The 57,671-nt window shown below is 68.0% G+C and carries 41 protein-coding genes, 1 tRNA gene and 1 riboswitch (2 of these 43 cut by a window edge); of the genes, 19 read left to right on the forward strand and 23 right to left on the reverse strand.

Translation table 11 applies throughout. From position 1 onward, the window contains the following. A protein-coding gene (locus AMS67_RS10955; protein WP_306455248.1) for an amidohydrolase crosses the window boundary here: on the forward strand, positions 1–916 show its 3' portion. Its footprint begins 554 nt before the window's first position; the window shows 916 of its 1,470 coding nt (coding positions 555–1,470); its start codon lies beyond the left edge, outside the window; its stop codon occupies positions 914–916. A gap of 56 nt (positions 917–972) precedes the next feature. Here the strand turns inward: AMS67_RS10955 and AMS67_RS10960 are convergent, their stop codons facing one another. The 5 genes from AMS67_RS10960 to AMS67_RS10980 all read right to left on the reverse strand — a co-directional run bounded on the left by AMS67_RS10960 (position 973) and on the right by AMS67_RS10980 (position 6,293). Further along, positions 973–1,314 carry a P-II family nitrogen regulator gene (locus AMS67_RS10960; protein ID WP_053387376.1) on the reverse strand — a complete coding sequence of 114 codons (342 nt, stop codon included), beginning with the start codon at positions 1,312–1,314 and terminating at the stop codon, positions 973–975. A gap of 59 nt (positions 1,315–1,373) precedes the next feature. Next, complete coding sequence (locus tag AMS67_RS10965) at positions 1,374–2,645, reverse strand: ammonium transporter (RefSeq protein ID WP_053387377.1); 1,272 nt, start codon at positions 2,643–2,645, stop codon at positions 1,374–1,376. Between the two features lie 75 nt (positions 2,646–2,720). Next, complete coding sequence (locus tag AMS67_RS10970) at positions 2,721–3,953, reverse strand: allantoate amidohydrolase (RefSeq protein WP_053387378.1); 1,233 nt, start codon at positions 3,951–3,953, stop codon at positions 2,721–2,723. A gap of 1 nt (position 3,954) precedes the next feature. Further along, positions 3,955–5,133: an FAD-dependent oxidoreductase gene (locus tag AMS67_RS10975; RefSeq protein ID WP_053387379.1), complete on the reverse strand. Its 1,179-nt coding sequence runs from the start codon at positions 5,131–5,133 to the stop codon at positions 3,955–3,957. Continuing rightward, complete coding sequence (locus tag AMS67_RS10980) at positions 5,130–6,293, reverse strand: tyramine oxidase subunit B (protein ID WP_241488055.1); 1,164 nt, start codon at positions 6,291–6,293, stop codon at positions 5,130–5,132. Before AMS67_RS10980 ends, AMS67_RS10975 begins: the two co-directional genes overlap by 4 nt. A gap of 148 nt (positions 6,294–6,441) precedes the next feature. On the opposite strand from AMS67_RS10980, the gene AMS67_RS10985 reads away from it, so the two are divergent. Continuing rightward, positions 6,442–7,371 carry a LysR family transcriptional regulator gene (locus AMS67_RS10985; RefSeq protein WP_053387380.1) on the forward strand — a complete coding sequence of 310 codons (930 nt, stop codon included), beginning with the start codon at positions 6,442–6,444 and terminating at the stop codon, positions 7,369–7,371. Positions 7,372–7,410: 39 nt separating this feature from the next. Here AMS67_RS10985 and AMS67_RS10990 read toward each other — a convergent pair whose 3' ends face one another. Continuing rightward, on the reverse strand, positions 7,411–8,451 hold the full coding sequence (locus tag AMS67_RS10990) for an alcohol dehydrogenase catalytic domain-containing protein (protein WP_053387381.1): 1,041 nt from the start codon (positions 8,449–8,451) through the stop codon (positions 7,411–7,413). A 111-nt stretch (positions 8,452–8,562) separates the two neighbouring features. Between AMS67_RS10990 and AMS67_RS10995 the strand changes: the two genes are divergently transcribed. The 7 genes from AMS67_RS10995 (at position 8,563) to AMS67_RS11025 (ending at position 17,627) form a co-directional block, all read left to right on the forward strand. Continuing rightward, a complete protein-coding gene (locus AMS67_RS10995; RefSeq protein ID WP_053387382.1) occupies positions 8,563–10,698 on the forward strand; it encodes a DUF2156 domain-containing protein in 2,136 nt (711 codons plus the stop codon). Beyond that, on the forward strand, positions 10,691–11,428 hold the full coding sequence (locus AMS67_RS11000) for a DUF1345 domain-containing protein (RefSeq protein WP_053387383.1): 738 nt from the start codon (positions 10,691–10,693) through the stop codon (positions 11,426–11,428). Before AMS67_RS10995 ends, AMS67_RS11000 begins: the two co-directional genes overlap by 8 nt. 108 nt (positions 11,429–11,536) lie before the next feature. Continuing rightward, positions 11,537–11,678, forward strand: a riboswitch (FMN riboswitch). Between the two features lie 59 nt (positions 11,679–11,737). Next, a complete protein-coding gene (gene ribD, locus AMS67_RS11005; protein ID WP_053387384.1) occupies positions 11,738–12,913 on the forward strand; it encodes a bifunctional diaminohydroxyphosphoribosylaminopyrimidine deaminase/5-amino-6-(5-phosphoribosylamino)uracil reductase RibD in 1,176 nt (391 codons plus the stop codon). Continuing rightward, complete coding sequence (locus AMS67_RS11010; protein ID WP_053387385.1) at positions 12,913–13,602, forward strand: riboflavin synthase; 690 nt, start codon at positions 12,913–12,915, stop codon at positions 13,600–13,602. The genes ribD and AMS67_RS11010 overlap by 1 nt, the downstream gene beginning before the upstream one ends. Continuing rightward, on the forward strand, positions 13,599–14,894 hold the full coding sequence (locus tag AMS67_RS11015; RefSeq protein ID WP_053387386.1) for a bifunctional 3,4-dihydroxy-2-butanone-4-phosphate synthase/GTP cyclohydrolase II: 1,296 nt from the start codon (positions 13,599–13,601) through the stop codon (positions 14,892–14,894). Before AMS67_RS11010 ends, AMS67_RS11015 begins: the two co-directional genes overlap by 4 nt. 46 nt (positions 14,895–14,940) lie before the next feature. Continuing rightward, positions 14,941–15,429, forward strand: a complete 489-nt coding sequence (gene ribH, locus AMS67_RS11020) for a 6,7-dimethyl-8-ribityllumazine synthase (protein ID WP_053387387.1) — start codon at positions 14,941–14,943, stop codon at positions 15,427–15,429. Positions 15,430–15,584: 155 nt separating this feature from the next. Then, complete coding sequence (locus tag AMS67_RS11025) at positions 15,585–17,627, forward strand: ABC transporter ATP-binding protein (protein WP_053387388.1); 2,043 nt, start codon at positions 15,585–15,587, stop codon at positions 17,625–17,627. Between the two features lie 34 nt (positions 17,628–17,661). On the opposite strand, the gene AMS67_RS11030 is transcribed toward AMS67_RS11025, so the two are convergent. From AMS67_RS11030 to AMS67_RS11040, 3 genes are all read right to left on the reverse strand, one after another. Beyond that, on the reverse strand, positions 17,662–18,306 hold the full coding sequence (locus tag AMS67_RS11030) for a hypothetical protein (protein ID WP_053387389.1): 645 nt from the start codon (positions 18,304–18,306) through the stop codon (positions 17,662–17,664). Then, a complete protein-coding gene (locus AMS67_RS17155; RefSeq protein WP_053387390.1) occupies positions 18,303–19,952 on the reverse strand; it encodes a polysaccharide deacetylase family protein in 1,650 nt (549 codons plus the stop codon). The genes AMS67_RS11030 and AMS67_RS17155 overlap by 4 nt, the downstream gene beginning before the upstream one ends. A 61-nt stretch (positions 19,953–20,013) precedes the next feature. Next, positions 20,014–21,153, reverse strand: a complete 1,140-nt coding sequence (locus AMS67_RS11040; protein WP_053387391.1) for an acyltransferase family protein — start codon at positions 21,151–21,153, stop codon at positions 20,014–20,016. Positions 21,154–21,195: 42 nt separating this feature from the next. On the opposite strand from AMS67_RS11040, the gene AMS67_RS11045 reads away from it, so the two are divergent. Next, positions 21,196–21,804, forward strand: a complete 609-nt coding sequence (locus AMS67_RS11045) for an SOS response-associated peptidase family protein (RefSeq protein ID WP_053387392.1) — start codon at positions 21,196–21,198, stop codon at positions 21,802–21,804. 32 nt (positions 21,805–21,836) lie between these two features. Here the strand turns inward: AMS67_RS11045 and AMS67_RS11050 are convergent, their stop codons facing one another. The 6 genes from AMS67_RS11050 to AMS67_RS11080 all read right to left on the reverse strand — a co-directional run bounded on the left by AMS67_RS11050 (position 21,837) and on the right by AMS67_RS11080 (position 26,987). Next, positions 21,837–22,163, reverse strand: a complete 327-nt coding sequence (locus AMS67_RS11050) for a DUF7882 family protein (protein ID WP_053387393.1) — start codon at positions 22,161–22,163, stop codon at positions 21,837–21,839. 310 nt (positions 22,164–22,473) lie between these two features. Further along, positions 22,474–22,806: a DUF7882 family protein gene (locus AMS67_RS11060; protein ID WP_053387395.1), complete on the reverse strand. Its 333-nt coding sequence runs from the start codon at positions 22,804–22,806 to the stop codon at positions 22,474–22,476. A gap of 358 nt (positions 22,807–23,164) precedes the next feature. Continuing rightward, positions 23,165–23,236 (reverse strand) — tRNA-Thr (locus tag AMS67_RS11065). A gap of 96 nt (positions 23,237–23,332) precedes the next feature. Further along, complete coding sequence (locus AMS67_RS11070) at positions 23,333–24,898, reverse strand: alpha/beta hydrolase (RefSeq protein WP_053387396.1); 1,566 nt, start codon at positions 24,896–24,898, stop codon at positions 23,333–23,335. Further along, positions 24,895–26,049, reverse strand: coding sequence for a DNA polymerase III subunit delta' (locus tag AMS67_RS11075; RefSeq protein ID WP_075201328.1), 1,155 nt, complete (start codon positions 26,047–26,049; stop codon positions 24,895–24,897). Before AMS67_RS11075 ends, AMS67_RS11070 begins: the two co-directional genes overlap by 4 nt. A 293-nt stretch (positions 26,050–26,342) precedes the next feature. Further along, complete coding sequence (locus tag AMS67_RS11080; protein WP_053387397.1) at positions 26,343–26,987, reverse strand: YigZ family protein; 645 nt, start codon at positions 26,985–26,987, stop codon at positions 26,343–26,345. 51 nt (positions 26,988–27,038) lie between these two features. Between AMS67_RS11080 and AMS67_RS11085 the strand changes: the two genes are divergently transcribed. Further along, positions 27,039–27,419, forward strand: a complete 381-nt coding sequence (locus AMS67_RS11085; RefSeq protein WP_053351258.1) for an RNA-binding S4 domain-containing protein — start codon at positions 27,039–27,041, stop codon at positions 27,417–27,419. Here AMS67_RS11085 and AMS67_RS11090 read toward each other — a convergent pair. Continuing rightward, entirely contained in the window at positions 27,416–39,268 is an 11,853-nt protein-coding gene (locus AMS67_RS11090; protein WP_162230850.1) for an isopeptide-forming domain-containing fimbrial protein, read from the reverse strand. The genes AMS67_RS11085 and AMS67_RS11090 overlap by 4 nt on opposite strands. A 301-nt stretch (positions 39,269–39,569) precedes the next feature. Continuing rightward, positions 39,570–45,440 carry an Ig-like domain-containing protein gene (locus AMS67_RS11095; protein WP_053387399.1) on the reverse strand — a complete coding sequence of 1,957 codons (5,871 nt, stop codon included), beginning with the start codon at positions 45,438–45,440 and terminating at the stop codon, positions 39,570–39,572. A 322-nt stretch (positions 45,441–45,762) separates the two neighbouring features. Between AMS67_RS11095 and AMS67_RS11100 the strand changes: the two genes are divergently transcribed. Next, positions 45,763–46,677: a hypothetical protein gene (locus AMS67_RS11100; protein ID WP_053387400.1), complete on the forward strand. Its 915-nt coding sequence runs from the start codon at positions 45,763–45,765 to the stop codon at positions 46,675–46,677. 39 nt (positions 46,678–46,716) lie between these two features. On the opposite strand, the gene AMS67_RS11105 is transcribed toward AMS67_RS11100, so the two are convergent. From AMS67_RS11105 to AMS67_RS11135, 6 genes are all read right to left on the reverse strand, one after another. Beyond that, entirely contained in the window at positions 46,717–47,769 is a 1,053-nt protein-coding gene (locus AMS67_RS11105) for an Rv2578c family radical SAM protein (protein ID WP_082305467.1), read from the reverse strand. Between the two features lie 51 nt (positions 47,770–47,820). Then, positions 47,821–48,126, reverse strand: coding sequence for a chorismate mutase (locus tag AMS67_RS11110; RefSeq protein WP_053351254.1), 306 nt, complete (start codon positions 48,124–48,126; stop codon positions 47,821–47,823). An 11-nt stretch (positions 48,127–48,137) separates the two neighbouring features. After that, a complete protein-coding gene (locus AMS67_RS11115) occupies positions 48,138–49,424 on the reverse strand; it encodes an adenylosuccinate synthase (RefSeq protein WP_053387401.1) in 1,287 nt (428 codons plus the stop codon). Positions 49,425–49,557: 133 nt separating this feature from the next. Next, positions 49,558–49,974, reverse strand: a complete 417-nt coding sequence (locus tag AMS67_RS11120) for a DUF3151 domain-containing protein (RefSeq protein ID WP_053387402.1) — start codon at positions 49,972–49,974, stop codon at positions 49,558–49,560. 40 nt (positions 49,975–50,014) lie between these two features. Further along, a complete protein-coding gene (locus AMS67_RS11125; RefSeq protein WP_156316620.1) occupies positions 50,015–50,773 on the reverse strand; it encodes a hypothetical protein in 759 nt (252 codons plus the stop codon). Positions 50,774–50,813: 40 nt separating this feature from the next. Continuing rightward, entirely contained in the window at positions 50,814–51,302 is a 489-nt protein-coding gene (locus AMS67_RS11135; RefSeq protein ID WP_053351249.1) for a YajQ family cyclic di-GMP-binding protein, read from the reverse strand. A gap of 283 nt (positions 51,303–51,585) precedes the next feature. Between AMS67_RS11135 and AMS67_RS11140 the strand changes: the two genes are divergently transcribed. From AMS67_RS11140 to AMS67_RS11170, 7 genes are all read left to right on the forward strand, one after another. Further along, positions 51,586–52,965 carry a dicarboxylate/amino acid:cation symporter gene (locus AMS67_RS11140; protein WP_053387492.1) on the forward strand — a complete coding sequence of 460 codons (1,380 nt, stop codon included), beginning with the start codon at positions 51,586–51,588 and terminating at the stop codon, positions 52,963–52,965. Between the two features lie 163 nt (positions 52,966–53,128). After that, positions 53,129–53,488 (forward strand): PTS sugar transporter subunit IIB, encoded by a 360-nt coding sequence (locus AMS67_RS11145; RefSeq protein WP_053387405.1) that lies wholly within the window; start codon positions 53,129–53,131, stop codon positions 53,486–53,488. Next, complete coding sequence (locus AMS67_RS11150) at positions 53,481–53,750, forward strand: HPr family phosphocarrier protein (protein ID WP_053351247.1); 270 nt, start codon at positions 53,481–53,483, stop codon at positions 53,748–53,750. The genes AMS67_RS11145 and AMS67_RS11150 overlap by 8 nt, the downstream gene beginning before the upstream one ends. A gap of 61 nt (positions 53,751–53,811) precedes the next feature. Beyond that, a complete protein-coding gene (gene ptsP / locus AMS67_RS11155) occupies positions 53,812–55,488 on the forward strand; it encodes a phosphoenolpyruvate--protein phosphotransferase (RefSeq protein ID WP_053387406.1) in 1,677 nt (558 codons plus the stop codon). Further along, entirely contained in the window at positions 55,485–57,044 is a 1,560-nt protein-coding gene (locus AMS67_RS11160) for a PTS mannitol transporter subunit IIBC (protein ID WP_053387407.1), read from the forward strand. Before ptsP ends, AMS67_RS11160 begins: the two co-directional genes overlap by 4 nt. Before the next feature lie 32 nt (positions 57,045–57,076). Further along, positions 57,077–57,514 carry a PTS mannitol transporter subunit IIA gene (locus AMS67_RS11165; RefSeq protein ID WP_053351245.1) on the forward strand — a complete coding sequence of 146 codons (438 nt, stop codon included), beginning with the start codon at positions 57,077–57,079 and terminating at the stop codon, positions 57,512–57,514. Next, positions 57,511–57,671, forward strand: partial view of a mannitol-1-phosphate 5-dehydrogenase gene (locus tag AMS67_RS11170; protein WP_053387408.1) — the 5' portion only. Its footprint extends 988 nt past the window's final position; 161 of the gene's 1,149 nt are visible here — the first part of the coding sequence; it begins with the start codon at positions 57,511–57,513; its stop codon lies beyond the right edge, outside the window. The genes AMS67_RS11165 and AMS67_RS11170 overlap by 4 nt, the downstream gene beginning before the upstream one ends.

A 57,671-nucleotide genomic window follows, 5' to 3' on the forward strand; every position in this document is an offset into this window, starting at 1 on the left:
TGCGGCGGCCCGGGCGGCTGCGGCCCGCGGAGTCGTCGGCGTCGTCGACTTGGAGATGCGGTGGGAGCTCGGGGCATGGCAGCGGCGCGAGCTCGCGGGGTTCGACGTGCTGCGCGTCGAGAGCGGCATCTATCCCGATGATCTGGAGCGAGCGATCACCGAGGGCCTCCGCAGCGGCGATGCGGTCGGCCCCCGGGGGCTCGTGCGCGTCGGGCCGCTCAAGATCGTGATGGACGGCTCGCTCGGCACCGGCACGGCCTGGTGCTGCGCTCCCTACGCCGATACCGGTGGCACGGGTCGCGCGCTGCGCAGCGGTTCCGAGTTGCGCGCGCTGATGCGCCGAGCGCACGGTGCCGGGCTGAAGCTCGCGATCCACGCGATCGGCGATCGAGCCAATGCCGAGGTGCTCGACGCGTACGCTGAGCTGGGCATCGGCGGCCGGATCGAGCATGCGCAACTCGTGCGACGTGATGACGTGCCGCGCTTCGGTGTGCTCGGCGTCGTCGCGAGCGTGCAGCCGGAGCATTTGCTCGATGATCGCGCCACCGCCGACCGCCGCTGGCCCGACCGCGCGAACGACGCGTTTCCGCTCGCCGCACTGCTCGCGAGCGGCGCCCGACTCGCGTTCGGGTCAGATGCTCCCGTGGCGCCGCTCGACCCCTGGCTCGCGATCCGCGCCGCCGTCACACGGCAGCGAGACGATGACGCGCCCTGGGCCCCGGGGCAGCGAATCTCGGTGACGCAGGCACTCGCGGCGTCGATGCGCGGGCGCCTCGCCCCGCAACCGGGCGACGCGGCCGACCTGGTGCTGCTCGACGCCGACCCGCTGCGCGTGGCCCCGCACGAGCTCGATCGCCTGCCGGTCGCGACGACGCTGCTCGGCGGGCGCGTCACGTTCGGCCCCGGCCTCGCGTAAGTAAAGCCGGGCCCGGAGCGGCGCAGCCGCCGCACTGCTTCGGGCCCGGCTGCCGACTACTTCGTCGCGTCTTCCCCGGTCTCGCCGGTGCGCACGCGAATCACCTGGAGCACGTCGGTCACCCAGATCTTGCCGTCGCCGATCGATCCGGTGCGTGCGGCGTCTTGAATCGCGGTCAGCGCGGGTTCGAGCACCTCATCGGCGACCACGATCTCGATGTACAGCTTCGGAAGAAAGTCGACTTTGACCTTCTGCGAGCGATAGACCTCGACCTTGCCGGTCTGGGTGCCGTGCCCCTTCGCATCCGAGATCGTCATGCCTTTCACGCCGACTTCGGCGAGGGCGAGCTTCACGGGTTCGAGGGCGCTGGTCTGCAGCACTGCGGTGATGAGCTTCATGATGCGTATCCTTTCAAGGTTTCAGGCAGGAGCGGAGCGGGTGCGAGCGCACGCGCGACTCACGGCCGCGTGTCGTCGAACTCATACGCGGTCTCGACGTGCAGTGAGGTGTCGAGGCCCGCGCGCTCCTCGCCCTCGGGCACGCGGAGCCCAACGGTGACCTTGAGCACGAACGCGATGATCGCCGTGACGATGAACGTGTAGGCGAAGACCGCGCCCACCGCGGTGAGCTGCGCACCGAGCAGTTCCCACCCGCCGCCGAAGAAGATGCCGGTCGCCCCCGCGGGCGAGCTGGGGTCGGCGATGAACGCGATCGCGATCGTGCCGAAGATGCCGGGGAACATGTGGATCGCCACCGCGTCGAGCGCGTCGTCGTAGCCGAGCTTCTCTTTCAGGCCGAGCGTCGCGAACGCGACGACGCCTGCGAGGAAGCCGATGCCGAGGGCGCCGAGCGGCGACACCGAGTTCGCGGCCGGGGTGATGCCGACGAGACCGCCGAGCACGCCCGAGATCGCGCCGAGCGAGGTGGCCGCCTTGCGCACGATCCGCTCGATCACGAGCCAGCCGAGCAAACCGGCGCACGCGGCGACGAGGGTGTTGGTGAGGGCGACGCCCGTGCTGTCGTTGATGCCGCCCGACGACCCGCCGTTGAAGCCGTACCAGCCGACGAGCAGCAGGCCGCCGCCGAGCACCGCGATGGGCAGGTTGCCGGGCCGGCCGACGTGCGGGAAGTCGCGGCGCTTACCGAGGAAGAGCGCGAGCACGAGCGCGGCGACGCCGGCGTTCATGTGCACGGCGGTGCCGCCGGCGAAGTCGATGGCGTGCACCTTGTTGGCGATCCACCCGCCGATCGTCGATCCATCGGCCGCGTCGAATGCGAACACCCAGTGCGCCACGGGGAAGTAGACGAGCGTCGCCCACAGGCCGCTGAAGATCAGCCACGTCGAGAACTTCATGCGCCCCTCGACGGCGCCGCCGATGATGCCGACGGTGAGGCCGGCGAAGATCAGTTGGAAGACGGCGATGAGAATCGCGGGCACAGCACCCTCCGGCGTTTCGGCGCCGAGCAGCTCGCCGATGCCGATCAGGCCAGCCGGGTTGCCGATGATGCCCGCCCCGCCGACCGAGTCGCCGAGCGTCAGGCCGTAGCCGACGAGCACCCACAGCACGGCGGTCACGGCGAAGCCGCCGAAGACGATCATGATGGTGTTCAGGATGTTCTTGGTGCGCGAGAGGCCGCCGTAGTAGAGCGCGAGCCCGGGCAGCATGAGGGTGACGGCGACGGTGGCGGTGAGCATCCACGCCGTGTTCACCTGCGAGGTGATATCCATATCGGTCCTTTCGGGGGCGGTTTCGGGAGGGGAAAGCACTGCGGGCGAGCCCGGCTGGGGCCCGCCCGCAGGGGGTTAGTACGTCAGGAGCGAGTGCAACACGTCGGTGAGGGCTTCGACTCCCGCGTCGACGTCGGCGGGCGCGGAGGTCTCGGCCGGGGTGTGGGAGGCGCCGGTCGGGTTGCGCACGAAGAGCATCGCGGTCGGAATCGCCGCGGCGAGCACCCCGGCGTCGTGGCCGGCGCCGGTGTCGAGCACCGGAGCGGCCGGCAGCACCGTCCGCAGATGCGCGCGCAGCTTCGGGTCGAAATCGACGGTGGGCGAGAACGACTGCTCCTCGACCCGCACGGAGCACCCCTCGGCCTCGGCGGCGCGCTGCACATCGGCGCGAATCTCGGCGACGATGCGACGCACCGATGCCTCGTCGCGGTGCCGCACGTCGAGCCAGGTTTCGGCACGCGAGGCGATGACGTTGGTGCCGCCGGGCACGACGGCGATACGACCGACCGTGCCGCGGGCGTCGGGCACGGCGAGCGTGCGCTCGCGGGTGCTCCGGATCATCTCAGCCGCGACCACCACCGGGTCTTGGCGATCGCTCATGCGCGTCGCCCCGGCGTGATCGCCGCGACCCTCGATGATCACGTGCCAGCGGCCGTGTCCGAGAATCGCCCCGGCGAGCGCGACCGGCTGCCCGAGATCTTCGAGCCCGCGGCCCTGTTCCACGTGCAACTCCACGAACGCCGCGATGCGGGCGAGACGCTCGGGGTCGGGGCCGATGCGATCCGGATCGAACCCGGCCGCAGTCGCGGCCTGGGCATAGCTCACACCCGCCTCATCGGTCAGCTCGCGCACGCGGCTCGGCGGGGTCACCCCGGCGAGCAGGCGCGACCCGAGGCACGCGACGCCGAAGCGGCTGCCTTCCTCCTCGGGAAACACCGCGACGGCGAGGGGACGCTGCGGAGCGACCCCGCGCTCGCGCAGGCGGTCGACTGCGGCGAGGCCGCTCACAACCCCCAGCGGGCCGTCGAAGTTGCCGCCGCCCGGCACGGAGTCGAGGTGCGAGCCGGTGACGATGGCACCGCTGCGGTCACCGCCCGGCACGTCCCACCACGCCCAGATGATGCCGTTGCCGTCGGTCTCGAGCGCGAGCCCGCGATCGGCTGCGTGACGCGCGAACCAGGTGCGCAGTTCGAGTTCGGGTGCGGAGAAGACCGGGCGCGTGTAGCCGCCGCGCACCGGGTCGGTGCCGATGTCGGCGATCTCTGCCAAGAGCGCGTTCGCGTCGCCGGCCGTCGTGATGGCGCCCATCTCACACCCTCGCAAATCGCTGGCCGGTGGCACGGAAGCGCTCGTGCGGCACCTGTGAGCCCGCGACCAGATCGGCCACGAGTTCACCGAGCAGCGGGGCGAATTTCGCGCCCTGACCCGAGCACGGCGAGAGAATCGTGATGCCCTCGGCCCGGTCGATGATCATGTCTTCGCCCGGCACGTTCGTGAACAGGCACGTGGTCTCTTCGTACGATTCGGGGATCAGTCCAGGAGTGAAATCACGCACGAACTGCACGATGCGGTCGCGGTTCGCCGGATCGATCTGACCATCCTGATCGCGCGCCGATCTGATCGCCCGCCCGCCGTTGTACTCCGCGATCTTCTGCCCGCGGAAGCCGGCGTCACGACCGCCCGGCAGACTGTACGTCTGCATCTCTTCGCCCTTGTAGATAAATGTCGGCCACGAGGTCGAGCCGTACGCGGCGGTCTCGCCGCGGTGCAGAATGTCGCGGTACGGGAAGTGGTAGGCGTTCTCCTGGCGCACTTCGAACTGCGGCATCGCGTCGGCGAATCCGGTTGGCAGATCGAGATCGCCGAGCAGCGCGGGCAGCCATCCGCCGGCGGCCACGATGACCTGCTCGGCGTGCACCGTGTCACCGCGCGTCGAGCTCACGACGTACCCGGCTCCGCCCGGCTTCACCCGCACCTGCGCCGCCTCCCAGCCGATGTAGACCTGCGCGCCCGCACCCTGGGCGAGGTCGAGCATCGCCTTCACCGAGGCTTCCGCGTCGAGCACTCCGGCGCCCGGATGCCACAGCACCTCGGTGTCGAAGCGCAACTGCGGCCAGCGCGCCTCGGCCGAGACCGCACTGATGAGTTCGTGCTCGATATCGGCTGCCTCGAGCACTGCGGCGAGACCGCGCGGGTCGCGCACCGCGCCGAAGTCGAGCGCGCCGCTCGGGGTGATGAGCCGCTTGCCGCTTGCGGCCTCGAGCTCATCCCACCCCGGCTTCGATCGCACCACCAAGTCGGTGTAAAACGCATCGGGGTAGGCGTAGCGGAAGATGCGCGCGGAGCCGTGCGAACTGCCCTGTGCCGAAGCGGGGATGTCGCGCTCGAGCACGATGACCTCGGCACCGGTCTGGGCGAGACGCCACGCGGTCGCGGCGCCGCTCAGCCCCGCGCCGATGATGACGTAGGTTGCAGATTCGGAGGTCATGCGAGATCCGGTGCTTCCCAGAGGTTGAGCTTCGTGCCGATGCCGAGCTCCACCGCATTCTCGTACACGGTCTTGGCCCAGGCCACGTCTTCGACGCCCATGCCGCCGACGCTGAAGAGCACCGGCTGCTCGTCGAACTCGCGCCCCTGCGCGGTGCCGTCGAAGACATCGCCGATGTTGACGACGCGCGACTCGTCGAGCTTGCCGGCGTCGATGAGGTCTTGCCAGTAGAGGCCGATCATGCCGAAGGCCGTCTCGTGCGAGGGCGCGGGGTACTCCTCGGCCCACGCCTCGTAGATCTTCTTCGCGTCGGCGATGAGCCGCGCCTTGCCCGAGACCGTGTAGGCCTCGTCCATCTTGAGGTTCGCCGGCAGACTCAGGAACGCGCCCGGCTTGATCCAGTCGCCGTCGATGTAGGGGTAGTTCTCGGAGCCGACGAGCCCGGTCACGGCCTCGGAGACGATGTCGGAGTCGCGCACCGCGGCCTCGGCCGTCTCAGCGATCTCGATGGTCGTGAACTGCGGGTAGTGCAGCTTCACGTAGTCGGCGAACGCCTCCGACGATTCCTTGCGGCGCCCGTTGATGCGAATGGTGTCGAGTGTGGGCCGCGCGGTGGTCATCGCGTGCAGCGCGCTCTTGTTCATCGCGCCCGGGCCGATGATGCCGAGCGACTTCGCGTTGATCGGCGCGAGCTTCTTCGCTGCCGCACCGGGCACGGCCGCCGTGCGGTACGCGCTCTCGAGGTTGCCCGACATGATGGCGAAGGGGGCGCCCGTCTCTTTGTCGTTCAGCACGATGAGGTGGATCGAGCGGGGCAGCCCCTGCTCGCGGTTGTCGATGTTGGATCCGTACCACTTCACCCCGGCCGCGTCGAAGCGCCCGCCGAGGTACGCGGCCATCGCCATGAACCGGCGGTCGGCAGCGTCGAGCGGCATCCCGGGGAACGGTGACGACTGCGGAAAGCTGATCTGCGCACCGTGCGAGTTGGCCGAGTTGCCGGCCATGCGGTAGTCGCCCTTGGCGACCAGCACGAGTACCTCTTCCATGACTTCCATGCAGCGATCCATGTCTTTCACGCCCGCCGCGATGACCTCTGGCTCGCTGAGATAGAGCATGTCGATGCGGGTGCTGGGGGCGGTCTGCGGGGTCAGTGCGGTCACGGTGAACTCCTTCGAATCCGGGTCGGTGCAACCCAGAAAAGCCAGGTTTCACCCCTCAGTCAAATACCCTTTTGACCGGGAATTCATACCGTTTCGCTCGTAATCAACCGGTAACGGAATGGGAACATTCGCGGCGTATCGTGACCCCATGGAACTCCGTCAGCTGCGCTACTTCTTGGCCGTATCAGACGAGCTCCATTTCGGCCGCGCGGCCGAACAGCTGCACATGTCGCAGCCCCCGCTGAGCCTGCAGATCTCGCGCCTCGAACACGAGCTCGGCGTCACACTGTTCGAACGCTCGACGCGCAGCGTGCGCCTCACCGCCGCCGGTCGACACCTGCAAACGCGGGCCCGTGCAGTACTCGCCGAACTCGACGAGGTGCGCGGCGAGCTGCGCGACTTCACCGACGGGCTCACCGGCACGCTGCGCGTCGGCTTCGTCAGCTCGGCGAACTCGACCGTACTGCCGGGAGTGGCTCGTCGATTCCGCGCGGAACGCCCCGGCGTCACGCTCGAGCTCGTCCCCCTCACCTCGTCCGAGCAACTCGAGCGGTTGCGCGACGGCTCGCTCGATGTGGCGATCGTGCGCGACGAGGCCCCCGGGGTGAGCGGCCGTACAGCGTCGGCGATTCGCACCGAGGTCGTCTACGAAGAGCGCCTCGTAGCCTGCCTCCCCCGCACGCACCCGCTCGCCTCCGCGCAGGAGGTCACCGCGCACGACATCAGTGCCGTGCCGATGATCACCTACCCCCGAGCGATGATGTCGGGGTTCGTGGATCGCGTCACCCAGGTTCTCGGCGAGGCGGGCAGCGTCGCCCGTGTCGCCGAGGAGGTCGTGCATCAAGAGACCGCGATCGGCTTCGTCGCCGCAGGGGTCGGCACGAGCATTCTCCCCGAGTCGATCGGGCAGCTCGTGCCCCCGACGATCGTGACGGTGCCGCTTGCGGGCTCACCGACCACGCAGTTGCTGGCCGCACGGCGCGTGCGCAGCGATCACGGCGCAGCGATCCGCGCCTTCCTCGCATGCCTGCGCGCATCGGCCGCGGAGTTGCGGGCGCCGACGGCTGCGGCGGCGTGAGCGCACGCAGGATCGCCGGGCGCCCGCAATACGTGCCTGCTACGGCACGAGCACCGCGCGCCCCTGCACACGCCCGTGATGCAGGTCATCGAATGCCTGCACCGCATCGTCGAGCGAATAGCGCACCACCTCGACACCGATCTTGCCGGCGCGGGCGAGCGCGACCGCCTGGCGCATATCCGACCGGGTGCCGCCGTACGCGCGCTCGATGTTGACGCCCCAGGGAAGCGGGGTGCCGCTGCCGGCGACGTAGCTGAACGCACCCTCGCCGAGCCCGACGAAACGGATCGCCCCGCCGCCGCGCACCACGGCGAGTGCCAGGTCGACGGTGGGCTGCACGCCGACGAAATCGAAGACGACATCGGCGCCGACGCCTCGGGTCTCCGAGAGAATGCGCGCAGCAGCGTCGCCGTTGCTCGGCAGTGCGAGGTCGGCGCCGCGCGACTCGGCGAAGGCGAGCTTCTCAGGGTCGGTATCGAGCGCGATGATGCGCGCACCGGTCGTCGCGGCGAGAATCTGCAGCGCCATGTGGCCGAGGCCGCCGAGCCCGATCGTCACGACGGTGGAATCGCCGGTCATGCGATCCCGCACCGTATTGATGGCGTGCATGGGGGTGAGCGCCGCATCGGCGAGCGGCGCCGCGGCGACGAGGTCGAGGTCGCCGATCGGATCGAGGTGGTGCGACTTCACGGCGATGTAGTCGGCCATGCCTCCGGGGCTGCCGATGCCGGGCGACAGCGGCGCGAGGGCCTCGCGCGGGTACACCGTCTCGCACTGGTTGTCACGGCCCGCGAGGCATTCGCGGCACTGCCCGCAGGCAAGAATGAGGGCGACGAGCGCGCGATCCCCCACCTGCCAGCCCCGCACGTCGGCGCCGAGCTGCTCGACCGTTCCCGAGACCTCGTGCCCGAGCGTGCTGCCGATGAGCGGGTTGTCGTCGCCGAAGCCGATGATCGCGATGTCGGAGTGACAGAGCCCCGCGCCACCGACCTTCAGCAGCACCTCATCGGGCGCGATCTCGGGCACCGGCTTGTCATGGATCTCGACGGTGTTGTTTCTGACGTACGTTACGGCGCGCATCACCACTCCAGTTCCGGCCGCGGCAGCCCGCGACCTCGCGTTGCAGACGGGCGGAGTTCCCGCCCGGAATCAACGCTAGCCGCCTCACACCGCGATCTCTAGACTGAGTCCATGACTGCCGCCGAGGCCCCCGCGAGACCCGACGCACGTACTCCGAACCGGGTCATCGCGGTTGCGCGCCGCACACCGTTCACCATCGCGTTCATCCTCGCGCTCCTGATCGTCGGCATCGCGACGGGCACCCTGTGGCAGCCGACGGTCGATCAGCCCTGGTACCCCGATGTCGCCACCGGGCTCCCCGCCTTCCAGGAGGGCCGCTGGTGGACGATCTTCACCTCGCCGTTCTTCGTGGATCACCCGCTCGTCTACCTGACGCTGCTCCCGCTCATCGTCGGCGGTCTGGGTTGGGCCGAGTGGTGCTTCGGCGCGCTGCGCACTGCGGCGCTCGCGTTCGGCGGGCACGTGCTGGGCGTGCTCGGCGCCGCCGGCATTCTGCTGCTCGTCTCACAGACGGGCTGGGTGTGGGCGGTGCGCCTCACGAACGATCTCGACGTCGGCCCGTCATGCGCGGCGTTCACCGCCCTGGTGTTCGCGATCGCGACGCTCCCGGCCCCGTGGCGCCTGCGCGCCCGCATCGCGATCGGCCTGTGGGTCGGCATTTCGGTGCTCTACCTCGGCGAGCTCTACGATCTGGAGCACGCGGTGGCGATGACGGTCGGCCTCGTTGCGAGCGGCTGGCTGCCCGCCTTCCGCCACCCGGCAGGGCGGCCCACGCAGCGCGAGTGGCGCCTCATCGGGCTCTCGGGCCTCATCGCGGTCGGCGTGATCCAGATCATCGACCTCGTCGTTCCGTTCGACGGCCCCCTCGGCTCGAACCAGCCCGCGGCGTCGTTCGTCGACGTCGCGATCGACATCGTGGTCATCGCGCTGATCGCCAACGGGATCCGCAAGGGCTATCGCGTTGCCTGGATCGCGGCGCTCGTGCTCGGCCTCTTCAACCTGGCGACCGCCATCCTCGGCTTCATCCTGATTCCGACCGCCGTCGCGGCCGGCGCGATCGACTCCCCGCGCGAACTCTTCGCGCTGCTGCTCGCCCCGGCTCTGCTGTGGCTCGCCATCGTCGTGTTCCTCATCGTGAGCCGCAGCGCGTTCCGTGTTCGCCTACGGCAGTCGCGTCGCAAGCTCGCCGCCGAGCCGCTGACCCGCGACCAGCTCATCGACCGGCTCGAGCGGTTCGGTGGCGGCACGATCTCGTGGATGACCACGTGGGAGGCGAACCAGCGCATCGCCGCGGGCGACGGCGCGATCGCCTATCAGGCGCACGCGGGCGTCGCCATCGTGCTCGGCGACCCGATCGTGCCCGACGCCGAGCGCGCAGACGCGCTCGAACAGTTCGCACACACGACGCAGCAGGCCGGGCTGATTCCGTGCGCCTTCTCGGCCAGCGCGGCCTCGGCCGCCGCGAAGCCGGCCGGGTGGCGCTCCGTCGTCGTGGCCGAAGACACCATCGTCGATCTGCCCGGGCTCGCGTTCACCGGCAAGGCCTGGGGCGCCGTGCGCACCGCGATCAACCGGGCGGGCCGCGAAGACATCTCGTTCCGCATGGTCACCCTCGCCGACGAGCCGTGGAACGTGCTCGCGCAGGTGCGGGCGATTTCGGAGCAGTGGGCGGGCGACAAAGGGCTCCCCGAGATGAAGTTCACGCTCGGCACAGTTGAGGAGGCGCTCGATCGCGATGTGCGCGTGGGCCTCGCCGTCGATCCCGAGGGCAACCTCCACGGGGTCACCTCGTGGTTGCCCGTGTACGGGCCGGCCGCCGCCGACACCGGCGAGCCCCGCATCGTCGGGTGGACCCTCGATCTCATGCGCCGCCGCGACGGCGGCTTCGGGCCAGTCATGGAGTTCTTGATCGCCTCCTCGGCAAAGCACTTCTCTGACGAGGGGTTCGACTTCGTCTCGCTGTCGGGGGCGCCGCTCGTGCGCCCGTCGGCGGCCGAAGCGGGCCCGGTCGATCAGGTGCTGGATCAGCTCGGCGGTCTGCTCGAACCCCTCTACGGCTTCTCCTCGCTCCATCGCTTCAAGCAGAAGTTCAATCCGCGATCCGAGTCGCTGCATCTGCTCTTCAGGGATGAGGGCGACCTGCCCCGCATCGGCATCGCGCTGACGCGGGCGTACTTGCCCGACGCGTCGATGCGCGACCTCGTGTCGTCGGCGACAGCCGGTGCGTCGGGTTCAGGCCATGAATGAGCCGGCTGCGGCGAGCGCCGCGGTCTCGGCGCGGGCGTCGCGCGGTGCCCGCGCATCGACCGCGTACTCCGTCATCAACGAGATCGGCGGGCTGCTCGTGCAGCTGCTGCTCGTGTGGGTGGGTGCCTCGGTCGTGTGGGGCACCGATGACGAGGCGACGTCGACGGTGCAGCTGCTCGTCTGGTGCATTCTCGCGACGCTTTACCTGGGTGCGACGATCGTGGCGCTCAACGTGCTCGTGCGGGTCGACCGGCCCGACCCGGCTGCAGTGCGCATCATTGTCGGCCACCCGATCACCCGAGCGCTGTCGACGATCGTGACGTTCGGCGCGAGCGCGATCGGTCTCGTCGTCGCGCTCGACCTCATCTCGGAGCTCGGCCTCGGCACGCACGAGCCCATCGCGGAGTTCTCTGCGGTCTGGGCCATGCTGCTGTCGTGGGCGATCTTCAACTGGGGGTTTGCCCGCATCTACTACTCCAGGTACCACCGAGCCGCGGAGCCTCCGCTGCTCTTCCCCGGCACCCCCGAGCCCCGCCTCGTCGACTTCGTGTATCTCGCGTTCACCAACGCGACGACGTTCGCGGTATCCGATGTGCAGATCACGAGCACCCGCATGCGCTGGACCATCGTGTGGCACACCTCGATGGCGTTCTTCTTCAACGCGCTCATCATCGTGCTCACCATGAACGTGATCGCGAGCGGCAAGCTGCTCACCGACCTGTTCGACTGATCCCGCGCTCGACCCCATCGACCCCACGCAATGTTGCGCCGTGTTGCGCCCCGGGCGAAATCAATGCGACCGCATTCACGCTTCGGGGCGATGCGGACTACGATGATGATCGTGTTCCGGGGTCGGTGTGATTCCGAACCGGCGGTGACAGTCCGCGAGCGTCGTACCCACGATGCTGAATCGGTGAAATTCCGATACCGACGGTGATGGGCGCCTCACGGCGTTCGAGTCCGGATGAGAGGAACGCGCGGGTGACGGGCGTCCGTCGACCCTGCGCACCCGGCACGCAGTGGAGAACGGCGGACCGGGATGCTCGATCAGAGCCTCATCGAGGACGGCATGCGGCGTGGGCTCACGATCGCCCGCCGCGGCCCCTCTGACACCCCGAATCCGCAGGTCGGGTGCGTGCTGCTCGACCCCGAGGGGCGCATCGTCGCCGAGGGCTGGCACCGCGGCGCCGGCACCCCCCACGCTGAGGTCGACGCGATTGCGCACCTCCCTACAGAGTGGCGATCCCGCACCCGCGAACTGACCGCCGTCGTCACCCTTGAGCCGTGCAATCACACCGGCCGCACCGGCCCCTGCGCCGTCGCGCTCGTCGAGCTCGGCGTGGGCGCGGTCGCGTACGCGCTCTCCGATCCGGGCCAGGCCTCGTCGGGCGGCGCCGACACGCTTCGCGCCGCCGGCATCGAGGTGCGTGGCGACGTGCTGCCCGGTGAGGCGCGCGCGCTGCTCGGGCCGTGGTTGGCGGCGCAGGGCGGATCCGGCACCCCCGGCACCGCCCCCGAACCGACCGACGACCTCGCCGCCGCGCGACCACGCGTCGTCGTCAAGTGGGCGCAGACCCTCGACGGGCGCGCTGCGGCGACCGACGGATCGAGCCAGTGGATCACCGGGCCCGAAGCCCGCGCCGACGTGCACGTGCGCCGCGCCGCGGCCGACGCGATCCTGATCGGCACCGGCACGCTGCTCGCCGACGACCCGACGCTTACGGCACGCGACGCGCACGGCGACCTGCTGGTGCCCGCTGCGAGTCAACCGATCCCGGTGGTGCTCGGCCATCGCGTGATCCCCGAGGCCGCGCGGCTGCGCCAGCACCCGGCGCTTGCGGCGCACGGTCTCGCGGCGCCGATCCAGCTCACCGGTGATGACCTCGCCGCCGATCTTGCGGCGCTCGCGGCGCACGGCATCCACAGCGTGTTCGTGGAGGGCGGGCCCGCGGTCGCGAGCGCACTGCTCGCCGCCGGGCTCGCCGACGAGGTGCTCGTCTACGTCGCCCCCGCGCTGCTCGGCGGGCCGAAGCTCGCGATCGGCGACCTCGGCATCCCGAACATCGACGCGATCGCTCGCCTCTCAGACGCGACCACGACGGCGCTCGGCGACGATCTGCTCGTCACCGCCCGACTCGCGGCCCGCCCCGATACTCCACTGCACCCCGACACCGCACTCCACGCCGCTCGCGGCACCTCCACGGAAGGATCCTGATGTTCACTGGACTCATCGAAGAAATCGGCGAGATCGTCTCCGTGGAGCCGGTCGACGACTCACTGCGACTCGTCATCGCGGGCCCGACCGTCACCAGCGACGCGGCGCACGGCGCCTCGATCGCCGTCTCCGGTGTCTGCCTCACCGTGATCGATCGTGGTGAAACCCCCGACGGCCGTACGACCTTCACCGCCGACGTGATGGCGCAGTCGATCAAGATGTCGACGATCGGCGACGTCGCCCCCGGCACCCGAGTCAACCTCGAGCGCGCCGTGCGCGTCGACACGCGCCTCGGCGGCCACATCGTGCAGGGCCACGTCGACGGCACGGCCACGCTGATCTCGGCAACCGAGCACGAGGCCTGGCGCGTGCTGCGGTTCTCGCTCGACGCCGCGCTCGCCCCCCTGCTCGTCGACAAGGGCTCGGTCACGCTCTCGGGCGTCTCGCTCACCGTCTCGTCGATCTCGGCGGAGTCGGAGCCCGAGCAGTGGTTCGAGGTGTCGCTGATTCCCGAGACGCTCGTCGCCACGATCCTCGGCGGCCTGCAGCCCGGCGACCGGGTGAACGTCGAGACCGACATCCTCGCCCGCCACGTCGCCCGCATGCTGCGCCTCGGCGTCGGCCCTACGGCCGTCGACCTCGACTCCGCATCCGAGCTGTCCGCCACCACCGAAGGAACCCGCGCATGAGCACCACCGAGTCCGCAGCCCCGCGCACGCCCGGCATCTCCACGATCGAAGAGGCCGTCGCCGCGATCCGCGAGGGCCGCCCGGTCATCGTCGCCGACAATGAGGATCGCGAGAACGAGGGCGACATCATCATCTCGGCGGAGCTCGCTTCGGCCGAGTGGATCGCCTGGACCGTGCGCTGGTCGTCGGGCCTGCTCTGCGCCCCGATGACCAACGCCATCGCCGACGAGCTCGAGCTGCCGATGATGGTCTCGCGCAATGAGGACGTGCGCGGCACCGCGTACACCGTCACCGTCGATGCGGCGCACGGCGTCACCACCGGCATCAGCGCGAGCGACCGCTCCACGACGCTGCGCGCGCTCGCGAACCCGAACGCCGTGCCGACCGACGTGCGCCGCCCCGGCCACGTGCTGCCGCTGCGCGCGGTCGACGGGGGCGTGCGCGCCCGCGACGGGCACACCGAGGCCAGCGTCGAGCTCATGCAGCTCGCCGGCCTGCGCCCGGTCGCCGCAATCGCCGAGATCGTCGCCGAAGACGGCGAGATGATGCGTCTGCCCGAGCTCATCCAGCTCGGCGCGCGCGAAGGTGTGCCCGTCATCACCATCGAGCAGCTCATCGCCTACCTGAACACGCACGACCCCGAAGGCGCCCCCGCGGCCGAAAAGCAGATCCGACGCGGGGTGAGCCTGCGCGCCGACACCCTGCTGCCGACCGAGCACGGCGAGTTCCGCGCGATGGCGTACCGTGACCGCCGCGCAGGCATCGACCACGTCGCACTGGTCGCCCCGTTGCCCGACGGCTCGCTGCCCAGCGGCCAGGCGCTCGTGCGCGTGCACTCCGAGTGCATCACGGGCGAAGCGTTCGGGTCGCTGAAGTGCGAGTGCGGGCCTCAGCTCGACGCCGCACTCGACCGCGTGCACGAGGTCGGCGGCGTCGTGATCTACCTGCGCGGTCACGAAGGGCGCGGCATCGGACTCGCGAACAAGCTTCGCGCGTACCAGTTGCAGGAGCAGGGCGTCGATACGCTCGACGCCAACCTGCAGCTCGGATTCCCCGCCGACGCCCGCGACTACACCGCCGCGGCCGAGATCCTCGCCGACCTCGGCATCGACCACGTGCGCCTGCTCACGAACAACCCCGAGAAGGTCGCGCAGCTCGAAGCGCACGGCATCACCGTCACCGAGCGCGTGCCGCTGCTCGTCGGCGTGACCGAGCAAAACCTCAACTACCTCGCCGCCAAGCGCGACCGCATGGGCCACCAGCTGCCCGAGAACGTGCGCGACAGCCAGTAGGCTCGGCGATCCTGCACCCCACCCACCCCTTTCGAAGGAGCACCACATGAGCGGAGCCGGAGCCCCGGACCTCACCGTCGACGCCACCGGCCTGCGGGTCGCCATCATCGGCGGCAGCTGGCACGCCGAGATCATGGATCACCTCGTCGCGGGCGCGCAGCAGTCGGTCTCGGCCGCCGGCGCCCAGCACGAGACGTTCACCGTGGCCGGCGGGTTCGAGCTGCCCCTCGCGGCGCAGATCGCGCTCACCCCGCGCGAATCGGGCGGCGGCGGGTTCGACGCTGCGGTCTGCCTCGGCATCGTGATCCGCGGCGGCACCCCGCACTTCGAGTACATCAGCTCGTCGGTGACCGACGGCCTGACGCGCGTGCAGCTCGACACCGGCAAGCCCGTCGGCTTCGGCGTGCTCACCACCGACACCGAGCAGCAGGCGATCGACCGCTCGGGCCGCCCCGGCGCCCCCGAGTCGAAGGGTCGCGAGGCCGCCGAAGCCGCGCTGCACCTCGCCGTGCAGCTGCGCGCCATCACGGCGTAGCGGCGGCGCCGCCCACGATTCTGCGATTGGGGTAGCTTCGGACCGGTGTGACGGCGCATTTCGGCGCTCACACTGGTCCGAGGTTACCCCGATCCGGTTAGAGGGGGCGGAGCAGCGCGGCGGATCACCCAGCCCCGAGCGCGTAGGCTGGGCGGGTGACCGGGTCAGCAGCACCAGCAGCTTCTTCTTCAGCCGACAGCACTTCAGACGGCGCCTCCGCCAACGCCGGCGAACCGCAGCCGAGCGGCGGCCCCGGGCCCCGCAAGCGCGGCCGACGCGGGGGAGCTGACGCGACGGACCAGACGCCCCGCGGCCCGCGCGCATCGATCCGTCAGCTGATCCCGTACCTCTTCGAGCAGCGCCGCCTGCTCGTCATCGCCCTCGTGCTCGGCCTCGTCGCCGCCGTCGCATCGCTCGTGCAGCCGCCGATGCTCGGCCAGATCATCACGCGCGTGCAAGAGGGGTTGCCGCTCGGCGGATTCCTGGCGGCGCTCACCGCGATCGTGGTTGTCGGCGCCGTGCTCAGCGGTCTGCAGCATTACGTGCTGCAGCGCATGGGCGAGGGTGTGGTGCTCACCAGCCGCAAGCGCCTCATCGCGAAGATTCTGCACCTGCCGATCTCGCAGTTCGACCGCCGCCGCACGGGCGACCTCGTCTCGCGCGTCGGCAGCGACACGACGCTGCTGCGCGCCGTGCTCACTCAGGGGCTCGTCGAGGCGATCAGCGGCCTCCTCATCTTCGTGGGTGCGCTCGTCGGCATGCTCGTGATCGATCCGGCACTGTTCGGGATCACCTTCAGCGTCATCGCCGTCGCGCTCGTCGTGGTGGTCGCCGTGTCGTCGCGCATTCGCCCGGCTGTGGCTCGCGCGCAAGAGAAGGTGGGCGACCTCGCCGCGCAGGTGGATCGCTCCATCTCGTCGATCCGCACCATTCGGGCCGCCGGCGCCGCCGACCGCGAGCAGGCGGCGACCGAGCGCGACGCGACCGAGGCGTACGTGCTCGGCGTGAAGGTCGCCCGCATCTCGGCGTTCATCGTGCCGGTGTCGTTCCTCGCGCTGCAGCTGTCGTTCCTGGTGGTGCTCGGGCTCGGCGGCTACCGCGTCGCCACCGGTGCGATCACCATCGCGCAGCTCGTGACCTTCATCATCTTCCTCTTCCTGATGGTCACCCCGCTCGGCCAGGCGTTCGGCGCGATCGCGGCGATCAACCAGGCGCTCGGCGCGCTGGGCCGCATCCAAGAGATCGCGGGCCTCGACACCGAGACCGAACGCGACGCCGAGCGATCCCCCGCAGGCCGCCTCGTGCCCCTCGATGAGGCGCGCGACGACACCGCCCCCGCCATCGAGCTGCGCGACGTGCACTTCACGTATCGCTCCGCGGCCCCTGAGCGCGCCGACGCCCGCGAGCTCGTGCGAGGCGGCCGCGGGTCGCGCCGTGACGCCGAAGCCGCACCCGCCGACCTCATCGAGACCGACGTGCTGCGCGGCGTGAGCTTCACCGTGCCGCGCGGGTCGCGGGTTGCTCTCGTCGGGCCGTCGGGCGCGGGCAAGTCGACGATCTTGGGCCTCGTGGAACGCTTCTACGATCCCGAATCGGGCGTCGTCGCGCTGCACGGTGCCGACATCCGATCGCTCGACCGTGCTGAGCTGCGCCGTCAGTTCGGCTACGTCGAGCAAGACGCACCCGTGCTCGCGGGCACGCTGCGCGAGAACCTGCTGCTCGCCGCCCCTGACGCGACCGATGCCGCGTGCGAGCGGGTGCTGCGCGCCGTGAATCTCGGGGGGCTGCTGGATCGCGCCGACACCTGGAAGTCCGGCCCCGCGAGCAGCGGGCTCGCCGGCGCGCTCGACCTCCCCGTCGGCGAGAACGGCGTGATGCTCTCGGGCGGCGAGAAGCAGCGCCTGGCCATCGCGCGCGCACTGCTCACCGCTCCGCCGATCCTGCTGCTCGACGAGTCGACCGCGAGCCTCGACGGCGTGAACGAGCGCCTCATGCGCGAGGCTCTCGACGCGGTGTCGACCGGCCGCACGCTCATCGTGATCGCGCACCGCCTCTCGACCGTGGTCGACTCCGACAAGATCGTGGTGCTCGACGAGGGCCGCGTGATCGGCGAGGGCACCCACGAGCACCTGGTCGAGAGCACGCCGCTGTACCGCGAGCTCGCACAGCACCAGTTGCTGGTGCCCGAAGACGACTGAGCACCGGTCGCGGGCGGCGGATCAGGCGGCGGGCTCAGTCTGCGAGCGCGACGCTCTCGAGCATCTCGCTCAGCGCGGGTCGGTACCCGTCAATGTTCGCGCCGTTCGTTCGGGCGAGGAAGCCGACCGCGGGCCCCTGCGCTGAGTCCTGGTTCAACATGAGCGTTCCGAACACGACGCGGTCGCCATCGAGGTGGAGCAGTGATGCGTCAGACGCCAACCGTTCGCTCACCATGTCGAAATCCGTGATCTCCCCTGATTCTTTCAGTCGAGCTACGCCGAACTCCTCTACAGCTCCCGAACGACTCCAGGACGAGCTGTCAGAGATCTCCACTGACAGCACCCCGTCGGGCGACGTGAGCACGACGCCGGTCTGCGCGTCAAATATGACCGACCAGTCGAGCAGCGGCGGCAGCGGCGGCCACGAGATGAGTTCGCGCACGAGCGGCCGCACCACCCACCCCTCGGGCGCGATCAGCGCGGCGTCGCCCCCGAGATCGATCGATTCCGACCCGTCGGCGACGCGCTCCTGCAGGTGTGCGACGTGCGCCGGAGCGAGCGTGGCTCCGTAGCCGACGAGCACGACGACGAACGCAAGGGCTGAGAGCAGCAGCGCGCGGGGCCAGCGTCGCGCGCGACGCGGCTCGGACATCGCCCGCGTCGTCGGCGCGGCGCTCATCGTCCGAACACCTTGCCATTCGGCAGCGAACCGCCGAACATCGTGCTCACCGTCACCGGGGTCAGCCCGCGATCGCGCAGCCCGCGCATCACCGGCCCGACCGCCTCGACGCTGTCGCCGTGCGTGTCGTGGAAGAGGATGATATCTCCTGGCTTGGCCGCGTCGACTGCCCGGGAGACGAGCGCGTCGACCCCGGGATCCTTCCAATCGAGCGTATCGATGGTCCAGAGAATCGCGGGCTGCTGCACCGCGCGCAGTACGGCGTCGTTCACCGCGCCGTAGGGCGGGCGGTACGTGCGCACCGGCGCGCCCACGAGGTCACTCAGAATGCGTTCCGCGTCGAGTACTTCGGCACGCGCGGCGCGGGGCTTCAGCGTGGTCAGGTCGGTATGGGTCATCGTGTGGCTGCCGATCTCGAAGCCGGTGGCGGCAGCGGCGCGCACGAGATCCGGCTGCTGCTGCGCTGCCGGCCCGAGCATGTAGAACGTGGCCGGTGCGCGCTCGGCGCGCAGACTGTCGAGCAGCTGCTGGGTGTGCGGTGACGGGCCGTCGTCATAGGTGACGGCGACGCAGGCGACGAACCCGCAGTCGACCGGAAGATCGGCCCGCCATTCGGGCAGGCCCGAGAACGGGGTGCCGCGCCTGGCGAACAACGACTCCGCGGTGTCGCTATCCCACGCATCGAGCACCTCGGCATCGACCGTCACCGGAATGGGCTCGGTGGCAGGATCGACGCCCAGTAGTTCCAGTTCGGGTGAGGTGAGGCCGGCAGGAATCACAAAGGTCGCACCACCTTCGGGCGTGTACCCCGCGGTCTCGAGCGCTCGCTGGGCGAGTTCGAGCTGCGCGGCATCGGGTTCGGCGAGCGGCGCGGCGCTCAGCGCCCCGGCGTCACGGCGCAGGGACTGAGCGACGCGCATCCACAGGTCGGCCGCCGCTGCCGGCTCCCACAGCGCCGCGCTCTCGGTGAGCGTGTCGGTGGCGACATCGATGAAGAAGGTGCGCGTACGATCGGCCGTCACGCCGGTCGGCGTGCCCACGACCGTGCGAAACGAGACTCCGACGACGGAGTCGAACGCCGAGGTGATTTCGCAGACGACGGCGATGCCCGTGCCGCCCGCAGGGCCGGTGCGCTCGTCGGAGAGCACCTGCGCGGCGGGCCACGTGAGCGCACCGGCGACGCAGCCGCGATTTCCCAGGCCCGCAGATGCCGGAAACACCTCGGGGATGTAGGTCGCCCCAGTGCTCGAGATCGCCTCGGTGAGCAGCCCGCGCACGCGGGCATTGAAGTTGGCTGCCCCGGCGATCTCGATGTATCGCGCCTGCAGGTGGGTGCCATCGTTGCGGATGCGACCCGAGATCGCCCCCGGCCCAACGGTGTCTTGCAGGGCGAGCGCGCTCTCGGTCGCGGCTGGAGCCGTATCAGACGATGCTGCAGTGTCGGCCGTCGTCTCGATCGTCACCGCACCCGTTGCGCGATCCTGCCACTGCGGCGGCTGCCACGCATGATTGACGGGAATCGACGCGCAGCCGACCAGCGCCGCGGTCCCCGCGGTCAGCAGCGCCACGAGCACACCCCGGCGAGCTCGGAGTCGCTGTCGCCGCAGCGGCATCCCCGACCGCGACGCAGATCGTGCCTGCACCATGCCAGATCCCTCTCGCTCAGGTCTTCCATAGCTGATGCTGAGCTTACCGGTTCTGCGCCGGTCAGTCCCCCTTGATTCTGCCCCGCTGTCGCTCGCCCTCGTCGCGCCGTTTCAGCATCCAATCGATGTTCGGAGTTAGCACCCACGAGAACAGACGTTCGACCGGGGCGAGTGCGAGCAGCGCTGCCAGGGCGATCGACATGACGATGAGGATCGCGATGCCGGCCTCCCCGAGCGAGCCGATGGCATCGATCACGCCGAGTTGCCGCAGCCCCCAGACAGCGGGGCCGTGCAGCAGATACACCGACAGGGTGCGCGCGCCCCACGCCGTGGTCAATCGCTTGCGCCGGGAGGTCACTCCGAGCAGCGCGAACGTCATGGCTGCCGCGAGCGCCAGGAGGCCCGCGGCGACGGCGATGCCTCCGAGCGTCGTCTCGATCCACTGGTGCGGCTCCCAGTCTCCGATGGGGGCGTTCTCGAATTTCCAGGCGTACCCGTCGCGCCACGTCAACCAATCGTCGACGCCCCAGAACGATTGCAGACCCGGGATCAGTGCGAGTGCGGCCGCCACGGCCCCGAGCAGCGCCCACGACGTCGCGCGCACCCATCGTGCGGGCCTGGCAAACCAGTCTCCGTCAAGCCATCCGCGCTCTCGGGCGAGCCATCCGGCGACGAAGAACGGGAGAAACGTGAGCGTGCGTGCGGCCGAGAAGTCGGAGTTGATGACCGGGATCGCACCGCCCACGAGCGCAAGGCCGATCGACCACAACAGTGGATGACGCAGTTGCGAGATATAGGGCAAGATGATGCGCATCGTCACCAGTGTGACCAGGAACCACAGCGTCCACGACGGCGAGACGAGGAATGAGTCACCCGGCGCGCTGTCCCAGGCCACGAAGTCGATGGCCGCCCAGATCGCCTCCCACATGATCCAGAGCACCACCAGCTGCACCGTCGATCGCACCGTCTTCGCCGACGCGTTCGCACGCGAGAAGTAGCCGCTCAGCAGAATCATCGCGGGCATGTGGAAGAGGTAGATGTAGGTGTAGATGCCATAGGCGAGCGGGGTGTCGCCCCGCACCGTCGAGATCATGTGGCCGATGACCACCAGCACGATCAGCGAGAACCGCGCGTTGTCCCAGAAGGCGACGCGAGGCTGCTTTCCGGGTTTCGTCGGGAGAACTGCCGTCGGAGCACTCATAACTTCTAGGCTAAGCGACGCCTTGAGGCGTAGCCTGACCACATGTGCGCGTCGTATGGACTCAGCGGGTCGCTTCCCCTCGACCTCGATCCGCTCAGCGAACCCGAGAACGCTGCGCTCATCGATGCCTGGATCGAGCAGCGGTCGACGGGCGCGAAGATCACCGGCAAGAACGCCCGCAATCTCAACCCCGTGATTCGCGCCAATGCCGCTGGCGAGCGCTCCGTGCAGCTCGCCTGGTGGTGGCTCTGGCTCGACGCGAGCGGGCCCGTGAAATTCTCCGCGTTCAATTCGCGTGACGACAAGCTGCTGCGCTCATGGAAGCGCCCGTTCCAGCACCGGGCGATCCTGCCCGCCACCTGGTACGTGGAGAAGCAGGGCCGCTTCCGGCTGCCCGGCGATGAGGTATTCGGCATCGCCGCACTGACCTCGACCGTCACCCTCGACGACGGCTCCGAGCTCATCTCGTACTCGATGGTCACTCGCGACGCCGTCGGCGAGGCAGCCGAAGTATGGCCGCGCATGCCGCTCGTGCTGCCGCGCGATTTCCATGACGATTGGCTCGACCCGGATCGCCCAGGAGATGCCGCGCTGGTCGCCGAGTCGCAGCTCGCCTCCGCAGAGATCTCGCACGAACTCACGGCGCAGTAGCGCCTCCTCGGTGACGGTCTCACGCACCGTACCTAAATCAGGTCGGGCGCACGCTTCGCGTACTTCTCCGCTTCCTCCTCGCTGACGACGACCAAACCGCGCTGCGTGTGCGAGAGCGCGGCGAGCGCTCGGATCCACACGGGATTCAGTTCGATCCGGTCGCCCCCGAGCCGAAAGGCCACGGTGACGTGCGGCGACAGCCACATCGACACTCGGCCGCTTCCCTCATCCGCAGTCTTCGTCCAGCTCAGGAAGAACCCTTCCTGCTTGAGCAGTTTCTGACCGATCACGGTCTTCAGGTGCGCGAGCAGCCGATCTTCGAACGCATACTCGTGATTGCCGTGTATCAAGTACCCCATACGGCTCAGACTGGCAGTGGAGAAAGTTCTGACCAGTGGTTGACTGAGGATACTGTGACTGGTATATCTTTCGTCAGGCCGCAGCGAATAAATGGTCTGCGTATCGCAGCGGCCGTTCGTTCGCCGAGTCGAACTCGGGAAGCCGGGGCTGAATGAGCTCATCGAAAGATGGCTCATCGGCACCGTACGGGTTCTCGAAATCACCGCTCGCGAATGGGTGGTTCTGGAGCTCATAATCCCACGCAGCGCGCAAACGTTCACGGAGTTTCCGAACGTCGGGGTTTTCGACGATATTACTCATGGCCTTCTCCTATGCCGCAAGAACGGGGTTACGTTTCGCCCATTTCAGGGCGTCCATCTCTGTGAGGACGACCAGCCCGCGCGAGCTGTGCGAGATCGCAAGGAGTGCACGGAGCCAGTCTTGGTTGAGTTCTGGCTGTTTCCCGCCCGAGAAGCGGAACGCGATCGGTGAATGCTCTGAGATCCAGAGCTCGTGACGGCCGCTCCCCTTCGCGATGGGAAGTGACCAACTCAGGAAGAACGGTTCTCTCCGGCTGAGCTTTTGGCCGATCACCACTTTGAGGTGGGCCAGTGTGCGGTCTTCGAACTCGTATTCACGGTTTCCGTGTGTGATGTACCCCATGCCGAGAAGTATGACATAACTTGTGCAATTCAAGAAACAATTCACTACTTGGGTTAATTATTGTGTCTTCCATAACCTTGAGAATCATGGCAGGATCTTCTATCGTCCAGCCTCGATCGTCCTCGTGTACCCCATACACCGTCGAGGTTCGCGACGCGTCGATTCGCACAGATGAGACACCCTGCCCCCTCGTTTCCACACCCGGGCGAGGGGGCAGCTCATGTCCGGAGTCCAGCTCACCCGTAGACCTGACCCAGGAGACGCGACTCGCTGGCCCCTTTCGGGAACTGTCGGTGATGCGGCCACGAAACGAAAAGGCCGCCCACCCAATCGGGCGGACGGCCTTTGTTTCCAACGGAGCCGACTCCGGGATTTGAACCCGGGACCTGTTCTTTACGAGGGAACTGCTCTACCCCTGAGCTAAGTCGGCGCGGTGCGAAATCTCTCTCGCACACGAGAAATCACTTTAGCACGATGTGGGGCACTGTTTGCACATCGACGACGCGCTCGCGCACGTCGTCACCGGTTAGCGGCACTGCGGATCCGCGCTCGGCGTCGCACCGGTGAGGAAGTAGTCGTCAATCACCCCGTTGATGCAGGAGTTATTGCCGTACGCCGTGTGCCCCTCGCCATTGAACGTGACGAGCACTCCACTGTCGAGCTGATCTGCCAGCGACTCCGCCCAGCGATAGGGCGTTGCCGGGTCACCCGTCGTGCCGACGACCAGAATCGGGTCGGCACCCGCCGCCTCGACAGATCCGCGTTCCGCTGCCGGCGCTTCGGGCCACGAGGCGCAGAAGAGGTCACCGTACCCCTGGTATCGCCCGATGGTCGGCGCGATCTCGTTCAGCTCCGCCGCTTCTGCGCGCATCACCTCTGGGTCGGTGTTGCCCGCGGGGTAGTCAAGGCAGTTGATCGCCGAGAACGCCTCAGTCGAATTCGTGAGGTACTCGCCGTTCTCGCGATCGTAGTAGAAATCTGCGAGCGACAACCCGATGTCGGCGTTGCCGTCGGCGACCGATGAGAACAGCTGGTCGAGGTAGCCCCAGTTGCTCTGCGAGTAGAGCGGGGTGATGATCGCGGTGATCATCGTGGACACCGAGAATTCGCGACCGTCTGACCCCCGCAGCGGGTTCGCTTCAACTCGATCGAGGAGGGCGCTGATCTGTGCCATGCCGACGTCGACCGGCGCGTTGAGCGGGCAGTCGTCGCGCGTCAGGCAATCCGTCGTGTACGCGCGCAGCGCCTGCTCGAAGCCCCGCGTCTGTTCGCGCACGACGTCACCGATGCTGGTCGACGGGTCCATTGCCCCGTCGAGCACGAGCCTGCCGACGCGTTCGGGGTAGGCATCCGCATAACGTGCACCGATGTACGTGCCGTAGGAGTAGCCGAGGTAGTTGAGCTTCGGGTCGCCCGCGATCGCGCGGAGCATGTCGAGGTCTTGCACGGTCTCTGCCGTGCTCACGTGGCCTAGGAGGTCGCCGGTGCGCTGCAGGCAGGCCTGGCCGAACTCGGTGCTCATCTGCTTCGATGCCGCGATCCATTCGTCGCTGCCGACCTCGATATCGGCCGTGCCTTCATCGCCGAAGAGGTAATCATCCATGCCCGCAGCATCGAGACACGTCACGGGGCTCGATTGGCCCACTCCGCGCGGATCCCAGGCGATCACGTCGAACTGCTGCTGCACGTCGTTCTGCACTGCGCCGCCGACACCGCCCGACAGGTACTCGACGCCCGATGCACCCGGCCCGCCGGGGTTCACGAAGAGTGAACCGAGCGCCGAACCGCTGAGCGCCGGCTGCTTCACCAGGCTGAGCGTGATGGTCTCACCGGCCGGATCGGCCCAGTCGAGCGGTGCGTTGACCACGGCGCACTGCAACCCGTTCTGGCACGCCACCCATTCGGGGTGCTGCGCGCCGAACCCGGCGACCGTGCGCTCAGGAATTGACGGAAGTTGGGGCGTGCGCTGCAGCGCGCCCTGAATCAGAGCGCTGATCGGCGCACACCCGCTGACCGCCAGCGCGGCCGCAGCAGCCACGGCCACCGCAGCGAGCGCCCGGCCGGCGCGCCCCCGGCGTCGTCGCACGCTCATCGCGCACCCTCGAACGTGTGCGTATCTGCCGCGCTCTGCAGCGCGAACAGGGCCTCGAGCACCAGACCCGGTGTGATGCCACGCTTCAACCGCTCGCGCGCCGACTCGACGGCTGCGACCACCGCGAGCGAGCGCTCTGCGCCCCAGCGGGCCGCGAGTTCGCGGATCGCCGCCTCGCGTTCGCGGTTCACGAGTTCTGGCTCGGCATCGAGCGCGACCAGCAGCACATCACGGAACAGCGAGAGCAGGTCGGTCAGAATACGGTCGATCCCGTCGCGCAGACTGCGCGTGGCGCGCCGCTTCTGGTCCTCTTCCAGGGCACGGATCTGCGACCGCATCTGCGGAGGAATCGCCGCCCCCGGGGCCAGGCCGAGGCCGCGCATCGCCTCGTCGCGCTCACGCGCGTCGAGCTCCTCGGTGATCGCCGCCGCGTCGGCCTCGGCCACTTTCACGAGTGCGGCGGCGGCGCGCATGGCGTCGCCGAGTGTCTGAATGCCGAGTGCAATCTCGATCGTGCGCTCACGGCGCTGCATCGCATCGGTATCGCTCGCGAGCCGGCGCGCCATGCCGATGTGGCTCTGCGCGAGCCGCGCCGCGCGCTCGGCAGCCTCAGCGTCGATGCCGTCGCGTTCATGGAGGAGGCGCGCGATGTCGGTCGGGCTCGGCGTGACCAGGCGCAGCGAGCGCGCTCGAGACCGGATCGTGGGGAGCAGATCGGCCTCGCTCGGTGCACACAGCACCCAGATGGTGCGCTCGGGCGGCTCTTCGAGTGCTTTCAACAGCACGTTCGACGTGCGCTCAGGCATGCGGTCGGCATCTTCGATCACGATCACCCGATAGCGCCCCTCGGCGGGCGAGTAGTGCGCCGTCGTGACGATGTCGCGAGCCGCCTTGATATCGATGAGCAGCTTCTGCGTGGTGAGCACCCCGAGATCGGGATGCGTTCGCGCGCGCACCTGCTCGAACACGGCATCGCGGTCGTGGCCGCGCGCAATGAGCGCGGCGGCGAACCGGAAGGCCAGGTTCGATCGGCCCGACCCGGGCGGGCCAGTGATGAGCCAGGCGTGCGCCGGAACCGCGTCGGGTGCCGATGCCGCGTCGAGCATGCGCACAGCATCGGGCTGACCCACGATTTCTGCCCAGTAGTCCACCCCGAAAGCGTATCGCGCCCCTCCGACAACGCGAGATCGAAGTCCCGACGCGCAGATTCCTGGACTCAGTCTCGCCAGCGGGTGAATCCTCGGGTGAATCCGAGGTGAATCACACCCACGGTCGGCACACGACGCATAAGCTCTTCAGTGGTTGAAGATTCGTTCCCCCGAGTTCAAACCATCTCCCGCAACGGTACTTCCCCTACCACGCGGGAGGCATGCCCCCGGACCTGTCCCCCAGGCTACCGGGGGCTTTTTCGTGCCCGAGACGCGCAACAGGCGCGCGCCCTCGACTACCGCGCAGCGCCGACCGGGCGCTCCAGGTCGACGTACTCGGCGGCACCCGTCTCGAGTTCGGCCGAACCGGCACTCACCTCGGCGGCGAGTGCGGCGAGCCCAGACACCTCGTCTTCAGCGAGCGCGAAGCGCTGCGCCACGCGATCGGTGTACTCGGCCGAGCCGATCCCGTACCCGCGACGACGCGCCTCGGCCTCGATCTGCGGCGCGATGTCGTAGGCGCAGTGCACGGTGACGGATCGTCGCAGCCCGCGCGGCTGACGTCGCGCCCGCTGCGTGGCGCTCGCGACGCTCGAGCGATACGCGCGGGTCAGGCCACCTGCCCCCAGCAGCACACCGCCGAAGTAGCGAGTGACGACGGCGACGACGTCACTGAGCCCCGCCGAAACCAGCGCATCGAGCATGGGAGCGCCCGCCGTACCGCTGGGCTCACCGTCGTCGTTCGAGCGCTGCACACGCCCGTCTGGCCCCAGCACGAACGCCGAGCAATGGTGGCGGGCGCGCGGATGCTCGGCGCGTACCCGGGCGATCACCTCGCGTGCTTCGGCCTCATCGGCGACGCGTTCGAGCCGCACCAGAAACCGGGAGCGCGAGATCTCCTGCTCGGCGTCCACGGCCGTGACGATCGTCTCGTACTCCATAGCCCCTCGATCTCATGCAGCGCCCCGACAGCGCCGACTACGATCGAGTCTATGGCGGGCGAGAGCGTACGGGTAGACACCTGGGTCTGGGGCGTGCGCCTCGCAAAGACCCGCAGCCAGGCGACGACGGCGTGCCGCGCCGGCCACGTCCGTGTCAACGGTGTGACCGCGAAGGCCGCCCAGCCGGTGCGCATCGGCGACGAGGTGCGCGTGCGTCAGCACGGCTTCGACACGATCTACCGCGCGACCGGCCTGCCCGTGCGCCGGGGCAGCGCTGCCGAAGCGGCGAAGCACTTCGAAGATCTCACGCCGCCCCCGCCGCCTCGCGTCGAGCGGCCCGCCGAAATCATTCGGGATCGCGGCGCGGGCCGACCGACCAAGCGCGAACGGCGCGAGATCGATCGGCTCCGAGGCCGGGAGTCCGACGACTAGGCGGTCGTCACCTCAGCGGCGGCTCGACCACGACGGCGGCGAGCGAGCATCAGGGCGACCGCTCCACCGACCAGGAGGAGCAGGGCTGCCAGCGCAGCCAGGGGTGCCGCGTCGCCTCCCGTCGTCGCCAGCCCGTCAGCGGCGCGCACCTCGACGGTGGCGTCGTCGGTCAACCGAGCTCCATCGGTCTGCGTGGTCTGACTCGATACGGTGACCGTGTTCGTCACCGATGGGTAGGCCCCCTGATCCACGTGCACGAACAGCGTGAACTCCGCGCGCTCGCCCACCTGCAACCCGTGCTCGATCGTCCAGGCAACGCGCTGTCCGTCGACGGAGACCTCGGCAGACGGCGACGAAGCGAACCGCAGCCCATCGGGCAGTTGATCGATCACCGTGATCGGGCTGGGGTCCGCAGTGGGGCCCTGGTTCTCGACGGTGATGCGGTATTCGCCCGTTCCGCCGACCTGGAAGTCGCCCACCGCGGTCTTCTCAACCACGAGCGTCGCAACGGGGTCGATGACCACGGTCGCGTCGGCGACGTTGTTCGCCGGGTTCGCGTCGTCGCCCGAACGCACCGATGCGACATTCGTGACGCCCTGGGCTGAGAAGAGCGTGTCGTCCACGCGCACCTGCAGGTCGACCGCAATGGTGTCGTCCACGGCGAGGCTCGCCCCACCGTCGACCGGCGTCCACGTCAACCGCTCGGCGCCCGACACGGCTTCAATGCGCGGTTCAGTCGATTGCACGTCGCCAGACGCCACGGCAACCCGCGCGCTGCCAGGCACGTAGTGCAGGCCGGTCGGCAGCGCGTCCACGATGTCGATGGGGCCGCGAGAGACGCTCGGGCCCTCGTTGGAGACGAGCAGACGGTAGGCGATCGTGCCCCCAGCGTTCACGCGATCCTGATCGCTCGTCTTCACGATCGACAGGTCGGCGCTCGCCGACTGATCGCTCGAATCGACTGCCTCGGCCGGATCCACGGCGTTTTCAGCGGTCGCCTCAGCCGTGTTCACCAGCGGCTGGGTGACATCAAGGGCTGGGTCCGTCGAGTACGTGACGACGAATGAGCGTGCGTGCTCCTGGCCGACCTGCTGGGTGCCCGAGAGCTCGAACGTGTCCCAGGCCGCGCTGGAAGTGCCCGTCGCATCCGCCCCACCCGCGGTGCGTGACCACTCTCCGGTCTCGCTGACGAATGACTGGTAGGTCAGCCCGGCCGGCACACGGTCGACGACCCGCACGGCACGGGCATCGGCCGGCCCCTCGTTCAGCGCGGTGAAGCGATACGAGACCTCCGTGCCGGGAACGACGCGATCGGTCTCCGTGGCTCCGATCCAGACCCCGTTCTGCTGCACGACGCGGTGCTTTGCGAGTGAGATTGCGGTCGCGTCGCCGGGCGAGGTGATCTGCACCCCGTTCTGGTTGTTCTCGGTGTTCGGGTCGGGGGTGCCGCCCGCGTCGACCGCGGCCGTATTCGTGATCGTGCCACTGGTCCACGCCGGATCGACGATCGCCGTCAACTCGATATCCGGCGTCGCTCCCACAAGGATCGACGCACCGAGATACGTCCACGTCACCGTGTCACCTGCGGTCGCGGCGCTCCAGCCTCCGTCGTTCGACACCGTCGCGTGCCACAAGTCGTTCGACGGATCCGAAGCGAGTGCACGAATTCCTGCGGGCAACGTGTCGGTCACGGTGATGGGCGTCGCGTCAGAGCTCACCGAGATCGACGGTCCGAGATTACGGGGTTCGATGACCCAGGTCACCGTCTTGCCCGCCGAAATGTCGTCGACTGACGTCTGCACGCGCTTGGTGAGTGCGAGATCGGCTGATCCGTCAACGTCCACGGCATCGGTATCGATGTCGTTCAACGGGTTGTGGTCGTCAGGGCCGGCAACGGTCGCCGTATTCACCGCCGACGTGCTCTGCTCGTAGGAAGCATCGATCAGCGCGTCGAAACGCACGTCGATCTGTGCCCCAGGCGCGAGGGTCGCATCAGCGGTCGTGTTCACCCAGGTGAGTCCGCTTCCGTCGACGACGGGTGCGAATGGCACCGGTTCGGAGTCGTCGATCGAGATCGTCGACGAGTCTGCGACGTAGCTCAGGCCTTCAGGCAACACGTCGCTGATGTCGATCGAGGGGCTCGAGACGCTCGGACCGTGATTCTCGACGACCAGCTCGTACGTCACCGTCTCGCCCGCGATCGCGGCCCCCGATTCGGGCACGACGTGCGACTTCGTGATCTCGAGATCAGCGCTGCGCGTCGACGCGATGTGATCGTCGTCGCGTGCACGACCCGGATCGCCGTCGCCGACGACCCAGTTGGTCGCCGTCGCCTCCACGGAGTTGGTGAACGAATCGCCGTTCGGCATGGCCGGGTCGGTGCGATAGGTGACCACGAACGATCGCGCCGCGTCCGCGCCCACCTGCTGCGAGCCGCTCAGCGAGAACGTATCCCAGTCGGGTCGGGTGCCGGCGCTGCTGGTGCCGCCCGCCGTGTGCGCCCAGTCGCTCACGCCCTCGGACTCGTGGGAGCGGTAGCTCAGCCCCTCGGGCACTTCATCCACGACGGTCACGTCGCGGGCGTCCGCGGGCCCGTCATTCACGACGGTGACGCGGTAGCTCACATCATCGCCGGGCTGGAAGTCGGGCACCGGATCCTGATCGACCGCGGTCACCCACGCACCGTCGACGCGCACGACGCGCGTCTTATCGACGCGCAGCGACGTGTCGTCACCGGGCGCGACCGTCACCTGATCGACGTTGTTCGGCTGATCGGGGTCGACCGTCTTTCCGGCCACGATATCGACCGAGTTGGTGATGTCGCCGCTGGTCCAGCCCGCGTCGATGTCGCCCGCAATGCGAATATCGAATCGGGTGAGCGTGGGGTCGGCGAGTGCATCGGTGCCGACCGGGAACTCCGAGACGCTCGGGTCCAGTGTCCAGGTCACGACATCTCCGGCGCGCGCCGGGAACGTCGAGGGGGCGCCGCCCCTCGTCACGGTGGCGGTCCAGAGTTCGGTCGACGGATCGGCGACACCGTGAATGCCCGCAGGCAGACGGTCGATGAGCGTGATCGGGTCGGCCGACGAGTTCAGCGATACCGATGGGCCGGCGTTGCGCGGCGCGATGATCCACGTCAGCGGCTTGCCGGCGGTCACCGTCTCGTCGAGGATGGTGTTCTCGACCGACTTGCGCACCTGCAGGTCGGCGAGCGGCACGACCGTCACCTGATCATCGTCTTCCGCAGCGCGCGGATCGTCGGTGTCGGGTACGACCTGAGCCGAGTTCGTCACCTCATCGGCAGTGCCGATCTCCACCGTGACGGTTGCCGTCAGGCGCGCAGTCGGCACAGCTTCACCGGGCAGCACGGTACCCGCGTACGCGGCCACAACGGTCGTGGAGCCGTCTGCGTGCTCCGTCGCCGAGTCAAACGCCCAGCCGTCGCCCGACAGCGTGCCATCGACATATCTGAGACCGGCGGGCAGCGTGTCCGTCAGCGTCACACCGTTGACCGCCGACGGGCCCTCGTTGGTCGCGTCGAACACGAAGGTGACTTCGTCGCCGATGCGGTACGCGTCGCTTTCCGTGGCAACGTGCGATTTCTCGAGTCCGAGTTCCGCAGTGCGTACGAGCGCGATGTCGGCCGAGGCCTCGTTCGAATGGGGGTCGTCCACGGGCTCCGCGGTGGCCGAGGCCACCACGGCAGTATTCGTGATCGTGCCCGAGAGTGTCGAGGCGAGCTGCGCCTCGAACTCGATGACCGGAGCCACGCCGCGGTCTGGGTCGCCAGCGGTGTCGGCTGCGAGGCCCGATGCGAGCGTGAACGTGACGATCTGCGGGGTGGCGGGGTCTGCCTCCGTCGCCGAGACCTGCCACTCGCCAGCCAGCGTGAGCGACGCGGGCACCGTCACGCCCAGAGGCAGCGTGTCGGTCACGACGACCGGCCCCGCGGCGTCACTCGCGCCGTAGTTGTGAGCCTGCAACCGGAACCAGACCGAGGTGCCGGCCACCCCGGTACCCGGGTCGACGATCTTGCCGCCGGCCCCGTCGATGACCATCTTTTCGAGACCGAGATCTGCCTCGGCGCGCACCGTGATCGCTGCCTCGTCGTCGTCGGAATGCGAGCCCGCGGTGTCGCTCCAGGTCACCGTTGCGGTGTTCACCAGCTCGGTGCCGTCGAGCACGGTCGGCGCGATCGCTGCCGTCACGGCGATGACCGTGGGCGAACCGACGGCGAGGAGCCCGTTGGCATCGGTGTACTCGCACTGGGCGCTCTGCGATCCCGCATTCGACGCACTGCAATCCCAGCCATCGCCCGTGATCGAGACGAGCGACATACCCGCCGGCAGCGCATCGGCGATCATCACCGGCGCGGCCGAGGGGCCGTCATTCGTGACGGTGAGCTCGTACTGCATCTCGCCGCCGGCGACACCGGTCTCGGCGGAGGCGCGCTTCTCGATGCGCATCGTGGCTTCGCGCACGATATCGACGGTATCGGTGGCGACGTCATTGCCCGGGTCGGTGTCGTCGTCGCTCTGCACGCTCGCCGTATTCACGAGCGACTGCGCACCGAGCGTCGGGTCGGCGGTCACCGAGAAGGTGATAATCGCGGTCCCCGAGTTCGGCAGATCGGCGTTCGAGGTGAGGTTCCTCCACGACAACGTCTGGCCCTCCACAGTGGGTTCGAATGCCGTCGTCGCGCCGCCGAAGGCGAGTTGCGCGCCACCGGCATAGCTCAGACCCACGGGCAGCTCGTCGACCACGTCGATCTCGGCCGAGGCGTCGCTCGGCCCCTCGTTCGTCACGGTGAGCACATAGGTGAACGTGGAACCGGCTGCCGCCGCAGTCGCACCGTCGGGGAGCACGTGCGACTTCGCGATCGAGAGATCGGCGTTGCGCTCGGCGTCGCTGACGCTGCTCGCATCGGGGTCGTTCGTCGAGTTATCGGCGTGCGCCGTCACGGTATTCGTGATCTGCGCGCCGTTGATCGATGTCGACGCCGTGTCGTACGTCACGACGAAGCCGACCGTCGTGCCGGGCGCCTGGGTGCCGTTGAGCGTGAAGGTGTCGGCGCTCGAGTCGTGCGCGTCGGTCCAGGCGGTCTCGTCGAGCCCTTCGTGGCTCGCGTAGGTCAGGCCCGCAGGCCGCTGATCGACGGCGTGCACGTTGCGAGCGTCGGCCGGGCCGTGGTTCGCGATGCGCACCAGGTAGCTCACGGGAGAGCCGGGCACGTAGGGCTCGCTCTCTGTGGCCGGGCGCCAGTCGCCGTCATCATTCACGACTCGCGTCTTGGTCACGGCGAGCGTGGTGCTGTCGTCGGGGGTGACGCTGACCTCCGCGCTGTTATTCGCGGTTGCGTTCGCGGGCTCGGGCGTCGCGCCCGGGTGCACGGTCGCGACGTTCACGAGCTCACCGGTGTGCGCGGTGAGGATCGTTCCCGTCAGCGTCACCTGCGAGGATGCGCCGAGGGGCAGCGGCGCTCCGGTGTAGGTCCAGGTGAGCTCGGTGCCCGGATCGACCCCACCCTCCGGCAGCGGACTGCCATCGGCGAGCGAGACAGTCCAGTCGCTCGTGCTCGTCGCGGTCACTCCCGTCACGCCCTCGGGCACCGTGTCCGTGATCGTGATCGGTGCGCCGGTCGTCGCGGCGGAGACCGACGGCCCATTGTTACGCACCGTGATGCCCCAGGTCACCGGGGAGCCGACGACAACGGTCGACGAATTCACCGTCTTGGCGATGGCGAGATCGGCCACGGGCGTGAGCTCTCGGCTCGCGTCATCCGTGTTGTTGCCGAGGTTCGACGGGTTCTCGTACGTGCGGCCCGTGACGGTCGCCGTGTTCGCGAGCTGATCCACCGTCGCGGTCGCAGTCGCAGCAATGTCCACATTCGCGGTCAGCACGATCCGATCGGCCGATCCGGTTTTGAGGAACGTCGAGCGTGTTCCCACCGTCAGCTTTCCCGCGCCGTCGGTCGCGACCGCCAACGGGGTACCGACCACGTCAGTACTTCCGGAGAAGTACCGAGCGGTGAACGCGCCCGTCGTGACACCGGCCGGTTGTGTCACCGTATCGGAGATCACGAAGGGGCCGTAGCCGTCACTCGTGCCGGCATTCTTCACCGTGATGCGCCACTGCGGCTGCGCGTACGCGTTCGAGGCACTCGCGCCCGGGATCCACGCTCCAGCTTCTGCATCGAACTGCGCAGCTCCACCGTCTGTGACACCCCCGATCGCATCTTTTTCGAGCACCAGGTCGGCTTCGCCGATCCGCGCGTCTGCAGACTTCGGGTCGCCGGCGTAGGTCGCCGTCTGGTTCCGCGTCTCACCGCGGCGGTCGGTCACGCTCGCGCTGACCGTATTGGTATGCGCGCGAGTGGTGCCGGGGTCGGAAATCGCCTCGGGATCCTTCGGAATCGCCGTGTAGTGGATTTCGATCTTCGCGCCCGGAGCCAGCACTGCAGCGGGCGCACCGCTCACCGCATCGGCGCCGAACGTCCACTCGATGGTGCCGGTAGCGCCGGCCGACGGCTGCGTCGCGGCAGTCGCTCCGGTCACGCTGATCACCCGGTCGAACTCCCAGTTCTTCGGCAGCGCGTCCGAGAGCGTGATGCGCTGGGCACCGCCGTTGCCCGTGTTCGTCGCGGTGACCACCCATTCGAAGGGCTCACCGGCATACGCGTTCGCGGGGCTCGCCGCGGCCGCCTTGGTGAGCGCGATCTTCGGGAACTTCGGCGTGACATTCGCCTGCGCCTGAGACGTCGACGTGAAGCGTTCGGCCTCGGGGGTCGTGTACGAGAAGTACTCCGAGATCTTCGCCGTGTTCTGCTGCGCTGAGGCCGTCAACTGCGCTGATGCGGCAAGCGTTGCCTGGTACCCCAGCGTCGAGGTCGCGCCCGGCTGCAGCGGGCCGGCAATCGTCCACGTGATCGTGCGCCCGTCGACCTGCACGGCCCCCGCCGGCGCGGCAACTCCATCGAGCGTGAATGACGACTCGTCGAGCACGATGCCGGCCGGCAGCTGGTCGGTGAACGTCGCGTTGTACGCCGCACTGCTCGAGGCGCTGTTCGCGTTCGTGGCGCGGACCCGGTACTCGAGGCGTTGATCCACATCCGCATTCACGGAAGTCGCATACGAACCAGTTGTTCCTGCGATGCGCACACCCTTCGTGAGGCCCAGGGTCGGTCGCAGAATGCTGACGTTCGCGTCATCGTCGAGGTTCTGCAAAATGGCGTTTTGCGCGGTGCTCGCCTTCCAACGGAAATTCGCCGTGTTCGCGACCGCATTGCTCGCGACCATGTCCTTCGTGACAACGACGTTGTAGCGCAGCACGATGAAGCGCGTGCTCGCATTGCTCGCGATCGTGCCACCATTTGCGGTGTAGGTCCACGAGCGCGAGTCCGCCCCGGTGGTCTGCAACGACCAGTTGGCCGTGTCGTCGGTCGAGGTGTTGCCCGACTCGATCGAGACCTGGGCGCCGGTGATCGGCTGGCTGGTTTTCAAACCCGAGTCATCGATGCGCACGCTGTAGTAATTGATGCTGGGTTTCAGCTCGACGCGCACTTCGTACTCCGCCGTGGTACCCACGGGTGCGCTGATGCTCTCCGAGAACGCGGTCGAACCCGCAGAGCGCACGCGCTTGGTCACGCCTGCGGTGTCGGCCTTGATCGTTGCGGTGGTCTGCGCCGAGAGGTCGCCACTGCGCTCCGCATCGGGCTGGATCGCGGCGGGCAGCGTCGCTCCCGCAACTGCGGCGGTATTGACGTATTCCTGACCGGCACCGGCGGCGGGATCGATGGTGGCCTGATAGGTCAATTCGACTGCGGGTCGCACCTCGGCGAGCGCGGGGATCTGCTCGTGCGTCCAGGTGATCCGCCCGCCATCTCCGGCGAGTGCTCCGGCCGCAACAGAGACCGCGTCGTCAGCGATCGGGTCCCCGTTGACGCGGAACGACCCCGCGACCACGTGCAGCCCCTCGGGAACGTCGTCGCGCACCACGTTGTCGTAGCTCTTCGGCGACGACGCCCCGGTTCCCACCACAATCTTGTAGGTGACCAGAGCATCCGCGGCCACCGGCCCCGTCGCATCAGACGTCTTCGTCACCGAGAGTGCGGGAGTGACAGAGTCGACGGTGGCGTTGGCAGCGTGCGTGATCTGCGCTCCACCGTTCGGGTTGTCGGTGGCAAACGTGGCACGGTTGGTGAGCTGACCGGGGTTCGTCTGACCGACCCAGTACGTCGCCTGTACTCGGAACGTCTGATCGGCGTTCGTCGCGTTCGTGTAGCTCGCTGGGAATGCGAGTGTGGCACGCGCGTCATCATCGCAGGTGAAGCCGGCGAGTGTTCCGCTGCCGCAGGAATCCGCGATCTCGCTCGTATTGCCGGGGCCGAAGAAGCGCGCGCTTCCGGCCCGGTAGTGCGTATCGACGTTCTTGCCCGACGCGTTGGTGAGCACGCCGCGGTCCGAAAGAGTAGCGTTCGCCACGGTCGTCTTCGCCGGAATCGTCACCGCGTATTCAAAGGTCGCGTACTCGCCCTGCACGATCGCCCCGGCACCGTTATTCGCGTCGGTCGGCGTGGTGCCGCTGCCGGCGATCTCGGTCGAGACGAGTTTCTTCGCGACCGAGGCATCGGGCAGGTGCACCTCTGCGGAATCGAAGGTGTCGGTGTCATCGAAACCGATCTCACCGGCGTTCGTATCCGGCGCGCGATCGGTGAGCTGCTGCCCGCCGCCCTCGCGCTGCGGCACGACCGTTGTCGCACCTTCCGTGCCCGGGTTCGGGATCTCGTAGCTGACGATGCCCGCCGTATTCTCGAAGCTCTGCGTGACCTGCGCGGCGTCCCCGCCATCGGCGGATCCGGCAGGCACGGTGAGCGTATAGCCCACGGTGAACCCGCGAGTGACCCCCGGCGTCGAGCCCGCGGCAGCGGTCGATCCGGCGATGTCCTTCGAGATCTTCCAGACGATGACGGATCGCCCGGAGTAGGCCGCGCTCAACTGTGGCGAGCCGGCCGGGCTGTCGGTCGCGAGAGCAGTGAAGTCGCCCGAAGCGAGCGGCGTCTCGCCATTGCCGGAGCTCGCCGCAGCACCGTCGTAGGTCGCGGCGGTGAACGCCGAAACGTCAGCGGCGCGCACGCCCTTCGGCAGCACGTCCCAGATCACGTATTCGTCGGTGGTGTTCTGCGGTGCGGTCACATCGATGCGATACGTCACTGCATCGCCCTGGCGCACGATCTCGCCGGCGGCGGGCCCCTCCTGTCCGAAGGTGCGCGATGCGCCATCGCCGATCGACTTCACGTTCTTCTGCAGCGTCGCGCCCCAGTCGAGAGTGACGGTCGCGTCGTCGCGCAAGAAGGTGAGGTCGCCATCGACATTCACCTGCTGGTACTTGGCATGGTTCGCGGGGCTGTCGACGTCGTCGGCCGATGCAGACTGCTGCTGCACCACGCCTTCGAGGTACACCGTCACAGTGCTATCGAGCGGCATGAAACGGTAGTCGCCGCGACGCTCGCCGAGCTCCCAGCTGAGGCTGCTGCCAGACACCGTCGGCTCGGGAATATACGCGGTGGGGAATCCCGACGCCGAACGATCGACGGGGGTCTCGGCATCAGCGACGCCCGTGATACCGGAGTATGCATATGTCGCCCCGACGAACGCGACGCCCTCGGGCAGGTAATCATCGAGTACCGGGTTGCGCGTATCGATGCCCTCTGCGAACGGCACCTGAATGCGGTACCAGACGTGGTCGCCGGGCGAGAACGGGGTCTGCGCGGCCGCACTCCAATTCACCGGCTGCGCGTTTGCGATCGTCTTGCCGCGATCGAGCACCTCTTTCACGAGCTGCGAGAAGTTTGACGAGATGGTGGCACTCGAGTCGTCGAGCGGATAGCGCTCGGCACCGACCTTCGCCGGCAGCCCTGGCGTCGCCTCAATATCGGCGGTTGACGTCGTGGTTCCGGTGATCGACACCCGGTTCGTCAGCCGGTCACCCGAACTCGTGCTGCCCTTGCTCCCGGTGTAGTTCGGGCGCTGCATCAGGGTGTAGCGCACCTCGGCGTGGTCGTTCGCCGTCATCTCTGCGACCGCGAAAACGACCGTGAATGCGCCGGTGCTCGCGTTGAAGTCGATCGACTCAACCGTCGCGTCGCTGACGTTCGCCCCGGTCTCGGTATTGGGGTAGTTGCACGCTGAACCGGGCGTAACAATCTGGCTCCACTCGGCCGCATCGGTGTAGGGCGCTGTCGTGCCGTTCGTCGTGACGCTGAGCTTGGGCTGCGTCTGCTGCGCCGGGAAGGCGGGGCAGAGACCGTTCGGAATGACATCGGTGAGACGGATGTCATCGGCGTCGACGTACTCGCTCGTGCGCACGTTCAACGTGTATTCGGCGAGCGCACCCGTCTTGAAGGCGTCCTCCTGCACACTCTTGATCACGTGCAGATCGACGGCATCAACTGATTCGGTATCCGAGTCGCTGGTCGTGCGCAGGGCGTCATTGTCGTCGAGCACCGGGCCGGTGAAGGCTCCCGAGGCCGTCGCGGCGTTCACCAAAGCCTGCGCATTGGCGGGCGCCGAGGCGCTCTCCGAGCCGTGTCGCGTCGAGGGCCCGGTGTTGTTGTCGAGGTTCGCCCCCTGCAGACCGGATTCGGCGGCGGGCGCAGTTCCCTGCCAGAGTGCGTTCTCGAACAGCGGCACAGCGGCGTAGTACTTCAACTCGCTCACGCCGGCCGTCGCCGCCGTCGTCGGCAGCACCTGCGCGCTGCCGCCCGACAGCGCCCCGAGCACCCAGGTGACCTTGGTGTAGACGCCCGCGCCGGCGAGGCCGAGCTGGGCCGCCTCGGCTGCCCCGAGCTGCACGGTCTCGACGCGCGATGCCTCGGGCGAAGCCAGTTGTGGCTGAGCGCCCATGCGCATCGGCTGCCCGTCCACGAGGTACTCGCCTGTGCCGGGCGCGGAGTTGTCGCCGCCTGCGGTACCGAGAAACTCGAGCCCTGCAGGCAGGTAGTCGACGACGGTCACGTCTTCGGTCGGCGCCTGACCGGTGTTCTCGATCTTGATCGTGTACACCGTGGGGTGCGAGTGCACACCGCGCAGCAGTTCGTCTTCGGGGCTGGGCTCCGACTTGCTCACGCGAATCGCTCGCACGTCGGGCTGAGTGAACCCGGCATCGGTGCCGGGCTTCGAGGAGTGCGTCGCGGTGACTGCCTTGCTCGTCGATCCGTCGAATGTGGGCAATCGCGAAGGATCGTTGCTCGTGTAGGCGGTCGCGTCAAAGTTGATCGTGCTGCCGACCGGGTAGGTCCCGGTATCGGGGCGCACCGTAACGTCGAGCGGCACGGTGCCGCCCTCGGGCAGATCATTGATGTTCGACCACACCCACAGCTGCTGCCCCTCCGGTACTGCGCAGCGGTTGGCCTTGCCGGGAGGTGTCAGCGTCGAGGCGGGAATGAGTCCGCTCGCCGCGCAGCTCTCGGCCGTCGCCGGCGCGGTGCGCGTCTCGTTCGGCACTTCCTCAAGGGCCCGGTAGATTTTCGTGGGCGCAGCAGTGCCACTCACGTACGACACGGAAAGCGGCAGTAGCGCCGACACCCCCAGGTTGAACTGCTTGCCGCCGCCTCCGTTCGCCGGGTTCGACACATTGACACGGAAGCTGGCGTCTTCTCCCGCGAGAATGAAGCCCTTGCCACCGGTGCCGGTGCTCTGCACCTCGACAGTCGGAGCCCACTCTGCCGCAGCCGCCTGATTCGCACCGACCCCGACGGCGACGAGCGATCCCGCAACCACCGCCCCGGTAACGAGCCCCGCGATCAGCGACGCCATTCGATTGCGTTTCGGTGCGACTGCAGCTTCCACCATGATGCGTTCTGTACTCCCTCGCGCGCACGTCTGCGCGCCTGGTCGGCGACGATCGGGCGCGTTCGGGTCAACCCCAGAACCCCCAGCGGCATCCGCGCGTGCGCGAGCCGCAAACTCCTCAACCCAACCAGAGAGTCGACCTACCGCATGCGTAAACATGCAAGACTTCACCCGCCTTTTCACCCGCGGGTGAAGGTTACCGACCCGCATGCGCGTACCAGAGAACGGACGCGTCATCCGAGCACGAATGAGGGGCCCGACGCTGTCGCGCCGGGCCCCTCACCACCGAAGCCGGTGACGACTACGCCGAGTGGCGCGTCTCCCTCCGTCGACGTCCGACCATCACGGCGGAGAGCCCGCCGAGCACCAGCAGCGTCGCTGCGATTCCCAGAGAGATCACCGACGCGCCTCCGGTGCGCGACAGGTCCTCGGGATCGGCGGGCCGCTCAGGGTTCGCAGGGTCGCCGGGGCCGGCCGGAGTTCCGGGGTCGGCCGGATTCTCCGGATCTTCAGGATTCGTCGGCGGGCTGGGCTCGCCCGGTGCGACGTAGGTGATGGTCACGGTGGCACGGGTCGTGTTGCCCGCGACATCGCTCACCTGGTAGGTGATCGGCGTCGGGTTGCCCGTGAAGCCCGGCTCGGGGGTGAAGGTGATGTCGCCCGTCTCCGGGTTCACCGTCCACGTGCCCTCGCTCGGAACGACGAGCTCGGTCACGAGCTCCTCGCCGTTGACGATCTTCACCGAGGTGGGATCGATTGCGCCGAGGTCGTTGCCCGTCACGGAGACCGTGACCGTCGAGCCGCTCACGTTGTTCAGCGACTCGTCGTTGGCGGCGACCGGAACGTAGGTGATGGTCACCTGCGCCTGAGCAGTCTCACCCTCGGTGTCGCTCACCTGGTAGGTGACCGGCGTCGGGTTGCCCGAGAAGCCCTTCTCCGGAGCGAACGAGATCGCACCGGTTTCGGGATCCACCGTCCAGGTGCCCTCACCCTTCACTACGATCTCGGCGACGAGCTCGGTACCGTTGACCAGCTTGACCGTGGTCACGTCGAGCGCGCCGAGATCGTTGCCGGTCACCGGAACGGTGACCTGGGTGCCCTGCGCGTTGTTCAGCGACTGATCGTTGGCCGCGAGCGGCACGTAGGTCACCTTGACGGTGGCCTGCGTCGCGTTTCCGTTGGTGTCGGTCACCTGGTAGGTGATCGGCGTCGGGTTGCCCGAGAAGCCCTCCTGCGGAACGAAGGTGATCGCACCGGTTTCGGGGTCGACGGTCCAGGTGCCTTCGCCCTCGACGACGAGCTCGGTGACGAGCTCCTCACCGTTGACGATCTGCACCGACGTCACGACGAGCACGCCGCGGTCGTTGCCGAGCACCGGGACGGTGACGGTCGAACCCTGCGCGTTCTTCAGCGACTCGTCGTTGACCGCGGCCGGCACGAAGGTGATGACCACCTGCGCTTCGGTCGTGTTGCCCTCGGTATCGGTCACCTGGTAGGTGATCGGCGTCGGGTTGCCCGAGAAGGTGTCCTCGGGAGCGAACGAGATGGTGCCCGTCACCGGATCGACCGTCCAGGTGCCCTCGCCCTCGACGACGAGCTCGGTCACGAGCTCCTCACCGTCAACGATCTTCACCGAGGTCGGGTCGAGTGCGCCCTTGTCGTTGCCGAGCACCGGAATGGTGACGGTCGAACCCTGCGGGTTCCCCAGCGACTCGTCGTTCGCCGCAACGGGCACGTAGGTCACCTTGACGGTGGCCTCCGTGGTCTCGCCCTCGGTGTCGGTCACCTGGTAGGTGATCGGCGTCGGGTTGCCCGAGAAGGTCTCGAGCGGCTTGAACGAGATGGCGCCCGTCTCCGGATCGACCGTCCAGGTGCCCTCGCCCTCGACGACGAGCTCGGTCACGAACTCCTCACCGTCGACGATCTGCACCGAGGAGGCGACCAGCGCGCCGAGATCGTTGCCGACCACAGGCACGAGCACGGTTGCGCCCTGCTCGTTGTTCAGCGACTCATCGTTCGCCGCGACCGGCACGAAGGTCACCTTGACGGTGGCCTGCGTCGGGTTGCCGTTCTCGTCGGTCGCCTGGTAGGTGATCGGCGTCGGGTTGCCCGAGAACGTGTCCTCGGGTGCGAACGAGATCTCACCGGTCTCGGTGTTCACCGTCCAGGTGCCCTCGCCGGGAACCACGAGCTCGTCGACGAGCAGCTCGCCGTCGACGATCTTCACGGTCGATGCGCCGAGCACGCCCAGGTCGTTCACGAGCACGGGGATCGTAACCGTCGAACCCTGCGCGTTCTTGAGCGACTGATCGTTCACCGCGGCGGGCACGTAGGTGACGCGCACGTCAGCCTGCGAGGTGTTGCCCTCGGTGTCGCTCACCTGGTAGGTGATGCCGGTCGGGTTGCCCGAGAAGGTCTCGAGCGGCTTGAACGAGATCGCACCCGTCTCCGGATCGACCGTCCAGGTGCCCTCGCCCTCGACGACGAGCTCGCTCACGAACTCCTCACCGTCAACGATCTTCACCGAGGTCGGGTCAAGTGCACCCTTGTCGTTGTCGAGCACGGGAACGACCACGGTCGTGCCCTGGTTGTTATTCAGCGACTCGTCGTTGGCTGCGACAGGCACGTAGGTCACCGTGACGGTGGCCTCAGCGGTCTCGCCCTCGGTGTCGGTCACCTGGTAGGTGATCGGTGTCGGGTTGCCCGAGAAGGTGTCTTCAGGGGCGAACGTGATCGCACCGGTAGCCGGATCGACCGTCCAGGTGCCCTCACCCGGAACCACGAGCTCCGTGAGGAGATCCTCACCCGAAACGATCTTCACCGAGGTCGGGTCAAGCGCACCCTTGTCGTTATCGAGCACCGGCACGGACACCGTGGCGCCCTGACCGTTGTTCAGCGACTCGTCGGCTGCAGCCTCGGGCACGTAAGTCACCTTGACGGTGGCCTGCGAGGTCTCGCCCAGCACATCGGCCACCTGGTAGGTGATCGGCGTCGGGTTGCCCGAGAAACCATCCTCGGGAGCGAAGGAGATCGCGCCGTTTGCGGGGTTCACCGTCCAGGTGCCCTCACCCTCGACGACCAGTTCGACCTTGAGCGTCTCGCCGTCGACGATGCGCACCGAACCGGGATTCAGCGCACCGCGGTCGTTGCCGAGCACGGGGACGGTAACCGTCGCACCCTGGTCGTTGTTCAGTGACTCGTCGTTGGCGGCTGCCGGAGCGTAGGTCACCGTGACGGTGGCCTCCGTGGTCTCGCCCTCGGTGTCGGTCACCTGGTAGGTGATCGGCGTCGGGTTGCCCGAGAAAGTCTCGAGCGGCTTGAACGAGATCGCACCCGTCTCCGGATCGACCGTCCAGGTGCCCTCGCCCTCGACGACGAGCTCGGTCACGAGCTCCTCACCGCTGGCGATCTTGACCGAGGTCGGGTCGAGTGCGCCCTTGTCGTTGTCGAGCACCGGCACCGACACCGTGGCGCCCTGGCCGTTGTTCAGCGACTCATCGTTGGCAGCGACGGGCACGTAGGTCACCTTGACCGGGGCCGTCGTCGTCTGGCCCTCGGTGTCAGTCACCTGGTAGGTGATCGGCGTCGGGTTGCCCGAGAAGGTCTCCTCGGGAGCGAACGAGATCTCACCGGTGGCCGGATCGACGGTCCAGGTGCCCTGACCGGGAACGACGAGCTCGGTCACGACCTCTTCGCCGCTGACGATCTTCACCGAAGTGGGATCGAGCGCGCCCTTGTCGTTGTCCAGAACCGGAACCTTGACCGTGGAGCCCTGGTCGTTCTTCAGCGACTCATCGCTGGCAGCGCCCGGGGTGTAGGTCACCTTGACGGTGGCCTGCGCAGTCTCGCCGGCCTCATCGGTCACCCGGTAGGTGATCGGGGTCGGGTTGCCCGTGAAGCCGTCCTCGGGAACGAAGGTGATGACGCCGGTGGTCGTGTTGACCGTCCAGGTGCCCTCGCCGGTGACCTTGAGCTCGGTGACCGGAGTCGTACCGTCGAGAATCTTGACGCTGGTCTTGTCGAGCACGCCGAGATCGTTGTCGAGCACGGGAATGTTGACCGTCGCACCCTGGTCGTTGTTCAGCGACTCATCGTTCGCTGCGAGCGGGGCGAAGTTGACCGTCACCTTGCCGGTGGTCGGGTTACCCGCGGTGTCGTTCACCTGGTACTCGATCGGCGTGGGGCTGCCCTGGAAGGTCGACTCGGGAGTGAAGGTGATAGCACCGGTGGTCGGGTCGACCGTCCACTTGCCCTCGCCCGGAACCGTGAGCTCCGTGACCAGGGTCGATCCGTCGACGATCTTCACCGTCGTCGGGTCGAGCGCGCCCTTGTCGTTCCCCAGCACATCGACCGTGACCGGCTTGCCCTGCTCGTTGTTCGCTGACTCGTCGTCAACCGCACCCGGCACGTAGGTCACGGTGACCTTGGCCTGAGCCGTCTGGTTGTCAGCGTCAGTCACCTCGTAGGTGATCGGCGTCGGGTTGCCCGAGAAGGTGGCGAGCGGCTTGAACGCGATCGCACCGGTCGTCGCGTTGACGGTCCAGGTGCCCTGGCCGTCCACAAAAAGCTCGTTCACGCGCTGCGTGCCCGAAACGATCTTGACGCCCGACGGCGACAGTGCGCCCTGGTCGTTGGCAAGCACGTTCTGCGAGACAGTCGTTCCCTGCACGTTGTTGAGCGACTGATCGTCGGCCGCGACGGGAGCGTAGGTCACGATGACGTTGGCCTGCGTTTTCTGCCCGTTCGTATCCGTCACCTCGTAGGTGATCGGTGACGGGTTGCCGGTGTACCCCGTGTTCGGCGTGAAGGTGATCGCACCGGTCGTCGGATCGACGGTCCACTTGCCCTCGTTCGGCACGGTGAGTTCCTTCACGCGGTCGGTGCCGCTGACGATTGTCACCGAGCCCGGTACTACGTCGCCGGTGTCATTGCCGAGCACGGGAACGGTGACCGGCTTGCCGATCTCGTTGCCCTTGGACTCGTCGGCGATGGCCTGGCCCGGGATAAGCTCCACATTCGTGAAGTTGCACGTGACACCGGGTGAATTCGCCGGGAACACGAACGAACCGCTGTTGCCGGTTCCCTCTCGCACGGTAGCGCCCGAGACAACATCGGTGCACTTCCACGTGGTGTCGTAGTTGCCCGGGGTCGTTCCCGGTTTCGGCTTCTGATCGATGGTGTAGGTCCCGCCCGGGAGCACGATGATGGGGCCGACGGAGCCGCTTCCATCGGCTTCGGTCTCACCGGTGTTGCCCACCGCGATGCCCGGCCCGCCGATCGAGATGTCGAACGGATCGTCGGGGTTCGCTCCGTCCGTGCCCAGATCAATCGTGCGCGGTGTCGCGCGCGCACCGAGATCAGTGAGAGCAGTGGGGGAAATGCTGTTGTTGTCGACGATGGCACCGGTGATGGGATTCGCCTTCAAAAATCGCGAGTTGCCGAAGAGGTAGAGATACCCATCGGCGCCAAACGCGATGGAGTTCACGCTGCCCGTCGGTATCGCACCGCCGATCGCTGTCGCTGTCGCGGATCCCGCATCGAGTTCGTGCACGTCCGCGCGGTACACCTGGGCGACCGGGTTCGCTCCCGTACCGGTCGCCATGCCACTTGAGACGAAGTACATATTGCCCAGACGGTCGAAGACGAGGTCGCCGTTTCCGCCGGGAGGAGTGTCGGGCACCGTGACCGTCACGACACCGGGAAGCGTCGCGTTCGTCGTCGGGTTGTAGCGCACGAACGTGAAGTTCTTCGGGGTTCCCGACTGCTGCCCTCCGTAGAACAGGTATCCGGTGCGCGGGTCCACGCCGCCCATCGTGTTCGCGACCAGTGCCGGTGATGGGCGGGGCGTGCTGACCACCTGTTCGTTCGACGCCGTGTAGCGGTAGATGTTCTTCACGTCAGTCGCCATCAGGGTGTTGCCGTCCACTGACAAGCCGAGCTGGTTCAACTGGGCATCAGCACCGGTCGTTCCCGCGGCGGCGGGAATGGTGATCGAATTCGTCACTGCGCGAGTCGCCGGATCGATAGCAACGATCGTTCGATTCGACGACGCTTGCGTGCCGTACAGGCTCGTCGCCGAGAATGGCGCGGCCGCCTGCGCCGCGGTGGGCGCGCTGACCGCCAGCCCCGATACCGCGAGCGCGAATGTTGCCACCCCGCTCACATATTTCACCGCCGACAGCCTCCGGCTGCCGCGCGCACTGGATTCCTTCACGTTTCCCCCTCGCTCTTGAATCCCTGATCAGCTCGCTTTCAGGCGCGCCAAATACAGGCCCCTCGGCGACGCGATCTGCGCCGTTCCCCCCGAAGATCAAGCGGTCGCCGGTGCACAGGACGGGTTCCACTCGTAGGCGATCCTGCGATTGATCACCCACTATCCGTTCTATCAAAGTTGCTCGCCCGACTTCAACAGTGGTCAAGAATTTGAGTTACTTATGCGTCGATTTCGCGATCTCGATTGTCCGATTCGCGATTGCCGGGGATACACTCGCCCCATGCCCGTCCACGCCGTCTCGGACCGAGCAGAGTGGCACCCCCGGGCTGTCGCACATGAAACCCGCGCCGACGCTCTCACGGCAGCGCATCGTGCTCGTCGCCTGCGGCACGAATCGCATCCGGTCGAAGATTTTCTCTGGACGTACTATTCCGTGAAGCCGAGCGAACTGCGCCGCTGGCACCCGGGTGCCGGCGTGTCATTGGCCGAGGCTCCGGATCGCGCGTCCTGGCGCCACTACCGCGTCGAGGGCGGTGTCGCGTCGGTCGACGTCATCGCCTTCTTTGCGAAGCGTGGCAGCACGGTCGACTACATCGAACAGCTGCTCACCGCCACGCGTGAACGCACGCCGCGCTTCGGGTGCTTCGGGCTGCACGAGTGGGCAATGGTCTACCGCATGACTCCCGAACAGTTGCGGCACACGCGCCTGCCGCTGCGCATCGGTCACGCCGCCACCGATGCCGTCGTCGAAACGCACACGATCGGCTGCTCGCATTTCGACGCGTACCGCTTCTTCACCGACGAGGCGCACCCGCTCAACACGATGCAGCCGACGCGCGAGAACCAGCTCGACACCGAACAGTCGGGCTGCCTGCACGCGGGCATGGACCTCTACAAGTGGGCCGGCAAGCTGGGGCCGATCGTGCCGGGCGACGTGCTGCTCGATGCGTTCGAACTCGCACGCGACATTCGCGAGGTCGACATGCGGGCCTCGCCCTACGACGTGAGCGCGTTCGTCGGCACCGACGGACGCTCCCTCGCTCCAGTCGCGATCGAGACCGCCGAGGGCAAGCGCGAGTACACGCGGCTGCAACGCGCATTCGCGGAGCGGGGCGATGCGCTGCGCGTTCGCGTGCTCGACGCGATCGCTCGGGCCCGCACGGCGCTCGACGCGGAGACGCGCCAGACGGCCTGACGCGTCCGATCCCGCGCCCGCGCCACGCTGCTTGCTGCTTCAGAACAGTGTCGGGGCGGGTGCACCGGGCGTCGTCACGGAGTCTCGCGGACCCGGCATCGTGACGGATCGCGACGACCCGCTGCGGTCGAGCCCGTACTGTCGCATGAGCGGTCGAATGCGGCCGGCGAGCTCCATGCGGTAGGCCTGCGGTGCTCGGCTGGCTGTGCCCGGGTAGAGCGAGCGATAGAGCGGCAGCAGCTCGGGGTGCTCGCGTTCGACCCAGCTCATGAACCACGGCTTCACGTGCGATCGCAGGTGAAGCGCCCCGTACACGACCGATCGCGCACCTGCGTCGCGAATGTCTCGCAGCAGCGGGCGCAACTGTGCGATTCCATCGGTGAGGCCGGGCAGCACCGGCATCAGAAAGACGTCGGGGGCGAGACCGGCGTCGCGTGCCGCGGCGATGGTGTCGAGTCGCGCCCGCGTCGACGGGGTGCCCGGCTCGATCGATCGCTGCAATGCATCGTCGCCGACCGCGATCGACATCGCGAGTTCGACGGGCACGCGCTCACTCGCCTCGGCCAGCATCGGGAGATCACGGCGCAGCAGCGTTCCCTTCGTCAAAATCGACAGGGGTGTGCCGCTGCGCGCAAGCGCCGCGATGATGCCGGGCATCAGCTGATACCGACCCTCGGCGCGCTGGTACGGGTCGGTGTTGGTGCCGAGCGCCACGCATTCGCGCTGCCAACTCGGGCGCATCAGCTCGCGCCCGAGCACCTCGGCAACGTTGACCTTCACCACGATCTGCGCGTCGAAATCTCGACCGGTGTCGAAGTCGAGATACCGGTGCGATCCGCGCGCGAAGCAGTACACGCACGCGTGCGAGCAGCCCCGATACGGGTTCACCGTCCAGGAGAACGGCATCGATGAGGCACCGGGCACCCGATTCAGCGCACTTTTCGCGAGCACCTCGTGAAACACCGCGCCCGCGAACTCGGGCGCGCGCACCGTGCGCAGGTGCCCGGGGAGTGCGGCGAGCTGCCCCACTTCCATACCGGGCAGCGCGCCGTCATCTGGCGACGACACCACCGATTGTCCGCTCCACCTCACTCCATTATTCGAACATATGTTCGAATAATGCGCAAGCGCGCCGCAGTGCAACTATGCGGAATTGCGCTCGTCGGCGATCTGCGTGTGGTGCTGAATCACCTCGGCGACGACGAAGTTGAACCACTTCTCGGCGAACTCGGGGTCGAGGTGGGCGTCTGCAGCGAGCGATCGCAGCCGCTCGATCTGCCGCGCCTCACGACCGGGATCAGCGGCGGGCATCTCGTGCTCGGCCTTCAGCTGCCCAACCTCCTGGGTGCAGCGAAAGCGTTCGGCCAGCATGTGCACCAGTGCCGCGTCGATGTTGTCGATGCTCGACCGCAGGCGATCCAGCCGCTCTTGCGGAGAGTGCGCGCTCATCGCGCCGCCGCTCAATCGAGCAGGTCGTGGAGCACCACGACCTGCTCCCGCTCGGGGCCGACACCGACGGCCGAGATGCGCCCACCGCTGATGCGCTCGAGCGCGACGATGTAATCTTGCGCGTTCTGCGGCAGGTCTTCGAAGCGGCGCGCACCCGAGATGTCCTCGTTCCAGCCCGGGAACTCCTCGTAGATCGGCTTCGCGTGATGGAAGTCGCTCTGGTTCACCGGCATCTCATCGTGCCGCACGCCGTTCACGTCGTAGGCAACGCACACGGGGATGGTCTTGAGCCCAGAGAGCACGTCAAGCTTGGTGAGCACGAAGTCGGTCACCCCGTTGATGCGCGCTGCATAGCGCGAGATCGGAGCGTCGTACCAGCCGCATCGCCGCGGGCGACCCGTCGTGGTGCCGAACTCGAAGCCCTGCTTCCGCAGGTAGTCGCCCGACTCATCAAAGAGTTCGGTCGGGAACGGGCCGGCACCGACGCGCGTCGTGTAGGCCTTGACCACCGAGATCACGCGGTCGAGCGCGTGCGGGGGCAACCCGGAGCCCGTGCTCGCGCCGCCGGCGGTCGCGTTCGACGAGGTGACGAACGGGTAGGTGCCGTGGTCGATGTCGAGCATCGTCGCCTGGCCGGCCTCGAAGAGCACCGTCTTCTCGTCTTGCATCGCCTCGTGCAGCAGGAGGCCCGTGTCGCAGACCATCGGCTCGAGCATCTCGCGGTAGCTCAGCAGATCTTCGACGACCTCGTCGGCCGAGATGGCGCGGCGGTTGTAGATCTTGACAAGCACCTGGTTCTTGAACTCGAGTGCGGCCTCGACCTTCTGACGCAGAATACCCTCGTCGAAGATGTCTTGGATGCGGATGCCGACGCGGTTGATCTTGTCGGCGTACGCCGGGCCGATCCCGCGCCCCGTCGTACCGATCTGGCGCTTACCGAGGAACCGCTCCGTGACCTTGTCGAGCGTGCGATGGTAGGCGGTGATGACGTGCGCGTTGGCGCTCACCTTCAGGCGGGAGACGTCGACGCCGCGGCCACCGAGCGCTTCGAGCTCACCGCGCAGCACCTCGAGGTCGATAACGACGCCGTTCGAAATGACGGGGGTGACACCCGGGGTGAGAATGCCCGACGGGAGCAGGTGGAGCGCGTACTTCTCGTCACCGACCACGACCGTGTGGCCGGCGTTGTTGCCGCCGTTGAACTTGACGACGTAGTCGACGCGGCTGCCGAGGAGGTCGGTCGCCCGACCCTTGCCCTCGTCGCCCCACTGGGCACCGGTGATGAGCACTGCGGGCATTTCAGCCCCTTCCTTGACATCGGCAATTACCGAGCCAGTCTACCGAAGGGGCGTCGCGATGCGAGGTTTCGCCGACCGCGGGCGGTGCGACAGGCACGGTCGGAGTGCGGGATCAGCGCGCGTCGCGCAACCGTCAGTCTCCGGCTTCGATGCGGTCGATCGCCGAGTCGTCGGCCCCGTTCAAGAACTCGGTGAGGCGTTCAACCTCGCTCTGCTCGCCGATATGCCCCGCGGCTCGGCGCAGCGCGTAGAGCGCGCGCAGCACGCCACGGTTCGGCTCATGCGACCAGGGCACGGGGCCCGCACCGCGCCACCCCGACTTGCGCAACGCATCGAGCCCGCGATGGTACCCCACCCGCGCGAACGCGTACGACTCGAGCTCACGCCCGTCAGCATCGGCGGCATCGGCGAGCAGCGCCCACGCCAGCGGCGATTCGGGGTGCGACCGCACGACCGTTTCGACGGGCTGGCCCGCTTCGAGCGCCGCGTCGACCGCGGTGTCAGCAGCGAGCAACGTGGGTTCGGGGCCGAGAAGATTGGTGCCGATCATGCAGTCAGTGTAGCGATGCCGCGCGTCCGTCGTGCCAGCTTCAGGCCTGCAATTGGATCGACATCAAGATGCGCTTGAGTGTCGCATATTCCTCGGATTGCATGAATGCGTCGGCCTCAGCGCGCGTCGCAAAAACGCGACCGCTCGACGTGCTGTCGACCTGCAGGAAGTCGGCTGCCAACACCGAGGTGGAATCGCTGCCCGTCGCCGCGCCGAACATGACGTTGTAGTACATGCAGGCATCGCGCGGAGTGGAGTTCGTGAGCGACAGGCTGGCAACGGCGCCGTCACCCAGGGTCGACACCCGGTAGACGAATCGCACGGCCGTCGTCGGTGTGCCCGCTGGGTCCGCATCAGCCGCCGAGAACCCCGCGATCTCGACCGGCGCCGAATCGAGCTCTTCAACGTGCAGGGTGGCCATCTCGTCGGTGCACGCACCGCCCAATCCGGCGACGTTGTTGGAGAAGTAGAGCTGACCGACCCCCGCCGCATCGACGATCTGCGCTTGGAAGAAGCCCAGGTCGTCGTAGGCCGAGGGCAGGTGCACGAGCGACCACCCGGGTGGCAATTCGAAACTCACCGGGCCACGGGCGTCACCCGAACGCGCCCACGGATCAGGTGTGGGCTCGGGAGTCTGCGTGGGCTCGGGGGACGGCGTGGGTTCCGGGGTTGCGGTCGGCGATTCCGATGTCGGCGGCGCCGCGGTCGCTACGGGATCGGGCGTTGGTTCAGCCGCGCAGCCGGCGAGCAGGATCGCACCGCACAGCGCCAGCGCAGCGCAGACAGAAGAAGTTCGCATGCGCTCACAGTAACGCGCGCGGGCGAAACCCGCGGAGGGGCTAGCGGTAATTGACGAACTGGAGCGCGACGTCGATGTCGGCGCCCTTGAGCAGCGCCATCGTCGCCTGCAGATCGTCTCGACTCTTCGACGATACGCGCAGCTCGTCGCCCTGAATCTGCGACTTCACACCCTTCGGCCCCTCGTCGCGAATCAACTTGTTGAGCTTCTTCGCGGTCGCCTGATCGATGCCCTCCTTGAGCTGGGAGTCGATGCGGTACTCCTTGCCGCTGGCGTAGGGCTCGCCGGTGTCGAGCGACTTGAGCGAGAGACCCCGCTTGATGAACTTCGAGTGGAGCACGTCGAGCACCGCGTTCGCGCGCTCTTCGGTGTTCGCCTTAATCTGGATCTTCTCGCCCGTGAGGGTCACGTCGGCGCCGACGCCTTTGAAGTCGTAGCGCTGCTCGACTTCCTTGCGGGCCTGGTTCACCGCATTCTCGACCTCCATCGAGTCGATCTTGCTCACCACGTCAAACGAAGAATCAGCCATGGGACCAGAGTAATCGAATTGCGCGTCACGCTGTACCCGGCAGCGGGCACCCGCGATTCCGACGCACATTGAATCAGCAAAGGTGATGTCAACTATAAAAATCTTGAATGAGTTGCTAGGCTGTTGGGGTTCATCGGGGGAACACCGCAGCACCGCCACCATCGGCGAGAGCGCGCTCACCGGCCCAGGGGCCGGTGGTTCCCCGCGCCCGCAGTCGAAAGGATTCTTCACCGTGTCCACCACCCCGGCAGCCCCTCAGCAGGCACGCCGCCTTCCGCGCTGGATGACCAACTTCGGTTGGCAGATCCTCGCAGCCCTCGTCGTCGGTCTCGTGCTCGGCGGCATCGCAATGTCGCTCGGCCCCGATGCCGAGGGCAACCCCAACGGGCTGCACGCGACACTGTCGACCATCGGCAGCAGCTACGTCTCGCTGCTGCGCGCGGCGGTCATTCCGCTCGTTTTCACCGCGATCGTGTCGAGCATCGTCGGCCTGCGCAAGGTGACGAACGCCGCCCGTCTCGCCGGTCAGACGCTGCTGTGGTTCGCGATCACCGCTCTCATCGCGGTGACTATCGGCATCGTGCTCGGCGTGACCTTCCGCCCGGGCGCCTCGGCCTCGCAGACGGCACTCACCCCCGAGGCGCCGCACTCGGTCGGCACCTGGTGGAACTTCCTGATCGGCCTCGTCCCGTCGAACTTCCTCGGCCTCGGGGTATCGGGCAGCGTCACCGACGGCTCGTTCAGTGGCAGCGCCAGCTTCAACGTGCTGCAGATCATCGTGATCTCGGTCGCGGTCGGCATCGCCGCACTCAAGATCGGCGAGAAAGCCGAGCCGTTCATCGCGCTCACCGAATCGGCGCTCGCCATCATCCAGAAGGTGCTGTGGTGGATCATTCGCATCGCCCCCATCGGCACGATCGGCCTCATCGGCAACGCCGTCGCCGAGTACGGCTGGGACAAGATGGGGTCGCTCACCTGGTTCGTCGCCGTGCTCTACATCGGTCTCGCGCTCGTGCTGTTCGTCGTCTACCCGATCCTGGTGAAGGCGCATGGCCTCTCGGTCAAGCAGTACTTCTCGGGAGTCTGGCCCGCAGTGCAGCTCGGATTCGTGAGCCGCTCCTCGATCGGCACGCTGCCGCTGACGCAGCGAGTGACCGAGCGCAACTTCGGAGTGCCCCGCGGGTACGCGTCATTCGCGGTGCCGCTCGGCGCCACCACCAAGATGGACGGTTGCGCCGCGATCTACCCCGCAGTTGCTGCGATCTTCATTGCGCAGTTCTTCGGCATCGATCTCACCATCGTGCAGTACCTGCTCATCGTGGTTGTCTCGGTCGTGGGTTCCGCAGCCACCGCCGGCACCACCGGCGCCACCGTCATGCTGACGCTCACGCTGTCGACGCTCGGCCTGCCGCTCGAGGGCGTGGGCCTGCTGCTCGCGGTCGACCCGATCATCGACATGGGCCGCACCGCGGTGAACGTCGCGGGCCAGGCACTCGTGCCGACGATCGTCGCCAAGCGCGAGGGCATCCTCGATCTCGATCTCTACAACGCGCCGCGCCAGGGAGTCGCATTCAGCAACGACGACGCTGACGAGCGCGAGGGCACGCAGTCGGACGCCGCCGAGCAGTCCGCAGCCTCCGAGCGGGAGACCGCCCGCGCGTAAGCGCTCCGGCGACGCACCACCTCGAAGCCCCGTTCCGGCCACCGCCGGAACGGGGCTTCCGTCGTTTCCGGAAGATTTTCCGCCCGCGCGGAAAAGACCTTATTGGCGGGCATCGCCGCACCGGCAGCACAATGAGGTCGACCCTGGCAAAGGAGGCGGAATCATGCAGGAGAAAGCGCGCGTACTGCTCGTGTGCGGCGCTGGCGCGTCCAGCCAGTTCATCGCCCTGCGTCTCCGCGGCCGACTTGCCGAGCACGATCCGGCCATCTCCGTCACGGCGATCCCGCTCGATCTGCTGCCCGAGCAGCTCTCGTCAAGCGCCGCACCCGCGCTCGTCTATCTGGGCCCGCATCTCGCGCCCGAGGCCACTGCGCTGCGCACGGCCCACCCCGATGCCTGCGTCATCGTCATGACCGACGCCGAGTACGGCGACGCGACCGGCGCACTGCCGCACCAACGCATCGCCGCAGAACTTCACCTCACCGACCCCCGCTCCCCTCGAGAAAGCACCGATCATGGCTGAACGCAGCACCACCGTCCGATCCGCACACGGCCTCCACGCCCGCCCCGCGGCCCTCTTCACGCAGGCGGTCGCCGCGACCGGATCCGCAGTCACCATCCAGAAGGCCGGCGGCTCACCCGTCGACGCGGCGAGCATTCTCGGTGTGCTCTCGCAGGGCATCAACCACGGCGACGAGGTCGTGCTCACCGCCACGGGCGGCGACGAGGAGGCGGCGCTCGACACGCTCATCGCGCTGCTCGAAACCGACCACGACGAGGCCTGAGGCCGATCCCGCTCCGGGCCGCGCGCAGCGACCCCACCCATCCGTCTCCGAGGAGGACCCCATGCAGCTGACCGGCACCGGCATCGGACGCCGCACCATTACCGGCCCGGCCGTCCGGATGCCCGACCCGTTGCCCGCTCCGGCGAGCACGCCGAGCACGCTCGGAGCGGAGGCCGAGCTCGGCCGCGCGACCGACGCACTCGCCGGGGTCTCAGCCGAGCTCGCAGAGCGCGCTGATCGCGTCAGCGGTGCCGCGCAGGGCGTGCTCCTCGCGCAGTCGCAGATGGCGAACGACCCCGCGCTGCGCACTGAGGTGCAGCAGTTGCTCGACGGCGGAGCCACCGCCGAGTCAGCCGTATTCACCGCATTCGCCGCCTACCGCGACATGCTGCTCGGCCTCGGCGGCTATCTCGCCGAGCGCGCGACCGACCTCGACGACATCTCGCAGCGGGTGCGCGCTCGCCTGCAGGGGCTCCCGGCACCCGGCGTGCCCGATCCGGGCCACCCGTTCGTGCTCGTGGCGACCGACCTCGCGCCGGCCGACACCGCCCTGCTCGACCTGACGCAGGTGCTCGGCCTCGTGACCAGCGAGGGCGGGCCCACCTCGCACACCGCGATTCTCGCCCGCGAGCAGTCACTCCCGGCGCTCGTCGGGGTCAGCGGTGCCGAGGGCATCACCGACGGCCAGACGCTCATCGTCGATGCGGCGGCGGGCACCGTGGTCGTCGATCCGACAGACGCAGAGGTCGCGGCGGCGCAGGATCGCATCAGCTCACTCGACGAGGCCGCTTCGGCACCCATCACCCCCGGCGCTCTCGCCGACGGCACCCTCGTACCGCTGCTCGCGAACCTCGGCAACCCGTCGGGTGTCGCCCGCGCCATCGAGCTCGGTGCCGAGGGCGTCGGACTCTTCCGCACCGAATTCCTCTTCTTGGACGCCGACCGCGCCCCGACCGTCGCCGAGCAGCAGGAGCAGTATCGCGCCGTGCTCGCCGGGTTCCCGGGTCAGAAGGTGGTCGTGCGCCTGCTCGACGCCGGCGCCGACAAACCGCTCGCGTTCTTGAACGACGCGCACGAAGAGAACCCGGCGCTCGGCGTTCGGGGGCTTCGCGCACTGCGCGCCCACGAGTCGATCCTGCGTGACCAGCTCACGGCACTCGCAGCGGCCGATGCCGAGACCGACGCCGATCTGTGGGTCATGGCGCCCATGGTCGCGACGGTCGAAGAGACCGAGTACATCACCGCGCTCGCCCACGAGCTCGGCCTGCGCACGGCCGGCGTCATGGTCGAGGTCCCGTCGGCAGCACTGCTCGCCGACCATGTGCTCGCGGCCACCGACTTCGCATCGATCGGCACGAACGATTTGACGCAGTACACGCTCGCCGCCGATCGCGTGCTCGGTTCGGTGGCGCAGCTCCAAGATCCGTGGCACCCCGCCGTGCTGCAGCTCGTCGCCCGTGTCGGCGCTGCAGGACGCGCGCACGGCAAGCCCGTCGGTGTCTGCGGCGAAGCCGCCGCAGATCCGCTGCTCGCCGTGGTGCTCGTCGGCCTCGGAGCCACCTCGTTGTCCATGTCCCCGGCCGCGCTCGCAGATGTGCGCGCCGAACTGGCGCGGCACACCCCGTCCCAGGCGCAGGCCCTTGCGGCCCTCGCACTGCAGGCGTCCGGCGCTGCCGAGGCGCAGGCCGCAGTCCGCGCCGCCATCACCCACCCCCATCACGAAGGAACCGACGCATGACCACCCAGACCACCCCCGCCAGCGGCGGGGCCCGAATCGCAGTGCAGCGATTCGGCACCTTCCTCTCCGGCATGATCATGCCGAACATCGCGGCGTTCATCGCCTGGGGCTTCATCACCGCCCTGTTCATCAAAGACGGGTTCCTCCCCGTTCCCGAGCTCGGCGGCTTCCCCAGTGCCGATGGCACTGAGCACACCGGCCTCGTCGGGCCGATGATCACGTATCTGCTGCCCCTCTTGATCGCGAACACCGCCGGCCGCATGGTCTACGACACTCGCGGCGGCGTGGTCGCCACGATCGCCACTGTCGGCGTCATCGTGGGCTCCGACATCCCGATGTTCCTCGGCGCGATGATCATGGGTCCCCTCGCGGCCTGGCTCATGAAGCAGGTCGACAAGATCTGGGACGGCAAGATCAAGGCCGGCTTCGAGATGCTGGTGAACAACTTCTCCGCCGGCATCCTCGGCATGCTGCTGGCCATCGTCGGCTTCTTCGCCTTCGGCCCGGCGTTCGCGGCGGTCTCGAAGTGGCTCGAGACGGCTGTCGACTGGCTCTACGGCATGGGGCTGCTGCCGCTGCTCTCGATCATCGTCGAGCCCGCCAAGGTGCTGTTCCTCAACAACGCCATCAACCACGGCGTCTTCACCCCGATCGGCACGCAGCAGGCCCTCGAGACCGGCAAGTCGATCCTCTTCCTCGTTGAGGCGAACCCCGGCCCGGGCCTCGGCATCCTGCTCGCCTTCTCGATCTTCGGCGTCGGTATGGCCCGCGCCTCGGCTCCGGGAGCCGCCATCATCCACTTCTTCGGCGGCATCCACGAGATCTACTTCCCCTACGTCCTCATGAAGCCGATGATGATCATCGCCGCGATCGCCGGCGGTGCGACTGGTGTCGCGACCAACGCGCTCTTCGGCAGCGGCCTGCGCGCTCCCGCGGCGCCCGGCTCGATCATTGCCGTGCTCGCCCAGACGGCGAGCGACAGCTACGTCGGTGTGATCCTCTCCGTCGTGCTGTCGACGCTCGTATCGTTCCTGATCGCCGCGGTGATCCTGCGCGCCTCGCGGAAGCGCGACCTGGCTGCAGAGGGTGCGGGCGACCTGAGCGAGGCCATCGCCCAGACGCAGGCCAATAAGGGCAAGGAGAGCTCGGTGCTCGGCGGCCTCGCGGGCTCCGGCGCCGCGACTGCCGCCGCATCGACTCCGGCCGCGGTCGCCGTGGCTGAGGCCGACGCCGCGGGCGCAGACGCCCCGAGCGCCCCGATCTCGAAGATCATCTTCGCCTGCGATGCGGGCATGGGATCGAGCGCCATGGGTGCCACCGTGCTTCGCAACAAGCTGAAGTCGGCCGGGATCACCGGCGTCGAGGTCACCAACCGTGCCATCGCGAGCCTGAACCCCGGCGACGCGCAGCTCGTCGTCACGCACCGCGACCTCACCGAGCGCGCACGCACCCGCATCCCGGAGGCGCTGCACGTGTCGGTCGAGAACTTCATGGCGAGCCCCCGCTATGACGACGTGATCAACCTGGTCGGGCGATCCTCCGCCGATCAGGCCTGAGCGCCCGCACCCGCTACGAAAGGAACCACCCCATGTCTGAGATTCTGAGCCCGCAGAGCGTCGTCGCCGCCGGAACCGCGCGCGACCGCGACTCCGCGATCCGCGAAGCCGGTGCGCTGCTCGAGTCGGCGGGCGCCGTCTCGCCGGCGTACATCGACGCGATGCTCGAGCGGGAGGCCTCCGTGTCGACCTACATGGGCAACTTCCTGGCGATCCCGCACGGCACGAACGAGGCGAAGGGCGAGATTCGTCGCTCGGCGCTCTCGTTCGTGCGGTACGCGGAGCCCATCGACTGGGACGGCAATGACGTGCGGTTCGCCGTCGGCATCGCCGGTCAGGGCGATGAGCACCTCGAAATCCTGTCGAAGATCGCGGTGCTGTTCTCGGATGCCGACGCGGTCGAGCGTCTGCTCGCACTGCCCGACGCCGAGTCGCTCACCGCCGCGCTGAGCGAGGTGAACGCGGCGTGACCGCCGTCCATTTCGGCGCCGGCAACATCGGTCGCGGCTTCGTCGGGTTCCTGCTCGGCCGGGCCGGGTACGAGCTCGTCTTCGCCGACGTCAACGCGGAGCTGATCGGGGCGTTGGCAGCTGCCGACAGCTATCGAGTGCATGAGGTCGGTGCGGA

It is taken from the genome of Leucobacter japonicus, assembly GCF_001273855.1.
Lineage (GTDB): Bacteria > Actinomycetota > Actinomycetes > Actinomycetales > Microbacteriaceae > Leucobacter > Leucobacter japonicus.

Coding starts and splice junctions, on each gene's coding strand:
- AMS67_RS10960 (WP_053387376.1), bottom strand. CDS start 1,314: ATGAAGCTCATCACCGCAGTGCTGCAGACCAGCGCCCTCGAACCCGTG.
- AMS67_RS10965 (WP_053387377.1), bottom strand. CDS start 2,645: ATGGATATCACCTCGCAGGTGAACACGGCGTGGATGCTCACCGCCACC.
- AMS67_RS10970 (WP_053387378.1), bottom strand. CDS start 3,953: ATGGGCGCCATCACGACGGCCGGCGACGCGAACGCGCTCTTGGCAGAG.
- AMS67_RS10975 (WP_053387379.1), bottom strand. CDS start 5,133: ATGACCTCCGAATCTGCAACCTACGTCATCATCGGCGCGGGGCTGAGC.
- AMS67_RS10985 (WP_053387380.1), top strand. CDS start 6,442: ATGGAACTCCGTCAGCTGCGCTACTTCTTGGCCGTATCAGACGAGCTC.
- AMS67_RS10990 (WP_053387381.1), bottom strand. CDS start 8,451: ATGCGCGCCGTAACGTACGTCAGAAACAACACCGTCGAGATCCATGAC.
- AMS67_RS10995 (WP_053387382.1), top strand. CDS start 8,563: ATGACTGCCGCCGAGGCCCCCGCGAGACCCGACGCACGTACTCCGAAC.
- AMS67_RS11000 (WP_053387383.1), top strand. CDS start 10,691: ATGAATGAGCCGGCTGCGGCGAGCGCCGCGGTCTCGGCGCGGGCGTCG.
- ribD (WP_053387384.1), top strand. CDS start 11,738: ATGCTCGATCAGAGCCTCATCGAGGACGGCATGCGGCGTGGGCTCACG.
- AMS67_RS11010 (WP_053387385.1), top strand. CDS start 12,913: ATGTTCACTGGACTCATCGAAGAAATCGGCGAGATCGTCTCCGTGGAG.
- AMS67_RS11015 (WP_053387386.1), top strand. CDS start 13,599: ATGAGCACCACCGAGTCCGCAGCCCCGCGCACGCCCGGCATCTCCACG.
- ribH (WP_053387387.1), top strand. CDS start 14,941: ATGAGCGGAGCCGGAGCCCCGGACCTCACCGTCGACGCCACCGGCCTG.
- AMS67_RS11030 (WP_053387389.1), bottom strand. CDS start 18,306: ATGAGCGCCGCGCCGACGACGCGGGCGATGTCCGAGCCGCGTCGCGCG.
- AMS67_RS17155 (WP_053387390.1), bottom strand. CDS start 19,952: ATGGTGCAGGCACGATCTGCGTCGCGGTCGGGGATGCCGCTGCGGCGA.
- AMS67_RS11040 (WP_053387391.1), bottom strand. CDS start 21,153: ATGAGTGCTCCGACGGCAGTTCTCCCGACGAAACCCGGAAAGCAGCCT.
- AMS67_RS11045 (WP_053387392.1), top strand. CDS start 21,196: ATGTGCGCGTCGTATGGACTCAGCGGGTCGCTTCCCCTCGACCTCGAT.
- AMS67_RS11050 (WP_053387393.1), bottom strand. CDS start 22,163: ATGGGGTACTTGATACACGGCAATCACGAGTATGCGTTCGAAGATCGG.
- AMS67_RS11060 (WP_053387395.1), bottom strand. CDS start 22,806: ATGGGGTACATCACACACGGAAACCGTGAATACGAGTTCGAAGACCGC.
- AMS67_RS11070 (WP_053387396.1), bottom strand. CDS start 24,898: ATGAGCGTGCGACGACGCCGGGGGCGCGCCGGCCGGGCGCTCGCTGCG.
- AMS67_RS11080 (WP_053387397.1), bottom strand. CDS start 26,987: ATGGAGTACGAGACGATCGTCACGGCCGTGGACGCCGAGCAGGAGATC.
- AMS67_RS11085 (WP_053351258.1), top strand. CDS start 27,039: ATGGCGGGCGAGAGCGTACGGGTAGACACCTGGGTCTGGGGCGTGCGC.
- AMS67_RS11090 (WP_162230850.1), bottom strand. CDS start 39,268: ATGGTGGAAGCTGCAGTCGCACCGAAACGCAATCGAATGGCGTCGCTG.
- AMS67_RS11100 (WP_053387400.1), top strand. CDS start 45,763: ATGCCCGTCCACGCCGTCTCGGACCGAGCAGAGTGGCACCCCCGGGCT.
- AMS67_RS11110 (WP_053351254.1), bottom strand. CDS start 48,126: ATGAGCGCGCACTCTCCGCAAGAGCGGCTGGATCGCCTGCGGTCGAGC.
- AMS67_RS11115 (WP_053387401.1), bottom strand. CDS start 49,424: ATGCCCGCAGTGCTCATCACCGGTGCCCAGTGGGGCGACGAGGGCAAG.
- AMS67_RS11120 (WP_053387402.1), bottom strand. CDS start 49,974: ATGATCGGCACCAATCTTCTCGGCCCCGAACCCACGTTGCTCGCTGCT.
- AMS67_RS11125 (WP_156316620.1), bottom strand. CDS start 50,773: ATGCGAACTTCTTCTGTCTGCGCTGCGCTGGCGCTGTGCGGTGCGATC.
- AMS67_RS11135 (WP_053351249.1), bottom strand. CDS start 51,302: ATGGCTGATTCTTCGTTTGACGTGGTGAGCAAGATCGACTCGATGGAG.
- AMS67_RS11140 (WP_053387492.1), top strand. CDS start 51,586: ATGACCAACTTCGGTTGGCAGATCCTCGCAGCCCTCGTCGTCGGTCTC.
- AMS67_RS11145 (WP_053387405.1), top strand. CDS start 53,129: ATGCAGGAGAAAGCGCGCGTACTGCTCGTGTGCGGCGCTGGCGCGTCC.
- AMS67_RS11150 (WP_053351247.1), top strand. CDS start 53,481: ATGGCTGAACGCAGCACCACCGTCCGATCCGCACACGGCCTCCACGCC.
- ptsP (WP_053387406.1), top strand. CDS start 53,812: ATGCAGCTGACCGGCACCGGCATCGGACGCCGCACCATTACCGGCCCG.
- AMS67_RS11160 (WP_053387407.1), top strand. CDS start 55,485: ATGACCACCCAGACCACCCCCGCCAGCGGCGGGGCCCGAATCGCAGTG.
- AMS67_RS11165 (WP_053351245.1), top strand. CDS start 57,077: ATGTCTGAGATTCTGAGCCCGCAGAGCGTCGTCGCCGCCGGAACCGCG.